The sequence below is a fragment of the Mucilaginibacter sp. genome, from assembly GCF_041660805.1.
Lineage (GTDB): Bacteria > Bacteroidota > Bacteroidia > Sphingobacteriales > Sphingobacteriaceae > Mucilaginibacter.
In genome coordinates this window covers 1-52673 of record NZ_JBAZVP010000032.1, presented here as the reverse complement: position 1 = coordinate 52673, position 52673 = coordinate 1, and the positions used below count along the sequence as shown (strand labels likewise).

At 41.2% G+C, this 52673-nt stretch carries 81 protein-coding genes, 2 tRNA genes and 1 pseudogene (1 of these 84 running past the window's edge); 45 read left to right on the top strand and 39 right to left on the bottom strand.

Annotated elements, in window-relative coordinates:
• From WC743_RS24325 to WC743_RS24265, 13 genes are all read right to left on the bottom strand, one after another.
• Positions 1–365, bottom strand: the 5' portion of a protein-coding gene (locus tag WC743_RS24325) for a hypothetical protein (RefSeq protein WP_373016151.1). 31 nt of this gene lie to the left of the window's left edge; only the first 365 of its 396 coding nucleotides appear in the window; the start codon lies at positions 363–365; its stop codon lies beyond the left edge, outside the window.
• Between the two features lie 166 nt (positions 366–531).
• Positions 532–1026, bottom strand: coding sequence for a hypothetical protein (locus tag WC743_RS24320; RefSeq protein WP_373016150.1), 495 nt, complete (start codon positions 1024–1026; stop codon positions 532–534).
• Complete coding sequence (locus WC743_RS24315; protein ID WP_373016149.1) at positions 1002–1337, bottom strand: hypothetical protein; 336 nt, start codon at positions 1335–1337, stop codon at positions 1002–1004. Before WC743_RS24315 ends, WC743_RS24320 begins: the two co-directional genes overlap by 25 nt.
• A complete protein-coding gene (locus WC743_RS24310) occupies positions 1334–1810 on the bottom strand; it encodes a hypothetical protein (protein ID WP_373016148.1) in 477 nt (158 codons plus the stop codon). The genes WC743_RS24315 and WC743_RS24310 overlap by 4 nt, the downstream gene beginning before the upstream one ends.
• Positions 1798–2211 (bottom strand): hypothetical protein, encoded by a 414-nt coding sequence (locus tag WC743_RS24305; protein WP_373016147.1) that lies wholly within the window; start codon positions 2209–2211, stop codon positions 1798–1800. Before WC743_RS24305 ends, WC743_RS24310 begins: the two co-directional genes overlap by 13 nt.
• A gap of 78 nt (positions 2212–2289) precedes the next feature.
• The gene (locus tag WC743_RS24300) at positions 2290–3312 is read right to left on the bottom strand and encodes a DNA cytosine methyltransferase (RefSeq protein ID WP_373016146.1); all 1023 of its coding nucleotides are present in this window, start codon (positions 3310–3312) and stop codon (positions 2290–2292) included.
• A gap of 50 nt (positions 3313–3362) precedes the next feature.
• The gene (locus WC743_RS24295; protein ID WP_373016145.1) at positions 3363–3770 is read right to left on the bottom strand and encodes an HK97-gp10 family putative phage morphogenesis protein; all 408 of its coding nucleotides are present in this window, start codon (positions 3768–3770) and stop codon (positions 3363–3365) included.
• A complete protein-coding gene (locus tag WC743_RS24290) occupies positions 3758–4117 on the bottom strand; it encodes a phage head closure protein (RefSeq protein ID WP_373016144.1) in 360 nt (119 codons plus the stop codon). The genes WC743_RS24295 and WC743_RS24290 overlap by 13 nt, the downstream gene beginning before the upstream one ends.
• Before the next feature lies 1 nt (position 4118).
• Positions 4119–4412 (bottom strand): DUF6527 family protein, encoded by a 294-nt coding sequence (locus tag WC743_RS24285; RefSeq protein ID WP_373016143.1) that lies wholly within the window; start codon positions 4410–4412, stop codon positions 4119–4121.
• Entirely contained in the window at positions 4409–4888 is a 480-nt protein-coding gene (locus WC743_RS24280) for a head-tail connector protein (protein ID WP_373016142.1), read from the bottom strand. Before WC743_RS24280 ends, WC743_RS24285 begins: the two co-directional genes overlap by 4 nt.
• Before the next feature lie 77 nt (positions 4889–4965).
• The gene (locus WC743_RS24275; protein ID WP_373016141.1) at positions 4966–6246 is read right to left on the bottom strand and encodes a phage major capsid protein; all 1281 of its coding nucleotides are present in this window, start codon (positions 6244–6246) and stop codon (positions 4966–4968) included.
• 1 nt (position 6247) lies between these two features.
• A complete protein-coding gene (locus tag WC743_RS24270; protein WP_373016140.1) occupies positions 6248–7084 on the bottom strand; it encodes a hypothetical protein in 837 nt (278 codons plus the stop codon).
• A 2-nt stretch (positions 7085–7086) separates the two neighbouring features.
• Entirely contained in the window at positions 7087–7218 is a 132-nt protein-coding gene (locus WC743_RS24265) for a hypothetical protein (protein ID WP_373016139.1), read from the bottom strand.
• 90 nt (positions 7219–7308) lie between these two features.
• Between WC743_RS24265 and WC743_RS24260 the strand changes: the two genes are divergently transcribed.
• From WC743_RS24260 to WC743_RS24210, 11 genes are all read left to right on the top strand, one after another.
• Positions 7309–7500, top strand: a complete 192-nt coding sequence (locus tag WC743_RS24260) for a hypothetical protein (protein ID WP_373016138.1) — start codon at positions 7309–7311, stop codon at positions 7498–7500.
• A 361-nt stretch (positions 7501–7861) separates the two neighbouring features.
• Positions 7862–8491 (top strand): glycosyltransferase family 2 protein, encoded by a 630-nt coding sequence (locus tag WC743_RS24255; protein ID WP_373016137.1) that lies wholly within the window; start codon positions 7862–7864, stop codon positions 8489–8491.
• The gene (locus tag WC743_RS24250) at positions 8488–9189 is read left to right on the top strand and encodes a glycosyltransferase (RefSeq protein ID WP_373016136.1); all 702 of its coding nucleotides are present in this window, start codon (positions 8488–8490) and stop codon (positions 9187–9189) included. Before WC743_RS24255 ends, WC743_RS24250 begins: the two co-directional genes overlap by 4 nt.
• Entirely contained in the window at positions 9180–9800 is a 621-nt protein-coding gene (locus tag WC743_RS24245) for a glycosyltransferase (protein WP_373016135.1), read from the top strand. The genes WC743_RS24250 and WC743_RS24245 overlap by 10 nt, the downstream gene beginning before the upstream one ends.
• Positions 9797–10105 carry a hypothetical protein gene (locus WC743_RS24240; RefSeq protein WP_373016134.1) on the top strand — a complete coding sequence of 103 codons (309 nt, stop codon included), beginning with the start codon at positions 9797–9799 and terminating at the stop codon, positions 10103–10105. The genes WC743_RS24245 and WC743_RS24240 overlap by 4 nt, the downstream gene beginning before the upstream one ends.
• Positions 10102–10746 carry a hypothetical protein gene (locus WC743_RS24235; protein WP_373016133.1) on the top strand — a complete coding sequence of 215 codons (645 nt, stop codon included), beginning with the start codon at positions 10102–10104 and terminating at the stop codon, positions 10744–10746. The genes WC743_RS24240 and WC743_RS24235 overlap by 4 nt, the downstream gene beginning before the upstream one ends.
• 7 nt (positions 10747–10753) lie before the next feature.
• Complete coding sequence (locus WC743_RS24230) at positions 10754–11053, top strand: hypothetical protein (RefSeq protein ID WP_373016132.1); 300 nt, start codon at positions 10754–10756, stop codon at positions 11051–11053.
• A complete protein-coding gene (locus tag WC743_RS24225) occupies positions 11050–11667 on the top strand; it encodes an FkbM family methyltransferase (RefSeq protein ID WP_373016131.1) in 618 nt (205 codons plus the stop codon). Before WC743_RS24230 ends, WC743_RS24225 begins: the two co-directional genes overlap by 4 nt.
• Positions 11667–11909, top strand: coding sequence for a hypothetical protein (locus WC743_RS24220; RefSeq protein WP_373016130.1), 243 nt, complete (start codon positions 11667–11669; stop codon positions 11907–11909). The genes WC743_RS24225 and WC743_RS24220 overlap by 1 nt, the downstream gene beginning before the upstream one ends.
• Entirely contained in the window at positions 11903–12472 is a 570-nt protein-coding gene (locus WC743_RS24215) for a hypothetical protein (protein WP_373016129.1), read from the top strand. The genes WC743_RS24220 and WC743_RS24215 overlap by 7 nt, the downstream gene beginning before the upstream one ends.
• Positions 12473–12707: 235 nt before the next feature.
• Positions 12708–12935, top strand: coding sequence for a hypothetical protein (locus WC743_RS24210; RefSeq protein WP_373016128.1), 228 nt, complete (start codon positions 12708–12710; stop codon positions 12933–12935).
• 43 nt (positions 12936–12978) lie between these two features.
• On the opposite strand, the gene WC743_RS24205 is transcribed toward WC743_RS24210, so the two are convergent.
• The 11 genes from WC743_RS24205 to WC743_RS24155 form a co-directional block, all read right to left on the bottom strand.
• Complete coding sequence (locus tag WC743_RS24205) at positions 12979–14379, bottom strand: phage portal protein (RefSeq protein WP_373016127.1); 1401 nt, start codon at positions 14377–14379, stop codon at positions 12979–12981.
• Positions 14380–14438: 59 nt separating this feature from the next.
• On the bottom strand, positions 14439–14612 hold the full coding sequence (locus WC743_RS24200) for a hypothetical protein (RefSeq protein WP_373016126.1): 174 nt from the start codon (positions 14610–14612) through the stop codon (positions 14439–14441).
• A 282-nt stretch (positions 14613–14894) separates the two neighbouring features.
• Positions 14895–15155 (bottom strand): hypothetical protein, encoded by a 261-nt coding sequence (locus WC743_RS24195; RefSeq protein WP_373016125.1) that lies wholly within the window; start codon positions 15153–15155, stop codon positions 14895–14897.
• Between the two features lie 50 nt (positions 15156–15205).
• On the bottom strand, positions 15206–15334 hold the full coding sequence (locus tag WC743_RS24190) for a hypothetical protein (RefSeq protein ID WP_373016124.1): 129 nt from the start codon (positions 15332–15334) through the stop codon (positions 15206–15208).
• 5 nt (positions 15335–15339) lie between these two features.
• Positions 15340–15540, bottom strand: coding sequence for a hypothetical protein (locus WC743_RS24185; protein WP_373016123.1), 201 nt, complete (start codon positions 15538–15540; stop codon positions 15340–15342).
• 38 nt (positions 15541–15578) lie between these two features.
• Positions 15579–15878 carry a hypothetical protein gene (locus WC743_RS24180; RefSeq protein WP_373016122.1) on the bottom strand — a complete coding sequence of 100 codons (300 nt, stop codon included), beginning with the start codon at positions 15876–15878 and terminating at the stop codon, positions 15579–15581.
• Complete coding sequence (locus tag WC743_RS24175) at positions 15875–16237, bottom strand: hypothetical protein (protein WP_373016121.1); 363 nt, start codon at positions 16235–16237, stop codon at positions 15875–15877. Before WC743_RS24175 ends, WC743_RS24180 begins: the two co-directional genes overlap by 4 nt.
• Before the next feature lie 113 nt (positions 16238–16350).
• Positions 16351–17028, bottom strand: a complete 678-nt coding sequence (locus tag WC743_RS24170) for a hypothetical protein (RefSeq protein ID WP_373016120.1) — start codon at positions 17026–17028, stop codon at positions 16351–16353.
• A 324-nt stretch (positions 17029–17352) separates the two neighbouring features.
• A complete protein-coding gene (locus tag WC743_RS24165; RefSeq protein ID WP_373016119.1) occupies positions 17353–17910 on the bottom strand; it encodes an HNH endonuclease in 558 nt (185 codons plus the stop codon).
• Between the two features lie 39 nt (positions 17911–17949).
• Positions 17950–19452, bottom strand: a complete 1503-nt coding sequence (locus WC743_RS24160) for a hypothetical protein (RefSeq protein ID WP_373016118.1) — start codon at positions 19450–19452, stop codon at positions 17950–17952.
• Positions 19421–19933: a terminase small subunit gene (locus WC743_RS24155; RefSeq protein WP_373016117.1), complete on the bottom strand. Its 513-nt coding sequence runs from the start codon at positions 19931–19933 to the stop codon at positions 19421–19423. The genes WC743_RS24160 and WC743_RS24155 overlap by 32 nt, the downstream gene beginning before the upstream one ends.
• Before the next feature lie 409 nt (positions 19934–20342).
• Between WC743_RS24155 and WC743_RS24150 the strand changes: the two genes are divergently transcribed.
• The 21 genes from WC743_RS24150 (at position 20343) to WC743_RS24050 (ending at position 33602) form a co-directional block, all read left to right on the top strand.
• The gene (locus WC743_RS24150) at positions 20343–20558 is read left to right on the top strand and encodes a hypothetical protein (RefSeq protein WP_373016116.1); all 216 of its coding nucleotides are present in this window, start codon (positions 20343–20345) and stop codon (positions 20556–20558) included.
• Entirely contained in the window at positions 20551–23082 is a 2532-nt protein-coding gene (locus WC743_RS24145) for a bifunctional DNA primase/polymerase (protein ID WP_373016115.1), read from the top strand. The genes WC743_RS24150 and WC743_RS24145 overlap by 8 nt, the downstream gene beginning before the upstream one ends.
• Before the next feature lie 2 nt (positions 23083–23084).
• Positions 23085–23414, top strand: a complete 330-nt coding sequence (locus WC743_RS24140; protein ID WP_373016114.1) for a hypothetical protein — start codon at positions 23085–23087, stop codon at positions 23412–23414.
• Positions 23411–23770 carry a hypothetical protein gene (locus WC743_RS24135; RefSeq protein WP_373016113.1) on the top strand — a complete coding sequence of 120 codons (360 nt, stop codon included), beginning with the start codon at positions 23411–23413 and terminating at the stop codon, positions 23768–23770. Before WC743_RS24140 ends, WC743_RS24135 begins: the two co-directional genes overlap by 4 nt.
• Positions 23771–23825: 55 nt before the next feature.
• A complete protein-coding gene (locus WC743_RS24130) occupies positions 23826–24200 on the top strand; it encodes a hypothetical protein (protein ID WP_373016112.1) in 375 nt (124 codons plus the stop codon).
• Positions 24201–24288: 88 nt separating this feature from the next.
• Positions 24289–24585 carry an SH3 beta-barrel fold-containing protein gene (locus WC743_RS24125; protein WP_373016111.1) on the top strand — a complete coding sequence of 99 codons (297 nt, stop codon included), beginning with the start codon at positions 24289–24291 and terminating at the stop codon, positions 24583–24585.
• Between the two features lie 4 nt (positions 24586–24589).
• Entirely contained in the window at positions 24590–24814 is a 225-nt protein-coding gene (locus tag WC743_RS24120; RefSeq protein ID WP_373016110.1) for a hypothetical protein, read from the top strand.
• Entirely contained in the window at positions 24811–25272 is a 462-nt protein-coding gene (locus tag WC743_RS24115) for a hypothetical protein (protein WP_373016109.1), read from the top strand. Before WC743_RS24120 ends, WC743_RS24115 begins: the two co-directional genes overlap by 4 nt.
• A complete protein-coding gene (locus tag WC743_RS24110) occupies positions 25259–25435 on the top strand; it encodes a hypothetical protein (RefSeq protein ID WP_373016108.1) in 177 nt (58 codons plus the stop codon). The genes WC743_RS24115 and WC743_RS24110 overlap by 14 nt, the downstream gene beginning before the upstream one ends.
• On the top strand, positions 25435–25800 hold the full coding sequence (locus WC743_RS24105) for a hypothetical protein (protein WP_373016107.1): 366 nt from the start codon (positions 25435–25437) through the stop codon (positions 25798–25800). Before WC743_RS24110 ends, WC743_RS24105 begins: the two co-directional genes overlap by 1 nt.
• 229 nt (positions 25801–26029) lie before the next feature.
• Positions 26030–26281: a hypothetical protein gene (locus WC743_RS24100; RefSeq protein ID WP_373016106.1), complete on the top strand. Its 252-nt coding sequence runs from the start codon at positions 26030–26032 to the stop codon at positions 26279–26281.
• Entirely contained in the window at positions 26259–26486 is a 228-nt protein-coding gene (locus WC743_RS24095) for an HNH endonuclease domain-containing protein (RefSeq protein ID WP_373016105.1), read from the top strand. The genes WC743_RS24100 and WC743_RS24095 overlap by 23 nt, the downstream gene beginning before the upstream one ends.
• A gap of 125 nt (positions 26487–26611) precedes the next feature.
• Positions 26612–27340 carry a tRNA(His) guanylyltransferase Thg1 family protein gene (locus WC743_RS24090; RefSeq protein WP_373016104.1) on the top strand — a complete coding sequence of 243 codons (729 nt, stop codon included), beginning with the start codon at positions 26612–26614 and terminating at the stop codon, positions 27338–27340.
• A gap of 289 nt (positions 27341–27629) precedes the next feature.
• On the top strand, positions 27630–28256 hold the full coding sequence (locus tag WC743_RS24085) for a hypothetical protein (protein WP_373016103.1): 627 nt from the start codon (positions 27630–27632) through the stop codon (positions 28254–28256).
• A gap of 1 nt (position 28257) precedes the next feature.
• Entirely contained in the window at positions 28258–28806 is a 549-nt protein-coding gene (locus tag WC743_RS24080) for a YpsA SLOG family protein (protein ID WP_373016102.1), read from the top strand.
• Between the two features lie 4 nt (positions 28807–28810).
• Positions 28811–29299: a DNA N-6-adenine-methyltransferase gene (locus tag WC743_RS24075; RefSeq protein ID WP_373016101.1), complete on the top strand. Its 489-nt coding sequence runs from the start codon at positions 28811–28813 to the stop codon at positions 29297–29299.
• A gap of 54 nt (positions 29300–29353) precedes the next feature.
• Positions 29354–29833: a hypothetical protein gene (locus WC743_RS24070; protein WP_373016100.1), complete on the top strand. Its 480-nt coding sequence runs from the start codon at positions 29354–29356 to the stop codon at positions 29831–29833.
• The gene (locus tag WC743_RS24065) at positions 29833–30186 is read left to right on the top strand and encodes a hypothetical protein (protein WP_373016099.1); all 354 of its coding nucleotides are present in this window, start codon (positions 29833–29835) and stop codon (positions 30184–30186) included. The genes WC743_RS24070 and WC743_RS24065 overlap by 1 nt, the downstream gene beginning before the upstream one ends.
• Before the next feature lie 599 nt (positions 30187–30785).
• Positions 30786–31502, top strand: coding sequence for a hypothetical protein (locus WC743_RS24060; protein WP_373016098.1), 717 nt, complete (start codon positions 30786–30788; stop codon positions 31500–31502).
• A 106-nt stretch (positions 31503–31608) separates the two neighbouring features.
• The gene (locus WC743_RS24055; protein WP_373016097.1) at positions 31609–32298 is read left to right on the top strand and encodes a hypothetical protein; all 690 of its coding nucleotides are present in this window, start codon (positions 31609–31611) and stop codon (positions 32296–32298) included.
• The gene (locus WC743_RS24050; protein WP_373016096.1) at positions 32250–33602 is read left to right on the top strand and encodes an SNF2-related protein; all 1353 of its coding nucleotides are present in this window, start codon (positions 32250–32252) and stop codon (positions 33600–33602) included. Before WC743_RS24055 ends, WC743_RS24050 begins: the two co-directional genes overlap by 49 nt.
• Positions 33603–33808: 206 nt before the next feature.
• Here the strand turns inward: WC743_RS24050 and WC743_RS24045 are convergent, their stop codons facing one another.
• Both WC743_RS24045 and WC743_RS24040 read right to left on the bottom strand, forming a co-directional pair.
• On the bottom strand, positions 33809–36043 hold the full coding sequence (locus tag WC743_RS24045) for a DNA polymerase (protein ID WP_373016095.1): 2235 nt from the start codon (positions 36041–36043) through the stop codon (positions 33809–33811).
• Positions 36036–36236 carry a hypothetical protein gene (locus WC743_RS24040; RefSeq protein WP_373016094.1) on the bottom strand — a complete coding sequence of 67 codons (201 nt, stop codon included), beginning with the start codon at positions 36234–36236 and terminating at the stop codon, positions 36036–36038. Before WC743_RS24040 ends, WC743_RS24045 begins: the two co-directional genes overlap by 8 nt.
• A 49-nt stretch (positions 36237–36285) precedes the next feature.
• Between WC743_RS24040 and WC743_RS24035 the strand changes: the two genes are divergently transcribed.
• The 9 genes from WC743_RS24035 to WC743_RS23995 all read left to right on the top strand — a co-directional run bounded on the left by WC743_RS24035 (position 36286) and on the right by WC743_RS23995 (position 40659).
• Complete coding sequence (locus WC743_RS24035; RefSeq protein ID WP_373016093.1) at positions 36286–36537, top strand: hypothetical protein; 252 nt, start codon at positions 36286–36288, stop codon at positions 36535–36537.
• A gap of 439 nt (positions 36538–36976) precedes the next feature.
• A tRNA-Phe gene (locus tag WC743_RS24030) sits at positions 36977–37049 on the top strand.
• A gap of 66 nt (positions 37050–37115) precedes the next feature.
• Positions 37116–37205, top strand: a tRNA-OTHER gene (locus WC743_RS24025).
• A 165-nt stretch (positions 37206–37370) separates the two neighbouring features.
• Positions 37371–37787, top strand: coding sequence for a hypothetical protein (locus tag WC743_RS24020; protein WP_373016092.1), 417 nt, complete (start codon positions 37371–37373; stop codon positions 37785–37787).
• 6 nt (positions 37788–37793) lie between these two features.
• Entirely contained in the window at positions 37794–38375 is a 582-nt protein-coding gene (locus tag WC743_RS24015) for a hypothetical protein (protein ID WP_373016091.1), read from the top strand.
• Positions 38375–39520: a DUF2800 domain-containing protein gene (locus WC743_RS24010; protein WP_373016090.1), complete on the top strand. Its 1146-nt coding sequence runs from the start codon at positions 38375–38377 to the stop codon at positions 39518–39520. The genes WC743_RS24015 and WC743_RS24010 overlap by 1 nt, the downstream gene beginning before the upstream one ends.
• Before the next feature lie 39 nt (positions 39521–39559).
• Entirely contained in the window at positions 39560–40120 is a 561-nt protein-coding gene (locus WC743_RS24005; RefSeq protein ID WP_373016089.1) for an ssDNA-binding protein, read from the top strand.
• Positions 40121–40168: 48 nt separating this feature from the next.
• On the top strand, positions 40169–40393 hold the full coding sequence (locus WC743_RS24000; RefSeq protein WP_373016088.1) for a hypothetical protein: 225 nt from the start codon (positions 40169–40171) through the stop codon (positions 40391–40393).
• A complete protein-coding gene (locus tag WC743_RS23995; RefSeq protein WP_373016087.1) occupies positions 40390–40659 on the top strand; it encodes a DUF6378 domain-containing protein in 270 nt (89 codons plus the stop codon). The genes WC743_RS24000 and WC743_RS23995 overlap by 4 nt, the downstream gene beginning before the upstream one ends.
• Here the strand turns inward: WC743_RS23995 and WC743_RS23990 are convergent.
• From WC743_RS23990 to WC743_RS23980, 3 genes are read right to left on the bottom strand one after another with little or no spacing between them, the layout of a single operon-like run.
• Positions 40656–40943: a hypothetical protein gene (locus WC743_RS23990; RefSeq protein WP_373016086.1), complete on the bottom strand. Its 288-nt coding sequence runs from the start codon at positions 40941–40943 to the stop codon at positions 40656–40658. The genes WC743_RS23995 and WC743_RS23990 overlap by 4 nt on opposite strands.
• Complete coding sequence (locus WC743_RS23985; protein WP_373016085.1) at positions 40940–41164, bottom strand: hypothetical protein; 225 nt, start codon at positions 41162–41164, stop codon at positions 40940–40942. The genes WC743_RS23990 and WC743_RS23985 overlap by 4 nt, the downstream gene beginning before the upstream one ends.
• The gene (locus tag WC743_RS23980) at positions 41154–41381 is read right to left on the bottom strand and encodes a hypothetical protein (RefSeq protein ID WP_373016084.1); all 228 of its coding nucleotides are present in this window, start codon (positions 41379–41381) and stop codon (positions 41154–41156) included. The genes WC743_RS23985 and WC743_RS23980 overlap by 11 nt, the downstream gene beginning before the upstream one ends.
• A 75-nt stretch (positions 41382–41456) precedes the next feature.
• Here WC743_RS23980 and WC743_RS23975 point away from each other — a divergent pair, with 75 nt between their 5' ends.
• The 4 genes from WC743_RS23975 to WC743_RS23960 all read left to right on the top strand — a co-directional run bounded on the left by WC743_RS23975 (position 41457) and on the right by WC743_RS23960 (position 42564).
• Complete coding sequence (locus WC743_RS23975; RefSeq protein WP_373016083.1) at positions 41457–41624, top strand: hypothetical protein; 168 nt, start codon at positions 41457–41459, stop codon at positions 41622–41624.
• Between the two features lie 195 nt (positions 41625–41819).
• On the top strand, positions 41820–42071 hold the full coding sequence (locus WC743_RS23970) for a hypothetical protein (protein ID WP_373016082.1): 252 nt from the start codon (positions 41820–41822) through the stop codon (positions 42069–42071).
• Positions 42072–42115: 44 nt separating this feature from the next.
• On the top strand, positions 42116–42313 hold the full coding sequence (locus tag WC743_RS23965; protein ID WP_373016081.1) for a hypothetical protein: 198 nt from the start codon (positions 42116–42118) through the stop codon (positions 42311–42313).
• 41 nt (positions 42314–42354) lie between these two features.
• Positions 42355–42564 carry a hypothetical protein gene (locus WC743_RS23960; protein ID WP_373016080.1) on the top strand — a complete coding sequence of 70 codons (210 nt, stop codon included), beginning with the start codon at positions 42355–42357 and terminating at the stop codon, positions 42562–42564.
• Positions 42565–42623: 59 nt separating this feature from the next.
• Here WC743_RS23960 and WC743_RS23955 read toward each other — a convergent pair whose 3' ends face one another.
• The 10 genes and pseudogenes from WC743_RS23955 to WC743_RS23910 all read right to left on the bottom strand — a co-directional run.
• A complete protein-coding gene (locus tag WC743_RS23955) occupies positions 42624–42902 on the bottom strand; it encodes a hypothetical protein (RefSeq protein ID WP_373016079.1) in 279 nt (92 codons plus the stop codon).
• A gap of 3 nt (positions 42903–42905) precedes the next feature.
• Positions 42906–43370 (bottom strand): M15 family metallopeptidase, encoded by a 465-nt coding sequence (locus WC743_RS23950; protein WP_373016078.1) that lies wholly within the window; start codon positions 43368–43370, stop codon positions 42906–42908.
• 400 nt (positions 43371–43770) lie between these two features.
• Positions 43771–44025, bottom strand: a complete 255-nt coding sequence (locus tag WC743_RS23945; protein WP_373016077.1) for a hypothetical protein — start codon at positions 44023–44025, stop codon at positions 43771–43773.
• Positions 44022–44267, bottom strand: a complete 246-nt coding sequence (locus WC743_RS23940; RefSeq protein ID WP_373016076.1) for a hypothetical protein — start codon at positions 44265–44267, stop codon at positions 44022–44024. The genes WC743_RS23945 and WC743_RS23940 overlap by 4 nt, the downstream gene beginning before the upstream one ends.
• Positions 44268–44636: 369 nt before the next feature.
• Positions 44637–44900, bottom strand: coding sequence for a hypothetical protein (locus tag WC743_RS23935; protein ID WP_373016075.1), 264 nt, complete (start codon positions 44898–44900; stop codon positions 44637–44639).
• Positions 44901–44906: 6 nt separating this feature from the next.
• Positions 44907–47648: a beta strand repeat-containing protein gene (locus WC743_RS23930; protein ID WP_373016074.1), complete on the bottom strand. Its 2742-nt coding sequence runs from the start codon at positions 47646–47648 to the stop codon at positions 44907–44909.
• Complete coding sequence (locus tag WC743_RS23925; protein WP_373016073.1) at positions 47645–48082, bottom strand: hypothetical protein; 438 nt, start codon at positions 48080–48082, stop codon at positions 47645–47647. Before WC743_RS23925 ends, WC743_RS23930 begins: the two co-directional genes overlap by 4 nt.
• Positions 48083–48084: 2 nt before the next feature.
• Positions 48085–49047 (bottom strand): hypothetical protein, encoded by a 963-nt coding sequence (locus tag WC743_RS23920; protein ID WP_373016072.1) that lies wholly within the window; start codon positions 49045–49047, stop codon positions 48085–48087.
• Between the two features lies 1 nt (position 49048).
• Positions 49049–51037: a hypothetical protein gene (locus WC743_RS23915; RefSeq protein ID WP_373016071.1), complete on the bottom strand. Its 1989-nt coding sequence runs from the start codon at positions 51035–51037 to the stop codon at positions 49049–49051.
• Positions 51037–52673, bottom strand: a pseudogene (locus WC743_RS23910) (hypothetical protein); the annotation flags it as partial. The gene WC743_RS23915 and the pseudogene WC743_RS23910, both read right to left, overlap by 1 nt.

The window sequence follows — 52673 nt, the reverse complement described above, 5'->3', positions numbered from 1 at the left end:
TTAGTATCATCTACTTTGGTAACTGTAATACCTAAGTAATCCGAAACGTTCTGGCCCAGTATTTTAGAATGTAAGAAGTCGTCCAGTACGCCTTCCACTAACGTGATGCCCTGGTTATCAAACTCCATTAATATTTGCTCGTGATTAATGCCGCCTACGGTCTTGTTTACTTTAGCATAGCTATCAATAGCGCAGGTTATGAACTTAGAAAGGGCTATGGTTTGGGAAATCTGCGATTTACCGTCCCCTGCGAATACCAGGTTCAAGGCACTTTCCAGATCAAGTTCTACTAAATTACAAAAGCGGTCGATTGCCGCAAGTCCCCAAAGTAACCCGTACTTTTCGCCGTTAATAGATATTTCCATGCTTTGCTATAATTGCTTTTTTAATTTCCTTGTCTGTAGGCTTTTTAGTGAATTGTTCAAAAAACCGCTCGTATGAACAGAAGCAGGGGGCATACACGATATAGTCTACCGTGTATCGCCCGTTGCGCCTGTCTTTTATAGACAGTATTTTGACCCGTTCCATTTATTAGGTGGTATGCGGTACCTGTTCAAAAGTAAGCGGTCCATTACCATCGATTGTTACATCATAGGTAGAATCACCACTTTCAGGACCGTTGATAGTTAACCCGGTTAGTAAGCCTGTACCTGTGTAGAAATCATCTACCGGATGGCTGTGAGAGGCGAAATTAGCATTAGTCGCAAACTCAGCTTCAACTTCCAAAGTAGAACTGTTAATGAAGAACTGCGCTAAAGCGGATTGATTAGCTCCTAAACTATCCAAGAAAGCTTTCGCGCTAAAAGTGATTTGCCAGTCTTTACTATCCACAGTACGTGTAACCCAACTTAAACCTACATTCTCCGCACCATCTGTCTGGTCAGGTTTACAGGTATCATTTTCAGTTGTTGAGGCTGTTAACTGCAACTGAGCGTCAGTCTGGCAACGGAAGTATTCCAAGCCATTACCTATGTCCAGCCAAACACCGGTTAACTTACCTTCTAAGACGTTAGTTGTTTGTGCCATGATTGAATTTTATTTTTAATTTCTGTTAATTTATCACTTTTAGTTTTAACGGTAATATGTACTTTACCATCTTTTATCTGGCTGATCATGCCCGTAAATGCCTGTTGTTCTTTACCTTTAAAAATACAGTAAACAGGTGAATTTAAAGCAAGTACACCAATACCATCAAATATACTATTAAACTTTAATTTATAAGTATGTTTTGATTTTTTTTCGCCATCGACAATTATGCGGTCATATTCCGTCTCGAAATCAACTTCATTGCTGCAACTCCACCCGTTATCATGCAATATAAAACCTAAGCCTGTCATAATATATTCGTATCAATTATAAGCGGCCAGTCGGCTTCAGGCGGCATCTGGTCAATGATCAGATCGTAGTCCTCGAAGTTGGTATTTACCGGCCCTGTTCCTTGAAATGATATTTGCGTTGTCGCGGCACCTTGCCCCGGCGCTGAAAAGTTTATGGTTTGCGGATAAGCATTACCATATATGATCATTTCAGGCTCAACACCTGTTTTAGTCCTGAACTGCAAATAAACCGGAAGGCCGGAGAATATAACATGCAGCATGGATTTTGCATCCTGTACACTTTCAAGTAACAGCTTCTGATTAACGGACATTGTCCAGGTGCGGTTGCCGGGAATAAATTCCTTCCATCTACCCGAAAGCGGGGAAGTAGCAGGCAGCATATCTGCTGTACAGTTAAACTCACTTGACGTTTCGCAAGCAAAAAAGTCGCCATTGGCAGACAATCCGATCAATCTTCCTGCTATACCTGACATACCCAATGTTCATATATTAATATCCTGCGTTCAATACTCTCTTTCGGCGTTTCGGTATCAAGTGGCTGACTGTTTATCAATACTGTCGATTTAACTGCGAAACCGTCAACTGAAATTCCGTTTTCTATTACCTCGATCACTATGCCTTCGAGATCGTCGATTTTATCCGTTTGAGATATTCCTTTTTCACCTATAAATACCATATCTATAGTGATCTGCGTATTCCACTCCCACCCGTTCTTTGAAACGGCGGTACGCTGTTTGGTTTGAGTAGATAGCAGGATATATTTTTGCGGAATAGCTTTATCAATGGGTACTTTTTTAGCATAGACAGGTACACCCGCATTAGCCAATGCTTCGATGTATGCTTTACGTATGTACTTGTCCGGGCTAATCAGCATGTTGGTAAAGATAAATAAAAAACCGCAATATCAAATCAATGATTATTGCGGTTAAAAACTTATAGAGCTTGACGTGAACTACAAGTTAATAGCTTTAAGCATTTCAGTAACTCCACGACACTCCCATCCATTACCTATCATTCTATATCTTTGACTATCCGAAACGCCCTCTGTATAGTTATCAGGCAGTCCGTGTATTCTTTCACATTCTAAAGGCGTTAGCCTACGCCATAGTTCTTCATCCACAGCTATTTTTGCGTGATGGTGTCCACCTTGGTGCGTTAATAACGTAGGACATTTTCCTTTTGGATCATAGACGCGAGTTTTACTTTCATGCCCTTTTATACCATCTGCTACACCCACCTGAATAAGTGTTGTACCACTATCAATACTCATTTGGCCTGAATTATTTTTCGTATTTAAAGTGCCACATTTAGATGGATTAAAACGCATTTTAGAATATGTTTTTCGTTGCCCCCGCTCCAAAGCTTTTTGGGTTATTAAATATTTATACGAAACTTCATGTTCTAAAATATCATTAATTATGATATGACTATTTGAAGGAAGTTTAACTCCTTGAATATTAGTCCAATATAACCGCTTACGTTCCGTAGGAGAACAAATGCCATGATTTAATTCGATAGGTTCAACACCTAATTCTTTTGAAATAATATCTCGCCATTCTTTTTTCATTTTAACATTTTCAAGCCAAAATAAAACCTTTGGGTTACCTCTTTGCAATTGCCTTAAAAGATGAATAAACGTCCAAAACAATTTACTTCTGGGGTCTTCAAAATTCATTCCTAATCCTGCGTTGCTAAACCCCTGGCAAGGACTACCTGCCATTAGTAAATCAATATCCCCGTTAAGCATTATGACGCCTTTATCATAAGATATATTTGTATGTCCCAAATACCAACTATTATCTATATCTATAGATTGTACATCGCCTATATGCTTTATATCAGGCCATTTTTGCTTACTTATTTTAATAGCGTAAGGGTCAATTTCGGAAGCATAATAATTTTTTACTTTAATACCGGCCTGTTGTAGACATAAACGACCGCACGACTTTCCGTCGAAAAGAGATAAAACATTCATTTGCTGTCAAGCTTTTACACCGCCTGAATTAGCGGAACAACAAACCTAAATCATTTATTTAACTTCTGCAACTCTTTTTCCACCTCGGGTATTAATTCCTCGCGGTGTTTAAATATGGCAGGGAAGAAAAAAGGTTGCGGGGCGGTGTTACCCTCGCCGTTTACAAAGAACTCTTTTGCATAGCTTTCCAACCCTTGCGGGATAGATGTAAGCGGCCCGGTGCCAAACTCCTGGTAAGCTGAATACCCTGCTTCCGATACGACAGAGGTTGCGTTCTCGGTTTGTTTGGTATCAATGCCTGCGATAAGCAATCCTTTGTCCTCAGGCGCTAATGCACGTGCATCTGCAGCCATACGTTCGGCTACCCTAAGCTCGGCTACCTTTTTAGCGCGATTGACTTTTTCAACCAGCCGTTGCATATCGCGCAAAGCGTCCTGTATGCCTTTTATCCTTGCCATATACACAAAAGTTTCCAGTAGTGGACGGGTTGATCGAGTTCGATAATAGCATGCAGCTTGTACGTTTTACCATCGCACTCAACCACCATATCTTTTTCCGGTACCCAGTCCTTACGATACCGGATGACAAAGTAAACGTCATTGCGCAGCATACTTGCTCCGGCTTCTAAAGCATACTGATCATAGCTGCCTATCTGTAATTTGGCCGCTTTAGTGATAAGAGAAGTAACTACCGTAACTTCACTATTGCCGTATTCATTCTGCGTGGTTTGTTCGTTACTAAACGTTAGGGCGTAACGGAGCCTGCCGGGATCATAAGAGCTTTTGTTATTGAATATCTTATTCATATCAGACAAAATTAGCTACACTATTAGTAATGATATAATGTGACTTACACTCAAAATTATAATTCCCTATACTTGGAGATAGTGATATTTTACCGTCTTTATGATTAACGGATAATTGCCAGCCATACCCCTCTTTTAGCGGGGTAACTGTTTTCTCACCACATCCGCATAAACAACGGTGAATTGCTGTTTTATAAGGCAAACTAATGTATATTATATCTTGCAACATTTCGTCGTACGGAGGCATTAAATCGACATATTTATGACTTATAATCACCTTTTTCAGAGTTTTCATATCAAAGCCCTCCGGTACTGATTAATAAGTATCTGCACATCGGTAGGTAAACCTGCCTGGTACATATCGCGGTTCTCATACAAATATGTTATCAGCTTGTAACAGGCATCAACCAGCGGGCAGGGAATATCAGCGGCGTCGGTGTAACCCACTGTAAGAGTGATAATGCTGTTCCACGGACACTTTATTTTCAGTTTGGTGGGCAATACGTATTTCTCGTATTTGGCCATGCTAAGGTCCTGATAGGTAACGCTTACTACGGTTATAGGGTAAAGCGCTATGGATTGTTCACACCTGCTGTTAGCAATAGTTTCTGTACGTTCATATAGCCGATAAGAGGTATAATTTTCCACCCAGTCTATCGAGGTTTTGATTAGCCGTTCGACTTCCTTTACCGCCTGTTCATCGTCGGGGTCTAACCCGAGCGACAGCCAGCTATCTACGTCGGTTACCGAAATTACATCTAAGTATGTCATGTATGTAAAGTTAAATAAAAAATGCAATGCTTTTCAGGGCATTGCATTTTAAACAATTAATTATGAAAAACCCCCTATTATGTAGTTGCGCCGGTAGAACCTTTAACGTAAGCATCGTCAAAGTAAATCGGTAAGGCATCACGGCCTTCCACGCGGAAGGTAACGATGTTCTTCTCGAAGTTGTCCTTGTTCTCGTATGAAACCTCTACGCGTGGGTCTTCGCGGATAAGCAATTGCGAGCCCATAAGCCAGTCACCTACTAAGAACTGGCGGTTGTCCAAAGGCATGCCGTTCATTTTGTAAACAGGAACCCCATTCAGATAAAGTACTCCATTTTGCATAGTAACAATACCTAAACCTGGTAAAGTGAACTCTTGCTGAGTACTTACCGTTACTGCTATAGCAGCCCAATCACGAGGACGCATAATGATACCGTCTGCATAGAACTCGTTTTCTTCCAATTGGCCTATGGCATCGATAACTTTCTCAACCAAGCGGGTTTTAGAACCATCGTAAGCTTCTGCAACTTGCAGAATACCTTCAAGTTGTGAACCAGTACCTAAACCAGAAAGGATCTGCTGATCTTCTTTGATAAGGAATTTCTCCAACAAGCGAGGTGCTAAAGTACCGCGTAAAGCAGCGATATCGTCCAAAGACTTACGACTGATATCCAGCACACCTGCAATGTATTGTGAAGGTGCTGTTTTCTCGATGTAGTCCAGGTCTAAAGCTGGTTTTTTACCGCTGTTTTCAGCCCACATATCCACGTCACCCTCTCCGCCTACTTCACGTAAATAATGGAAATCCGAAGTCGTCATACGACCGGTGTTCATTATATTACGCATGTGTATGCGACGATTAGGTATAGATATAATACCGGGGCGCAATTGCGCATTTGCCATGCTGATATCTGCGATACTGGAAATGCCCATAGTACCTACATCTTTCAATGTTAAAGTAACTTTGGCGTTCCTGTCAGTTTTTAACTGTTGCAATTCCTTGATCGTTTTTTCTTCACTCAAAGCATCGTTCAACGCTTCGTCAAAGAAACGGCCTTTCTTTTCATTTTCTTTTGCAGCAGCTTTAAAGCGATTAATTTCGGCCAAATTGGCTTCCATTTCAACTTTATACTGATCGCGTTCGTCTTTTATAACCTTAACTTCGCCTTTCAACTCGTCAAGTTCTGTTTTCAAAGGCTCAACCTCTGTTTTGGCAGCATCAGCACCTGCGGCTTTACCCGCCTCGGTACCCGCGTCCTGTGCAATTTTTGCTTCGTGTTTGGCTTTTTCGTCCTGGTATTTTTCCAGTTCGTACTCGCTCATTTTGGCAAGTTCCGCCGCAGATTTGTATTTAAACATTTTAAATAAAATAATGTGAATAATTTTTGTTAGTTATTTCGACTGCCTGCGGCGGGTCGGTTTTATCTTCTTCAAGCTGACTGGACTTAGCCGGGTCACTTATGATCTCTGAATATAATATAGGTGTTGCATCATTTGAACCAAACAATACAGCAGATCCTTCTTTTTCAATAGCGGCCTGTTCTACCAACCAGTAGTACCCGGCTTCTAAAACATCCTCTTTATTCGCAATATCCGGTAAGTATTTCCAGAAATTGCTATTTTCAGTTGCGAATTCCGAATCGCTGTCGTTCATGCAAAGCGTGAACTTAATGTAGCGCATGCGTACCGAATTTTGCAGGTCTTCCTTATCCGAAACAGCGGCAAGGAAATCCTTATTTGTTTTCTCCGTTAACTTTACGGCATATACCAGTGCCTGTGTGCTGCCGGTATAGGGCAAACCTAACTGCGCCCATGTAACAGTCTTAACAGAGGGATCAACGTCACGGGGAAAGGCTATAATTTTACCTATTTCCAGTTCGTGATTTATAATATAATACAGTTTGTTTTTCTGATCTTTCACAGAAACATCCCATATACCGTCCCAATGCACATCGCCGTGGCTGTCAAAGTACTTGGTAGTATTAATTACCGCATAAATAGTTGAGCCTATGCCTATTTGGGTATTATTACCTTCTACTTTTTGAGCATCCAGGTCCCGGAGCATTAAGGCAATAGGGTCTGAAAACTTAATAGCTGCTTTTTTAATGCCAATAATTTCTTCTTTGCGCTCTTTAAGAGCGACAAACATTTCCTTTTTAGTCGCGAAGTCCTGTTTTAGTTCTTTACAAAAAGGCATGTTTATTTGTTAAAAGGTTTATTACCCTGCTTTAGTTTTTTTTCAATGGCAGCTTTAACTTCGGGGTCAGAGGTCTTCTCTTTAAGCTTTTTTAGCTTATCCTCTTGTTCCTGGCTAATAGTTTTATCCTTCATTGTCCCAAAAATAGATAAACGAAAGAAAATAATTATTTTTTTATTATCAGTTGACTTTGATATATCAAATTGTATTGATATATTTGCCGTATGACATTACAAGAAGCTATTGCGGATATTACCAAAACACCTAAGTGGCATATCGGTAAAATGAAACAGTCTACCGCCAGTATGACGGTAAAAGCTATTAGGGCGGGGGACGCAAAACCGAAAACAATTAAAAACTTCATGTCCCTATTTGGCTACGAGGTAGAAAGGGAAATGTTGTGGAAAAAGAAATGACGTTAGCAGAACTTATATTGCTGTGTAAAATACCGGAAAATACCCCTTTTTTAGAAATTAATTCGTGGCTAAGATTGTACTATATTGCGAAAGATAACATGGGTGGTTTTAATTTTTAGGCCATTAAGATTATAGGTGTAGAAGTTAGCAATACAACTAATCTATGCGAACAAGCTTGGCTTCCCGAGCATTCTACCGCCGAAATATTTTTTGAAGGCGTGGCCCAATTCGATGGCGTACGGCATCTGTATATGGGTAAAGAAGAAAATGCTAACTACGGTTATCATTATTACCCTACTATAAAAGATTACACACAGTTTTTTGTTTGTTTAGAGGCGTTAGAAAATAAATTTTGTCAAGAATGAAAATCTGCATAGGTATTACAACAACGAAAAATCGTGAGAAACTATTCGCGGAAACCTTTGTACGGTTAGTTGAGAACACGCCGGTAAATGTTTCATACAAAGTATATCGCGATGATAAATATGAAGGCATTGCTATAGCGAAGAACAGATGCATGGCAAAGTGTATGGAGAATGCCCCGGATTTTATCGTGCTTTTAGACGATGATATCTACAGTTTGGATATCGATTGGGTTTATAAATACATCGAATCGGGCTTGAATCATGCGATGTATATATTTGATCGACCTGTAGTTACGCAGGAGAGTAATTATACTGAATACGCGTTGCCGCGTGGATGCATGTTATTCTTTACCCGACATTGCATTGAAACTGCCGGAGGCTTTGACGAGCGATTTATTAAGTGGGGATATGAGCATGCGGAGCTGTCTCAGCGTATTTACAACATGGGGCTTATACCCGCGCCTTTTATAGATATTTCTGATTCTAAAGGTTTATTCTATTCGCATGATGAACATGCTACCTGTAAGTCCAGTGTTGTAGATGCTGACCGGGTTACAGGTATTCGTCACAATAAACCGCTTTACGAAGCAAGTATATTAAACAATAAATTTATACCTTACAAATGACTATAAGTGTAATTTACCCGTCTCGGGGACGCCCCGAAATATTTAAGTCAACCCTTAAAAAATGGGTTGATGCGGCACGTAAACCTGAAAACATAGAGTGGATCGTGTCAATAGATCAAAATGATCCATGCCTTTCAGAATATGTTTCTTTTTATCAGAATAATGATTTACATCAGTTTTTCTTTTTAGAAATTAGCCGAAACCGTTCAGCGATTGATGCTATTAATAATGGGGCTTTAAGGGCTACAAACGAATTATTTGTAGTTATAAGTGATGATTTTTTACCTTTTGAAAACTGGGATTACGCCCTTTTAGGAGAATTACAGTATAAAGAAGATTTTATAGTTAAAACGGTAGATGGTTTACAGCCCACTCTTATGACCCTACCTATTATGGACAGAAAGTATTATGAGCGGTGTATTTATAGCGGGTACAACTATATTTATTTTCCAGAATATGATCACATGTTTTGCGATCAGGAGATGACTGCTGTAGGTCATATGTTGGGCAAAGTAATCACTTTAGATTTGACTTTCGAGCATGCCCATTACACTACTGGTAAATTTAAAAAGGATGCTGTTAGCGTTCGGAATGATAGTACCTGGGCGCAAGGTGAAAATCTATTCAACGAGCGGCTAAAAACTAATTTCGGCATTGCCGAGCCAGTTATACCTTATTCAGCTATAAAATGGAATTAAGACAGCCCGTTCTCAGCGTACTTATCGCTACAATGCCGAAGCGGCATTGGTATTTGATGGTGCTTTTAACATCGCTTACCTCTCAATTAAAGGATATTACTTTACCTGAACAGGTGCCGAGCAAAGAACCATCTTTGTGGGGTCCGGGAACAGCTTATAATCCTCCCGTTGAAATTCTTGTTGACGCTTCTATGGATTATAACATAGGTACTAAAAGGAATAAGTTGCTTGAACGGGCTACCGGTAAATATATCGTATTTGTGGACGATGATGACGAGGTTGCACCAAATTATCTTAAACAGATATGCTCAGCTACACTTCAGGATGCGGACTGTATAGGGATAAGTGGTTTAATAACTACAGACAGCAGAAATCACCGTCAGTGGCACATATCCAAAGAATACAGGTCATGGTATGAGCGGAACGGTGTATATTATCGCACTCCTAACCATATTAGTCCTGTTAAGCGGGAATTGGCTTTACAAGCGGGTTTCCCTGAGATATCTTTTGGCGAAGATCATGGATATTCAATGCGATTGCTCCCTTTATTGAAGTCGGAAGTAACTATACCTGGTAATCTTTATTTTTATAAATACATATCAAACAAATGAATGCAGAAATAAAAACGACTGTTGATTTTAAAGTGACTTTAGAATTAACAGAGAACGAAGCGAGAGCCTTAGAAGCTATTATTGGGTATGGGTGGAAACTTTTCGCCGAATTTTTTTATAAATCATTAGGCAGTCACTATTTAAAACCCTACGAAGAAGCTGCTAAAAATATCTTTGCCCAAAGGCAAAATATTAATTTTCAATTGTACAACATTGAAAAAGTAAGGGAAGCTATCAAATCTGTTAAACTTAATCCGGGATTAGAGTTCGAGGCTGATAAACGCGAAGCAAAACCGGAAGCATGAAAAAGTGTATTGTTAGTTTAGCTACAAAAAATTCGAGATACGTAGACGGTTTGGCCCGACTATCGAACAGTTTGCGGGATAACGCCTCGGGCATTGATTTTCTCGGCTTTATACATGAGCGTTCGGTGGGTGCGCCGTTACATACAGAAAATAATTATGCCTTCAAGGTGTATACTATTCAGAAGGCTATTGACGCTGGCTACACCGAAATACTTTGGCTCGACTGCTCGGTTTGGGCGGTTGCACCTATCCAGCCACTGTTTGATATAATATCCGAACAAGGTTATTGGTTCGAGGGCAATGGGTGCTGGTTAGGTGATTACACCAATGATGTAACTTTGGAATATTATGGTATAGACCGGGAAGTAGCTAAAGAAATTCCGATGATACAAAGCGGATTTATGGGTTTCGATACGCGAACTGTAAGTGGGAGTGAGCTGTGGAATGGTTTAAAATCTGCTTGTGAGTTAGGCTTATTTAACGGAGATTGGGCAAATCATCGCCACGACCAAAGTTGCCTAAGTGCCATACTATATAGCTATTTTGTTAAATTCAACCATCTGCCGGAATACGTCCAGTACGCCGGACTTTATGATAAACAATCAAACGATTCAATCATCCTGCGTTGTCAGGGTTTATAATTAAATTATGAAACCAATACATTTTAAAGACGTAAACAAGGTTTACGCAAAAGATCAACCCGAATACCAACCGCTGCCGGGACTATTCCTCGATGGCGACGAAAAAGGTGAATTTATAGCCTGTTGGGGCATGACTTGGAAAGAGCGGATAAAATGTCTGTTTACCGGTAAAGTATGGGTGTCACTTTATACTTTCCACAAGCCGCTTACGCCGTCCTATGTAACTGTTAACCGAAAAGAGGTTTACGGTCATACTGATGATCAACTAAGTTTCTGGGCCAAACTGAAAAGGAGATTTATTAAATGAAATACCATGGCCAAAATTTAGAAGATCAGTTTGTTCACCGCTACTTCGGTGATTACAAAGGTACTTTGCTCGATATAGGAGCGAACCGGGGTGACTATTTGAGCAATAGTTTAGCCTTAATTAACTTGGGGTGGGCAGGTCACCTAATCGAGCCTGCTTCAGTATTCGCAGATCTGCAAGCCTTACACGCCAACAACCCAAGAGTAAAATGCTACAACTACGGCATAGGTGAAAAGGAAGATACACTAACGTTCTATGAAAGCGGGGCGCATGTACCAGGTGGTACCGATAAAGCTTTGGTGTCATCTTTTGACCTGTCAGAGCTTGGCCGGTGGGAAGGTGTTAAGTTTGAGGAAAAGCAGATAAAAGTTGTACCCTTCGATATCTTTTGGCTGGAAGCGGGTTTACCAGTGTTTGACTTTATAAGTCTGGATGCAGAAAATTTCGACTGGTTGATATTACAGCAAATAGACTTGGTAGCCGTTGGATGTAAATGTTTGTGCATTGAGTGGAATAGTGATTACCAACTGTACCGCAAGTTCGTAGACTATTGCGCCGCTGCGAGGTTAACGTTAAAGGTTCAGAACGCGGAGAATTTAATTTTTGTAAAATAATGGAAGATAAAATAGAATTAATGCCGGTAGCCGAAGCTATCGCTTTAACAAACAAAAATGCCTTGTCTATAGAATCACTTGCTCGGGGAATAGAGAATGCTGCTAAGAACGGACAAAATTGCCAACGTTATTTTGATATGATGTTACCTTTTGATGTTATGCAACAAGTTATGGCGGCAGGTTACGCTTTGCGTCAGGAGCGCGGTTTAGCAGGAGAAAATATTATAGTTGTGTCATGGTAGATGTTCATTGGATACAACCCTACCGCACAGATAAGAACATCGGCAAGGCGATTAACGACGCGATAGTACAAATATGCGATCTGCCCGATGCGGGTACTCATTTTTTACAAGATGATGACTGGGTCGTATTAATGGATCATGATATCTTGTTTCTGCAGCCGGACACCAAAGCGCACATAATGGATATACTCGAAAATACAACTTTCGACATTTTAGGATGCATGACCAATCGCTTGGGAAGTGATATGCAGCTTGTGAAGGGCATGTTCGACGTAGATAGTATATCGACGCACATAGCGCAAGCGGAATACAGGTGGAGTGCTTACGGGGCTACTGTAGTAGCTACGGAGGTAGTCGCTGGTATGCTCATGTGCTTCAAGGTGTCTACCTGGCAGGCACTGGGAGGCTTTGACGAGAATAGAATCAACTTCGACTGGCTGTTCTGCAGCCGGGCGCCTAAGAAGCGACTGAGGGTCGGGATAATGGCGGGGATTTATATAATGCACTTGTACAGGTGGGGCAGTAAATATCCTGCTAATGATTATAAACACTTAGAAGTATGAAATTTGACATTATTTTCCACGGATTGAACGAAGACGATTTCGTTAAGGACAGGCGGTCGCTGGTCATTGAGTATGACAGACCGGGACGCAGTGAGCGGTTTTGGTTCTTATATAGTTACCCGTTAGACATGCTACAAGAACTCGGCGCCAAAGAACTGGCAAGCCGGATTTACTCCGTATTTAAGCAACACATCACAAGGCCCGCAAGCGAATAGGTTAGCTTGAACAATAAATTATGGATAAACAACAAAGAGATTATTCACAGGCTATGGACCTGTGGTTTCAGTCAATGGAAAAAGAACGTATTTCGTTAGAACGCGGTTTAGCGGACGATGCGGAAGAAGTTAAATTTGCGCAAGAAAGGCAAGCCCTTATCCGAAAACGGTTAGCCTTACATAAACGTCGTACAGAGAGCGGCAGGAGAACCTTTACCAAATGGTTAAACGATAATAATTTATCTTAAGTGTTCGGCCCTCTGTATCGCGCTGGCGGTTATGAGGGCCTTTTTAATTAGTGCCGGTTGAGCCACTGTTGTCGTTAGGTTGGGTTACGACCTTGCCATCGATGACGTCCTGAAGTCTGACCGTGTTGCGGTTGACGAATATTTCCGCCATACCATCCTGAGGACTTTCGCCAAAGCCAATAACCGCGCGTTTCTCGTTCGGGGTTAACCACGGCATTTTATCCAGCCACTCCGAAGTTTCCTTTGCATCACTGGCCAGTTCCGGCAGGGACGTGTAGTCCAGCACAATGATGTATTCCGCTGAGGCGGTATTGTACGGGGTACAGATAAACTCGGTCAGCGCCTGTTCGATCTTACGTATCCAGGGGTACACGGCATTATATATCAGCTGGCGGTTGGCTACAGGCAGGTTATTGTAGGTCGCTGTGTCTTGGTTGCGAAACTGCAGTGGCATATGGTAGCAGCGATATACGTCGTCCGCCTTTACATCGCCTGTTTTTAGCAACTCCATCTCCTGCGAGGACATGCCTATCTCGGTGTACTTCACCGCGACACTCAGGGGCACTGTACGGGACATTTGATCGTCCGAAGCGCGGGCTTCCTTTAAAGAATCACCTATTTGCCCGATCTGATCTTCGTTCCATGCATCTTCTTTATTCTCCGGGGTTAATAAAGCCATTTTACCGCCGTTTTTGACCTGTTTATCCGACTGACGGTCTACATTTTTGAGTATATCTAAGGAGTATGCATACGCTTTTAGCGGGGCCATACCGAACAATTGCTGCCCTGTGTTGGTAAATTTCAGGTTGCGGGTCTTCAAATGCTTGATCTGAGCGGCGGGAAAAGCGTCATTTTGCACGTATGAACGCATCTCATAGGAGGTAACAGGCCGCATTAAACCGCCTGATTTGATGTTCATTTCGCTTGGAATAGCCCATATTTCAGACCATTTCCGGTCTTTTATGGCGGTAGACGATCCATTTCCGTATAGGTAGGAGTTACCAGTTAAGAGTAGAAGACCTGCGATCATTTCCAGCACCTGATCCATATTATTCTCCGGATTAGGCTTTTTTAATAAGCGGTCAATAGCGGGAACGGATACTTCTTCCAGGGCTTTAGCCTTTGATATCGCGGCTTGCGCCTGTGTGTCCGGAGATTTAGAATAATTTAGGTATTTTTTATACTCTTTTTCGTCTTTGATGCGGTACGGAATGCGGGGGCATGCAATTATTTTGTTGACTATGAGATCTACGCATTCGTACACCGCTCCAACAGCCTCATAACCATCTTCCACATAGTCGAAAGAGTTAGCGTCGAGAATAATATTACCATCAAACAGATATTGGAACACGTTGCGGTTATAAAGAGACGTCAGGGCGCGGTTCAGGCCTGCATTTACCCGTTTATCGATCGTACCCTTGAATAAAGTGTCAAGTATTCCCATATACGCAAATATATAGGATTAATTTTGCATATAGCAAGAAAAAATTTTAGCAGAAAATTTTAGAAAGTAAGAAAGCGGATAACCGATTTAGTGCCCTTGCGGTTTAAAGTGTTAAGACTATCTTGAAACGAGGTTATTAAGGCGCGGTTAGCCTTATCATCGTAACAAATTTTTAAATCTCTAAGGCGGTCTTCTATTTGCTTGCGTGACCAGCGTTGTCTTATGGTTTCCATATTTAATTTAATATCACATATTGACGTTTACCGGCTATTAAAAAACAAAAAAAGGATATTTTATCCAATTAAGTTCCTCATTATGGTGTCCAATCGTATAATTTGTTTTCATACGTAATTATAAAGATTTTCTTGCTTATATGCAAGTAAAATTCTGTAGAAATTTAGGTGGCGGTCGCCCCGGCACCTGGCGGCTCCAAAGTTGTCCTTTTCGTTTTTAATAGGACACAAAAAACCCCGCCCTCAAACTAATGAAGCGGGGTAACTAATATTTTAATTTAGTTATTCAAGTGTTATAAGTTCATCTAATTCATACTCAATTGATTCCCATATCTGAGAATATGTAGCATCGTTATTAAATGCCCGGACTAATACCTCCATTTTATCTTCTTCAGATATTGAAATAGTAGTGCCGTTATCCTCGTTATATTCTTCTAATTTAGCCTCAACATCCCCTATCTGCCATAAGTTTGCAGTGTGATAACCACGGGCTTCAAGTTCGGTTTTAAGTTCTTCAGTTGTAAATTCTTTTAAAGTTTTCATAATATTAATTGTTTATAATCCTATCAATCTGTTAATTTCTTTGTTCCTGCTTAAAATGCCGCGTGGTGACTATAATGTCCAGTTGCAATGTTAATTACTGCCATTACAATGGCAATTAATACAGTTGCGCCTAATAAGATCATTGCAATATGTACGGGATTTTTAAGTAATGTTTTCATAATGATTAAAAGTTAATTGGTGTATAGAATTTGTTTAAGTCTTCAAATTGTAAGGCAGTATCGACAGCTACACTCATAGCGTTTAGCAAATCTTCGCTTTGCTCATTTACCTGGTAAACATTAGCTATGTTAATGTTATCAGTTAACTGCACTTTGCCAAAGCGCGAAGTAATAAAGTGAGTACCGTTTGTGATTATCTTTTTCATATTTTAAATATACAACTTAATTATACACGTGTCAAGTATTATTTTAAAATAGTTTCAATTGCCCGTGCCCTATCAACTATCCTTCGTGCTTCGTGTGTATTACAACTGGAAAGCTGCACTTTAAGCATATCATATTCGGCCTGTACCGTTGCTCTATCCTGTTGCACATACGTTTGCAATAACGGTTCTCCGTCCTTATAGAGCGGTATGCGCGTCCCGTCCTCAGCAATGGCATAGACAGGTAAGTCAATTAAAGGTAGTTTGTTTTGCAGCTGATAAGCGCGGGCGCGGGTTATGCCTTTCTGTTTGGCATAATCTTTTAAGGTTGTTAGTATCATATAGTTAAATTTAAAGTTTCGTATAACTCAATTACCTGGCCTTTAACATCTACTATGGTAGCGTAAACAAACATCTCATTTGGTTGTGCCTGCTTGTATGTTTGCCATCGTATTATTTCGCCGTCACTATGATACACAGTTCCTATACCGTCACAATAACTTGCATGCTGTGAAGTACCATGTTGGATAACTTCGCAATACACTTGCTTATCAGCAGGTGTAATTAACTCTATTAAATAATCCTGAGCTTCTATTTGAATATCCCCAATAGTTAAATCTCTATCAATTTCAAAACCATTTTCGACGGCTCTTTGAAGTTGATTAATAAATGCCTGGTCGTTACTGATTAATTTTTCCATTTTATTTAATTGTTAAGTGTGCTAAATTCTGTTTAATGCTATGTGACATAGCGGTGGCAAAGTATTTCGCCTGGTCAATTGTTAGGCCGGTTGCAATGGCTAATTTGTAATAATCAATTGGCTTCATACATGTATGTTTCGTCGTGTACTTGAAAATTAAACTGCCAGTTATCTGTTTCCAGCATTGTAACGGGTTCCCCGTTCTCACCTGTTAAGCTATAACCGTTATAAGTATTTTCAACCTGATCACCGTTATCATTGCTGCCATAAACATCTACGTTACCGGTTAAATAACCTGTTAACTCAAAACATTGTGTATCTGTATAACCACCTCTTACATCAGCGCCTCCGTGTATTTGCAGCAATACATAAGGTGTACCGTCATAAACAAATACACGGCATTGTAATACCTGGCTTAAATTATTTTCATAATTGTAGGTATTAAATTGATCCCCACGCCATTCTATTTGTTCGTTCCAATTTTCTAAAATTTCGTCACATTCACCTATCCAGTGAGCATCAATACCTTTCGCACGTTTACGTTTTAACATTGCGTTTACTTTAATAGCAAACGGATCTAAGTTTAACACTTGTGATAAGTAATGATAGGTTGATACAGTTATAAGCGGGGTATCGTCGCCCTCATAAAATTCAGCCTCAAAGTTTTTACCCTGGTTACGTTGCCACATACGGCCGTTATCAAAACCACTGTCTAAAAAGTGTTTGCCAGTGTTTTCTGTTAACATTGAAATTAACAATTTTTTGGTCGGAGTTAAGTTTGAAGTTTTCATAATGATTTGTTTTAATTGTTTAACACTACAAATATAAACAAAGTTTTACATATGTCAATAGTAAATGCAAAATAATTTCAATTTATTTTTGCTTGTACGTAAATGATAAGAAATATCAATAACAACTAAACAAACCGCCTATGTAAATTCAATTACTTAAACCGCCCTATATACGTACCACGCACCCGCACACGTATAGGCTCATACGCATACGAGGCTATCACCAACCGGCAATAACCTCGTATAACAAATCTAGTCATATAACAAATCCTGGCCGCTTTAGCGCCAGACGGTCATATAACAAATCTGGTCGTATAACAATCCTTAGATAATATGCTTCCAGCCTGTTAGTGCGCTCCTAACTGTACTCATTTTTATTTTATATTTTTCGGCCAGTTCACGTTGTTTCAAACCTGCGGCCCAATCAGCGCGGATATTCCTTACCTGGTCCTCGGTTAATACTGCGGTAGGACTACGTTCGCCCCGGTGGCGGTTAGCTACCTGATGCCCTTTCTCAAAGCCTCTATGCAAGCCCTTATCTACAGCATGCCTGCAGTTTTCACCGCGAGTAACCCATTCAAGGTTCTCCGCGCGGTTATCTGTCTTGATACCGTTTATGTGGTTTACTTCTGATTTGTTGTCGGGATTATCTACAAAATATGTAGCCACTAAGCGGTGAGGCATGACTGTTTTTTCACCTTCCATAGTATAGAATACTACCTTCAAATACCCATTGCGACAAGGGTGTGGTTTTAGTATAGCGGTATCGCTTTTATAGAAGGAAGCTACTCTGCCTAAATTAGATACCGCGTACTTGCCGCCAGTATTTGTAACCAACGCCCAATGTTCGCCTAGCTCTGTTAAATCTTTTAATTGTTTCATATCCAAATATACAAATTAATATCTGTATATGGTATGCTACTATGCGCTTTTTTTCTTCCAGCCTACAATTATTTGACGGGCAGGTTTACCTAAATGCCTAAAAATAGCTTGCGCCAAAGCATCTGCTAAATCCTGTTTTGGCCCTTTAGGGAAACGTAGTATCCCCTGGTCCTTGTCGTTATAAATCTTGTCCAGTATTGATGCTCTTACATAAACCTGTTTCCGCTCCGCAATAGGTGTAGCAGTTAAAGCCCTAACCATTTTATCGCCGTTAACCTGCACCTCCTCTGCGGGATGCCCGGCATTAACTAAAACCTGCTTCGCTGACTTGCCGCTGGCCTTTGCTTCCACATAATGCGGGAACGGAAAGCCGTACATGATCGTGTTAACTAAATCTGGGAACTCCTGGTGAAACCATGCAACTCGGTCTATGTACATAATATTACCTATCCTGCCGCTTACAACGGCGGCACTGGCCGCATTACTGGTATCGCTGGTATAACTTGTGTCCCAATCAGTCCCATAGCCTGTCATCTGCTCAGGTGATGGCATATCTTTATCAGCCACCGGTACGAACCATTGCTGCCAGATTCCGCCGCCTTTAGGCGTAGGGTTCTGGTCCATCTGCCCAGCATAGCCATAACTGCCCAATTGTATACGTGCAGCGTCCAGCACCTCGTCATCCAGGCGGACGGGGTCAAGAAATCCGTTGATGTATTTATCTGCTAACTTAGGCGGATATACGTCGCCATCTCCGCCTATCTTAGCGGGCAGGCATATCCATTTGAGTTTAAACCCTTCTTCCTGCCACTTGCGGATCCAGTCCCCGGCGGGGTCTTTTTCGTGCAACCGCTGCATTACTATTATAGTAAGCGTTATTTTCTTATCTACCTTACGCGTGGAAAGCGTGGTGTTGATGAAGTCCGTTGCTTCTTCCAGTTGTGATTCTGAGTTAACCTGTTTAGTGTTTACAGGGTCATCTATGATGATCAGGTGAAAGTGGATACCTACGATCGTACCGCCCGTAGAGGTCGCGTAACGCTCTCCCCCGGCAGTGTTGATGTAGTGGCCCTTATTATTGTTATCATCACGTATTTTGACCTCGGGGAAGTACAGGCGGTATTTATCCGACTGAATGATGTCGCGGCTTTTCATGGCCAGGCCCATTGAAAGATCACCGGAATAAGAGCCGGTACCGATCCGCAGTGTTGCGTCTACTGTCCATAGCCAGGCAGGCGCCATTACGCTTAATATGGTTGATTTGGTTGTGCCTGGTGGTACGTTAAGCAAAATGTCATGGAGTTTGGGTTCGCGGTTCTTTGCGGGGGCTAAATAGCGTTCCGTTTCAAACCACTCCCAACGTTCAGGCAGTTTGCATATCCGCATGAGGTCCGTCTGGATCTCGTCGCATATCATTTCAATGTGCCAATTCCACACCGGGTCTTCCGGGATAAGTACTGACCAGAACTCCTGCACGAATTTGAACAGGCGGCGGCGACATAGTTCGGCCTTAACTTTCGATAGGCTTATTTGAGGCGGCATCTTCTAAAGCTTTAAGAATTTCATCGGATAACAAGTGGGTGTCAACGGTTTCGGTAGTTACGCGGGCGGTCGTCTCTGTTTTCTCGGCCAGTCCGTTAAGTCGCTGAGTTATAGAGGCATTGTAGATGCCAACCATACCTCCTTTTATCTGATCAGCGCGGATTTTTCGCCTTATATAATCGCAGAGAGCTACGAAATCTTCGTATCGGCCCTCACGATTGCTAAAATAATGCCCTAAACTAATAGGCCCGCCGTTCTCCGCAACATAGTCTTCAAAACCGTCTAAAGATAAAGGCTGCTCTTTTTTACGGAACACTTCAGTAGCATCTTTACCCACAAAGTCCTGAACCTCAACGGGGTTATCTTTAACCCACTTCACATAATTAGCAAAATGTTGTGCAAGCAGTTCGGGGGATAACAATTTAGGTACCCCGCTAATACTTCTATCCATCCAATACGTGTTCCCTTTTGGTGCTGGCATAAGAAAATCCCTCTTTTTTCTTTCAAATATATTGTATTTTATCTAAAAACACCACTTTTTTAAATTTTGTAACCAGTTGTAACCACCTTGTAACCAGTAATGTTACCACTTAAAATGCTGATACTCAATTACGTTACCAGTGTAACCGCCTTTTTCCCTATATTCTATTAGCATATTTTAAAATTATATTTTTACAAACCTTAAAAATTACCTATTTTACATTGCTAATATTAAATATCTCTACACGTTAATAGAAATAAACTGGTTACACTGGTAACAACATTGATAATCAATAACTTACACTGGTTACAAACTGGTTACATACTGGTTACAAAACCGCTCAACTGGTTACAAAATAAATTTGCATCTAATCATTCTTGATAGTATATTTGCAAACACACGATTAATTATGGTTCAGGAAACAGCACAATTAAAGCAAACCGCCCTCGACGAAATACTCGCCAACGCCCGGTTACAAACCAAACTCCAACTCGCTTTTGGTAAATCATACTTCTCCATAAGGCGGTGGGCACAAACCGGTAACGTCATCCTGACAACGGTGACCGCCCTGCAAATAATCTCAGAAGAAACAGGTATACCACAAAACGAATTAATAGGTGAGTAATTTAGCTTCCGTTTGGCCGGAGGTAAAGTACCTTCTGTCCGACAACATTTCACTGATACCGGTACGTGATAAGGATGAAACGGACGACAAGGGCAATTTCCGACCCGCTAAGACGCCTTTCACTGCATGGACTACACAACAGTCCACCTGCATGACTGAAAGCCAGCTGTGGTCATCTATGGACAGGCATCACACCATGGCCGTAGCCATCGTCTGCGGTAAAGTCTCCGGTGGTATAGAGGTGATCGACGTGGACGTAAAATACAAACCCGGCGTTGACGCGCACCTGCTTAAAGACATCCAAACGCTGTACCCCGACCTGTACGCCAAACTGCGTATACATCGCACCCCGTCTAAAGGATGTCACCTGATCTACCGCATAACTGATCATGAGGTGCCAGGCAACGTTAAACTGGCCGGGAGGGCGGCTACGGAGGAAGAAATACAACAGCAAATAGCCGCCGGACGTAAACGCGTGAACAAGGAAATGAACTTTTTGGAAACGCGCGGCGAAGGGGGCTACATATTAGCCCCTCCCAGTATGGACTACGCTATCATTCAGGACAACCCTATCCCTACCCTTACATGGGAAGAACGGTCGAGCCTGATAGCCCTGTGCCATACCTACACGGAGATCATAAAACCGCCTGTACAGGCCAAGCCGACTCGTACGCAGGAAGACCAGTACTCTACCAACCCGTTCGAAGACTATAACATGAACGGCGACCTGATAACCCTACTGGAAGAAAATGACTGGCAGCTGCTATCCGAGAACTCCGACAGGTATATGTTCACCCGACCCGGTAAAGACCAGGGGGTAAGCGCCACATGGCATAAAGAGAACCGCTGCTTCTATGTGTTCACCAGCTCTACCGAATTTGAGCCGGGGCGAGGGTATAACCCGTCTACGGTAATGGCCATGCTAATGTTCAAGAACGATAAAACGCAAACGTATAAACATCTTACGCATAACGGGTTTGGCATATTTAAGCCTTACGTAGAGGAAAATATTGTCCGCAGATGTGTGTTATCATCCAAAGACCTGCCTAATAATGTGTCACCGGCAGCTAAGGAGAAATACGAAACGCTGAAAGAGCAGTACCAGAGCGAACTACCATTCGGTAGGTTCTGGGAGTTTAACTTAAAATCAGAATCGTTCCAGATCAGCCGCGAAGATCTGTATCGCGTGGCGCACGAGATAGGCTACCGCCTGCATAATAAAACGCAGATCATTCGCATCAACGGGCAGCTTTTAGAAAAACAGAACGACAAAGACTTTTACAACGCCATAAAGAAATACATCTGGGAGGAAGATGCCCAAACGTACACACAGATATGTAACTCGTTCGAGGCATTCATACAGAAATCAGGCAACTTCACTATTACCCGCCTGCAGGATATTGACCCGAACACTGTACTAAAGGACGGACCCACTTACTCATATAAATATTTCAGCAATGGGGTGTTGGAAATAACCGCTACATCAACCGACCTGTTGCCATACGATAACTTTGAGCAGTATGTATGGGCGCATAACATAAAACCACGGGAGTGGGATGCTAAGGTACCACTGCGTAACCTGTACGCGGATTACCTCGAAAATGCGATAGGTATTACCCCGTACCTTAAAAAAGTGATCGGTTACCTGGCGCATGATTACAAATCGGAATCATCCGCTTACCTGATTACGCTAACCGAAAAAGTGATCGACCCTAAAGACGGAGGTGGGAGTGGTAAAAACATATTTGGCAATATTCTGTCTGGTACAACCACCGTTAAAACGGTGCCGGGGTCATCTGTAAAGTTTGATGACAAGTTCTTTGCGGCGTGGAACCGGGAACGTATATATTTCCTGGCCGATATACCTAAAAAAATAGACTGGCTGTTCCTTAAAGAAATGGTAGGTGGTGTAGGGTATGTTAATAAGAAATTTGTGGCTGAGTACGATGTACCGACGGAAGAAATGCCGAAGCTGCTGCTAAATACCAACTATTCGTATGATGACGTGGACGGAGGCTTAAAGCGCCGCATCCGCCAGTTGGAGTTCACCAATTATTATACGCTTAACGGTGGTGTAGATACCGTACACGGTAAAATGTTCCCGGGCGAATTTACCGCTTACGACTGGATGGGGTACGACCACTTTATCGTACAAAGCCTGCAGGAGTTATTCCGCAGCAATGGTAAGATCGAGCTGATACCGCTGTCGCAGGAGGGCTGGACGAAGAAATTTAATATCAAGCACCACGAAACTACACTTGAATTTATACAGGACAATATTGAGCAATGGTGCGAAACAGGTTTTGTCCCAAACCACGACTTTAAGGAACAGTACTCCGCCTTTGCGCATGAGAACAGCATCCCGCCTAAATACCGCAAGGAAGCCGCGAACCTGACCGCAGCGCTTAAAGAGTATTGCCAGCACTACGAGATCCGTCTGGACGCTAACAAGGTCAAACGCACCGTGGATGGGCCAGTTAAAGGTAAAGAGTTTGGAGATTTTACACCTAACGAGATATATTAATTATGAAAAAATTTAACGAAAAAGATGAAACTAAAATGTTTAATGTTTTAGTAAATAATTTTGGGTACCCCGAGGTAGAAGCAGAGCAAAAAGCTAAAGATATAATAAATATACTAAACGGAGAACCCTCCTGTTTTACGCTAACAGATAAAGCATTACCCGAGCTCGGTGAACTATCAGACCCCTCTCAGCCTTACTACATCATAAGGGTTCAGAATTATGGTGAACACCGTGCTATGTACTTACGGGACGCGAACGGTGAATCAGGATGGTATAGTAGTTACATAGCTAAAATAGTAGCGCCTGTTTTGTCGTGGAGGAAAAGCCTGTGAAAACCCGCAAACACCCACTGCCCGATAACCATACCGGCGTAGCCGAGATAGATGGCGACGACGTGATACTTTACATCGAGCGTAACCACCTCGTGTTCTTTGGCTTATTTACCAAACGAATTTTGGTTTGGGGAAAGGAAAGATTTAGACGAGGCGAAACTAATTATGATAAAGAGATAGAAGGAACTGTTTTTATAGGCGGATACTCAATACCGCGTATCTACACTATCAAGTATCGCAACATCGAAACGTTCAACATCCGCGCCGAGCTGGACCGGATGTACAGCGAATATGCCGCCGAAAAGAAACGCCGTGACGAGTGGAATAAAAAATTAAATAATTTTACTTGCATATAAGAAATATAAGTTTTACATTTGTTATGTCAATACAGACAAACAAAACTTAGCAGTTATGAAAAATAATAAACTTATAGCGGCCTTTTTAAATACGTCAAATACAAATAACTATCATAGTGATTTTAATGCACTGATGATCGCCATTGAAAAGATAGAAGGTACTTCGGTTAATGGCTACACGTGGACAACGACAGAAGATAAAACACCTGTAGAATTCCAATTTACAGTTGAAATATCAGGTGCTCAATGTATGGTTTGCAGAGATGTTTCGCCTCAATATTATGGTACCGAGATAGATTTTTTAAAATTGTATGACTGTCGTAATAAGTCAAAAATAGATGCGATGTATTTAGCAGTTGTTAGTTTTATAAAATGGTACAACCGCCAAACTAAACTTAAATGCTTTAATAACCCAAACCATTTAAATTAAAGAACCTGTTTTACCTGCTAAGTTTTGCAGGCTACCAACCCCGCCCGTTTCGATTGGCAGGGATTTGGCGGTATAAACAATTAATATTATGAAATCAAGACTCTTTAACATCGCATGGGCTGTACGTAAACAGTTCAGCAGTTTCTCAGAGGCATTAGCATTCGCCTGGAAAACTGTAAAACTTCAAATCCAACTTTGCCTGGGCGTTGTTACGTTCCGGTACAAGAAAGTGTCAGACGGTAGCATCCGTACAGCCACCGGGACTAACGACCACGGTCAGCAGCTTAAAGGCTCCGACCGCGCAAAGAACTACGGGATACTTACGTATTTCGACACCGAGGCAAACGGGTTCAGATCTTGCCAAATCCAAAACATTTTGTTTTAAAAATATGATTACGTACGAAAATTTAATAGCCTTAGGTTTTAAAGATCCCGCGAATAATGGCATGGGATGTAGAATTTCAATAAGCGCCAATCATGAAATAGCCTACTATGTAATAGGAAATGACATCCGTTATCAAACTAAAGGAAGTGGGTTTACTCAAATATTACATTGCAAAAATTTAGAAGATATCAAAACGATTTATAGAATACTAACCGATAAAGCATTATGAAAATCACAGTAACAATAAATGGCAAGCCTACACAGATAGAGCTTACAGCCGACCAGGTAGCTAAAATTAAAAACCAAACAGTTACAGAAAGAATAAAAACTTTCGAAGATGCCTGTATAGATTTGGGCATTTCTTTAGATTTAGAAGAAATTGAAACTAATTTGATTAACACGGACGTTGGGAATTACGCTTGTATAGCGTTTATTAAATTACAGATCATTGCTAAAGCATTAAATGAAGGCTGGAAAGCAGATTGGAACAACAGCAGCCAATACAAATACTATCCTTGGTTTAAATCTGACGGTAAAAGCGGTTTCTCGTTCGACGTCTACGACTGCGGTGGCTCGGGTTCGGGCGTTGGCTCCCGCCTCTGCTACCGTACTAAAGAATTGGCCGAATACGCCGGAAAGCAGTTCGAAGCTTTGTACTCTGAGTATTTAAGTTATGATAACGAATAGCCCGGCAGAGCATATCGCGCTCAATCCAAAGCGACAAAATAAACCGGTCCTTTACTGGCAAGCTTTAAAAGACCGCCAAGTGATCGACGAGAACAATTCAGTAGCCCTGCTTAGGTTTAAGTGGTCGGCTGATAAAACAATAACCTTTAAAGCAGTAAGATAATGAGAACAGTTGATTTTGATAATTTAGTAGATAGCGAAGCTACCCTTTACCTTTGTATGGATAACAACAGTTTTCAGTTAGGGAGTGTAGTATTTGAAGTTATAGAAGATGAATCGGATGGATATCGCTCTGCTATGAGCGAAGTCACCATAGTGAATACATCCGCTAAAACAGATAATCCTTTAGATACTGTAAAGATACATAAAGCGGATGACTGCTACCTGTTAACTTCTACCATAACCGGGCATGTGTGGTTACAATTTGGCACTGACTATTCAGATAGCTACTACCCTTGTTTTGTTTTTGCTTGGGAAGCTTACGATGATAGTAAATTTTATGAAACGCTTAAAAGTAAAATAAAGTGAAAATCATATTATTCTTCGGATCCGAAAAAGGATTTGAGCGGTTCGAGTATGAAAACTTGATAGTAACTGGCTTAAAGTTCCGACTGTGCAGCAGGTTTGATCAATGCCGAGGCGTGGAGTTTCATGGGTATATTGTTCACTACACCGCCAGTAAAGAACTTCGCCGAGATATACAATGGAACGTAGAAGAACTGGATTATCGCGTAAGGAAATTTAACAAGTTAAAATAATGGATAGCTTAAAACAAACAATAGAGGTAGATATAAAATTAATACCTCAGAAGATAGCCGAATTATTTTGTTCAATGGATGCAGATGAACAGGCTATATTCTTTAACACTATAGCCGCAGATGTGGAAACCTGGCCCGCTTGTAATTTCGATTTGCAAATGCAATATATTTCGGATAGCACCCTCTTAACAGAAAATGGCAGGAAGATAATGAAAACCATAGGCCAGTATGCCGAGGAACAACACCCATAAGCAGAAGCGGCAACGCGCAAGCCAAACGCATTGCGTTTACTGCGAAAGGAAGCTTTACGACACCGGGCCGCAGCGGCGTACGATAGACCACTTCTACCCACTTGATATGAGCAAAGACTTGAATAGGTACTGGAATAAGCTGATCGTATGCTTCAGGTGTAACCAGCTAAAAGGCAACAAGCATCCGCTCGGACTGGTTAAGTAAATTGAAAAAAGCTTGGGCAAAGCAGGCCACCCGGCGCAATACATAAGCGACCTGCAGGACTTTAAAAAGAACGTAACCGCCTTCCATGATGAACTGGAAGGGTATTTTATAATGAGGGATTTGATATGAAAAGTAGTTTAGGAGATAGAATGAAGCAGCAATACGAGGACAGGTCCCGTATTTATTTGCAACGCCGTACATATACTATCATACGTATAGACGGTAAAGCCTTTCACACATATACCCAAGGTTTAGAGCGACCGTTTGATAGTAAGTTCTGCCGCGATATGGATAAGACAGCAGAGTTTCTTTGCAGGAATATTCAGGGAACACAGTTCGCTTATGTTCAGTCAGATGAAATATCTATTTTACTAACCGATTTTGAAACCATTACTACGCAAGCCTGGTTTGACGCTAATTTGCAAAAGATGTGCAGCGTGTCTACCAGTTTGGCTACTGCGTTCTTTAACACTTGCCGCCCGGGTAAGTTAGCTATGTTTGATAGCCGGGTATTTCAAATAGCTGACCGCACCGAAGTGGAAAATTATTTTATATGGCGTCAAAATGACGCTGTAACAAATAGTATCCAATCCCTTGCACAAAGTTTATATTCACCCAAAGAGTTACACGGTAAAAGTTGTAATGATTTACAGGAAATGAGCTTTCAAAAAGGTCAGAACTGGAATGATGTAAAGACAGGGTATAAACGCGGGCGGTTAATTTGTCCGATATATCATTTCCCTTATGAAGATAAACCTGATTTTACCACAAGGTTCGGGTGGCAAATCCACGACGCTCCTGATTTCCTAAAAGAGCGCGAAGCTTTTACTGATTTAATACCTGTAAGACCATGAAAGGCACACACTCAGCATTCATAGCCGGGGACGGTTTATCGGCTTTCATAGACGGTATCCCTAACGATCACGAGTGTGACAGCAAGGGCGATATCATATACCGCGCCGCGTCCGGCAAGACCGTTTACTGGCACACGATACGCAAGTGGGCGCACCTGACCACCGAGGCCAGGGAACCGCTACTGCATGCACACTTTGACAGCATTAGTGACCCGATATGTAGCGGCTCGGTATCATGCTCAATATGCAAATACGCCGCCATGGATAACATGGATATAATCTGGTCGATATGAAACTGCTTGACTTATATTGTTGTCAAGGAGTAGGTGGATTCGGTTTTGAACAGGCAGGCTATACTGTTACAGGTATAGATTTATACCCTCAACCCCGCCACCCAGGTAATTTTATACAGGCGGACGCCATTGAGTATTTAATGGATTGCGGAAAAGATTTTGACTATATTCATGCTTCACCGCCTTGTCAGGAGTATTCACAAAGCAGCATGCAATTTCGTATAGCAGGTAAATTTTATCCTGATTTAATAGCCGCTACACGAGCCGCCTTAATAGAAATTGGGAAGCCATATGATATTGAAAATGTACCGGGAGCCCCATTATTAAATCCGGTTTTATTGTGCGGTACAATGTTTAATTACCTATCATATAGGCACAGATTATTTGAAAGTAATTGGGATTTACCTCAACCAAAACACCCAGCACACATAGCTAAAAGTGCTAAGATGGGCAGAGCAGTAAAAGAGGGCGAATTTATACAGCACGTAGGACATTTCAGTGGAGTGAAATATGTTAGAAACTTAACGGGGTGTTATTGGGCTGACCAATATGGTTTAGCACAAAGCATCCCGCCTCAGTACACGAAGTACATAGGTGATGAATTTTGGAAAACAATTTTTTAATATGATATATTTTCAAGAGCACCCCCATACAGGCTACGCGCTACGTACCCGCGACAACGCCCTGTTATCCGACGGAACAATCTGCTTTTCTGTAGATTTTAAGTCGCCAGGTAGTATACTAACGCATAAAACTTGCTATGGCGCCGGTAAGCCGTTCATCCGCATTGACCTGAACGAATACGAGGTAATGACCGAGCGACAGGCTATGCAAATAGCCGCAGAGCTCATGGAGTACGATATACGTGTACTTAACATCGCCGGCAACTCTATGCCTCACCTGCGCAGTAAGTACACGCAGGAAGGCGTTAATGCGAAGGTAGCAGACTGCATGAACAAAGTTCATGCTTTATGGCCGCTAATCAGTATACGTACAGGGGGCCAGTCCGGGGCAGACATTTCTGGGAATATTTGGGCCGAGAGTATCGGCATGGATAGCGTAGTGCTGGCTCCTAAAGGATGGATGTTTAGGTTAGATTCCGGGAAAGATATATGTAATGAGCAGGCGTTTATGGCGCGGTTTCCTGGGTACGATATGTCAGACTTATTTTAAAAACATGAAAAAACACCAATCAACAATAGGTAAAAACGACGAGTGGTTAACTCCACCTAATATAATAAAAGCTTTAGGAGACTACGGTTTTGATTTGGATCCGTGTGCGCCTGTTAATTCCCCTTTTATTACAGCCCGGCACACTTACAATATAAATGACGATGGTCTATCAAAAACATGGGCAGGCAGAGTTTGGCTAAATCCTCCTTTTAACAGATATGAGCGTGAAAAATGGATGGTTAAAATGGCTGAACATAATAATGGTATTATGTTAATACCTGCCGCACTTGAAACTGAAAATAGTTATAAATATGTCTGGGACAAATGCAGTGGTATTTTGTTTTTAGAAGGCCGACCGCACTTTCATTATGTAGACGGCAAGAGAGCCAAAGCAAATAGCGGCTGTACAATATGCTTAGTGGCCTATGGACGGGCTAACTTAGATGCTTTATTGTTATCTAATCTCGGAAAAGTTGTAATTCAATATCAGTAAATATAATTTAATATTTTACTTGCAAATAAGAAAAACTAAACATATATTTGAGGCATGGAAACGTTAAACATCAATAAGGCTAACGCCTTAACTGCTTACGAGCAGGCAAACGACAAAGGCAAGGCTCTTTTGTCTAATCTTTTCGGCAAAGAAGTATTTGCCCGGGCAAAATTTAAATCGTTCGAAGATATTAAAACTTTAGCTGATGCTATTGAATATCTGGGCGAAGATGACGCCCAAGTAAAAGAACTGTGTAACACATCCGGTTCAAAAGACATTGTTGCCTATTTACAGTTGAGGGTAATAATTAAAGCTATCAATGGCGGCATAGTTACGGACTGGACTGACGTTAAAGTTTACAAGTACTACCCTTGGTTTAACGCAGTGGGTTCAAATAGCGGTTTCTCGTTCCGCGACTGCGGCTACGATTACTCGATTTCTAACGTTGGCTCCCGCCTCTGCTACACTTCAAGCGAAAGGGCCACTTACGCAGGTAAACAATTTTTAGAAATTTACAATCAATACATAAACTAATGAAAAACTTAGAAACCTTTGAAGCTGCAGCAGTTTCACAAAACATTGATCCTAACGTACTACCCGGCATAACAGGTTTACCGGAAGGTATGAGTAAAGCTATTATAGCAGCATACAAGTTGTTTGTAATAAATCAGGCGGCTTGGGCCTGTGTAGTTATTGATTGGGATAACTACGAACAACGCAAATATTATCCGTGGTTTGATTTACAAAGTGGTTTCTCGTTCGACGTCTGCGACTACGCTTACTCGTATTCGAACGTTGGCTCCCGCCTCTGCTACCCCACAAGAGAAATAGCAGAGTATGTGGGTAAAACTCATATCGAACTGTATAAAGATCTGATGGCAATATAATTTACCAGGTAGCGTATGGCACCTCCGCAGTTTCTCGTTCAACAAAACTGACTTACCTAACTGTAGTTACAACTGCAGTTTTTATTTTTATAATGTGCTTGAAAGATATTTAGAAAGTAAAATATTAAAACCGGCAATTGAGAAATTGGGTGGCATGTGCAGAAAATTACATACTCCGGGCTTTACGGGTATTCCAGATCGCCTTATCCTGCTTCCGGGAGGCAGGATTTATTTCTGCGAAACCAAAGGGGTAGAACGGTCTCCAAGACCCCGGCAATTGATCGTACACGCACAACTGCGCAAATTAGGCTTCGAAGTTTGGGTAATCTATAACCGAGAAGACGTAAACAAATTTATTGAACATATAGAGAGGGAAACATATTAATGCCAACTAAAATAAACATGGATGACGCTTTTATAGTAGTTATAGAAGTATCAAGAAAAAATCCTAATTGGGACCTTTTAAAATTTTATTTAAAACAGGAATATTTTACCATAAACGATGAAATAAGACTTGAAGATAAAGTGATATATGAGGTCGTATGTGACAATTTTGTAGACGCCGCAAAAATAGAAACGTACTTACAAACTTGTGGTTTATGATGTTTTTACCAAACTGCATAAATATTCTTATAGCAGGTGAAGAAAGTCAGGCAATGTGCCTGGCCTTTCGCGGTTTAGGATTTGCGGCGTATAGCTGCGATCTTAAACCTTGTAGTGGCGGTCACCCGGAATGGCATCTGCAAATGGATATGTTCGAGGGAGTAAAACTTAAAAGGTGGGACCTTGTAATATTTCACCCGGTTTGTAAATACATGGCAGTATCCGGACTGTTTCGAAACATAGGCAACCCGGAACGTGCTGCCCAAACAGAATTATCCCTGCAGCAGGTATGCGACTGCTTTAATTCAGGAGCCGACAGAATAGTTTTGGAAAACCCTACCGCCTGTATAAGTACGCGTATCTATAAAGATGTTGACGGCGTTTATAAAATTATACCCCTGCACAAGAAAGATAAATGGCATATCAAACCTTTTAAAGCTACGCAAACAATACAGCCTTATAATTTTGGTGAAGATGCCAGTAAGCGTACCTGCTTTTGGCTTATCCATATGCCAAAGCTTAAAAACACTGAACGCTTTAAAGGACGTATGGTTGACGGCGTAGAACGCTGGTCAAATCAAACGGACAGCGGGCAGAATAAATTAGCCCCGTCTGCTAATCGTGATACTTTACGGAGCAAGACGTATCCGGGGGTGGCAAAGGCTTGCGCCTCTCAATGGGGTGAATATTTACTAAGTCAATTTGAATATTAATTACGTATATTTGAGTTCTGCCATGCCGGGCAAAAACAAAATATTTTAATCCTTTACTGGGGGAGAGCGCGGCATCGCTTGAACCTGGTAAAGGATTTTTAAGTTTATGGGAAAATTTAGGGATTTAACAGGCCAAAAATTTAATATGCTTACAGTTATATCTATAGCAGAAAAGAGGCATCACAAGTACCATTGGAATTGTATATGCGACTGTGGTAAAGAAACAATAGTATCTGTATCTAAAATTACTACAGGTTGGACAAAAAGCTGCGGTTGTTTAGGAATCAATAACTTAAATGTTGATAGGTACGTTCACGGTATGCGGCATAGTCGTTTTTATGGTACTTGGAAAAGCATGATAAACAGATGTGAAAATCCTAAATACGTTCACTATAAAGATTATGGAGGGAGGGGCATAAAAGTTTGTGAAGAATGGAAAAATTCTATACAGACTTTTCATGATTGGTGCGTAGCTAACGGACATCAAGAGGGTTTAACATTAGATCGTAAAGATGTGAATGGTAATTACGAACCAAATAATTGCCGTTGGGCTACTTTAAAACAACAGGCTAATAATACACGAAGAACGCTATATGTGTATGTTGATGGTATTAAATATACAGCTACTGAAATTACAGAAAAGTATGGAATGGGAGGAACACTTGTCCATAAATATAGTACAAAGTATAAAAACTTTGCAGAGGCTATAGAAAAATGGAAATGGAATAAAATTAACGTAAAAAATCAATGGAATACTACCCGCACGATTATCAAAAACGAGCTATTAAATTCGTAATAGATAACCCTAAATCCTCGTTATTATTACAGCCGGGATTAGGAAAAACATCTATTTCATTAAGCGCGGTAGAATACCTTATTAACTCTTTAGAGGTAAGTAAAGTATTAATAGTAGCTCCTGTTAGAGTAGCAAGCATGACGTGGAGCGATGAAGCAAAAAAATGGTCGCATTTATCTTCACTGAAAGTATCCCGCCTTATAGGCTCCCCGGCACAACGTATTAAAGCCATCAATACTAAAGCAGATATTTACACCATATCAACCGGCAATTTAGCATGGTTGGTGCATTATGCGATAAAGACCTGGAAGAAGTGGCCATACGATTTTCTTATCATTGACGAATCGTCCATGTTCCGCAACCCGTCCAGTATGCGTTTTAAGGCGCTGAAGAAGGTAGCACCGCTTTCATCAAGGGTTACTATACTTACGGGAACTTTCGTTCCTAACGGCCTGCTTGGCGCCTTTGGGCAGATGTATCTGCTTGACCAGGGCAAACGCTTAGGCCGCACGTTCACGGAATATAAGGACAGGTACTTTAAGCCCGGCCAGCGCCAGGGGCATGTTATATTCTCGTGGTCACTTAAAGAGGGCGCAGACCAACAGATATACGATGCAATAAGCGATATATCCCTGAGCATGGAAACAAAGGACTACCTCGACCTACCGCCCCGCATAGACCAGTTTGAAATGCTCGAATTGGAAAATAAGGAACGGTATGACGAGTTTAAGAAAACCGAAGTGCTTCAGCTATCAGATGATTACGAACTGACCCCGGTATCAGCCGCAGCTATGTATTCCAAGCTTGTACAATTTTCAAACGGTTGTGTTTACAAGGATGACGGTACCTATGAGGTTGTAGATAATACAAAACTCCTGGCGCTTTGCGACGACGTAGTGGAATTAAATGGGGAGCCAGTGCTTATAGGTTATTTGTTCCGCAGTGATTACGAGCGTATAATTAAAGAGATACCCCATGCTGTAAAGTTGGACAGTGACGCCACTATCGCCCGTTGGAATAAAGGGGAGATAGCCGTGGCCGTTGCGCAATACCAGTCGGTCAGTCATGGAATAAATTTACAATTCGGCGGTTACAACATGCGACTGTTCGGTTTGCCCTGGGATCTCGAAACGCTTATTCAGTTCATCGCCCGCATGGACCGCCAGGGCATCACCCGCCCCGTAGTATGCAAATACTACCTCGGCAAAGGCACGATAGAAGAATTAATCAAAGAACGCCTCGAAGGCAAAGCCAAGACGCAGGACAGCCTGATGGCAGCATTAAAAAAGGAGCTTAGTTTATAAGCTCCTTTTTAGTTTTGCGCTTGCCTGCTCGTAGTTCGCAAGTCCTACGCCTTAGATACCTGTCAATGCTTTTACCCGATGGATTAGGTCGTTTTAACGCTGTCGGTGGGGATACTGGTACGGGCGCTTATCATTCACGGTAAATCCAATATTAATGTTACGGTTCCATCCGTACTTCCGTGGCCTCGCAGTGATGTAAAGATACATTATTTCTGATAATATTTCCCTACAAATCCGGCAGCTTTTAGAGGCAAACCTTTCATCCATGCCGCAGGTTTTACCATTAAAGTGTTTACGTCGTCTAGAGTACCTATAGGGCTATCAACCACAACTTCATCATGTACGCGCATTACAACGTCATACCCGGCTTCTTCCAAGTTTATAACACCATTCATAAGAATATCGCGGGCCGTCGCCTGTACACAATTCTCCGCTAATTTTCCGGCGTAGGTACTGGATAGCGCCCATTGTTTAGTAGTTTGGTTAATAGCCCAGAATAAAATAAGTTCCTTTCTTTGAATACTCAGAATTACCTCTAAATCATCATAAGGAACGCTACGTCCATCTGACATTTTAAAATAGGTGTTTTTAACTTTACCTAAATATGGTAAATATATTTGCCCTTGATCATTTACATCGTACCAATAGGCGTATTGATCTTCGGTTTCCGACCATGTATGTTTTTCAATCTGCTCTTTTGATAGTGATTGTATTCTTTGGATCAACTCCGCAGATAAGGTAATGGCACCTAATTTCGCGGGTCCAGTAGTATACCCTAATATCCGACCTTTAGAAATCCACACCTCTTTTAAATGCGCTCCATGGTAGCAGAGAAATCTACCCGAAGGGAGATACATGAGCAAGTTTTTATTTTTATAGTCAAACCTTACGCCTTTAACTCCCACCGGATTACTGCTACCGTGCTTAAGGGTTATTTTAGCGGCCCGCTCTAAATCCCACCAGAACTGTACAATGTTGGGGTTTGCTTTGCGCCAGGCATCGACAATAGGCTTTAGTTCTTCCTCTTTAATACCCAGATCCAAAGCCCCCATGGTAATTAAAGCGTTTACGGCTCCCTGATACCCTAATGCAAGGGAGGCTACCTTACCCCGCTGCCGGAGATCAGAGGATTTACCAATGCTTTCCAGCGGAACGTTAAACATTTTTGATGCTGTAGCTTCATATAATTTGCCGTGAGTTTTGAAAGCGTTTAAAACCCATTGCTCTCCTGATAGCCAAGAGTTGACCAAAAGCTCAATAGCTGAATAGTCACTTACTATAAACTTATTACCGATTGTAGGTACAATTGCAGTTCGTATAAGTTGTGAAAGCGTAGCTGCCAGGTTACCGAAGCAAAGGTCGAGCATATCAATGTCTTTCCCCATCACCAACTGTCGGGCCAGTCCGAGCATTTCTTCATCAAGGTATATTCTTGGAAGATTTTGAACCTGGATACCCCCGCGTCCTGCGTCTCGACCGGTCCTACCTGCGCCATAGAACTGTAAAATTCCCCTGATACGTCCATCATGCCCGACCATATCAAGCATACCCTGATATTTTTTAATGGATGATTTGGCAAGTAGAGTACGAATTTCTAAAACGCGTTTTGCCTTTTCACTTTCTACTTTATCCATTAGCTTAACTACAGCACCTTTGCTCAGGCTTTTTACCTGGTCGCCAGTTTCTTCAAAAAGCCACTTCTTAATTTGGGCTACACTGTTTGCATTTTTAAGCCCGGTCACCTCTACGGCTTCTTTTAATAATGCCTCGCGGAATATAGCATCCATTTCGATAGCGTTATGTATTAACTGCATATCTACCCGTATGCCCTGCTCGTTACACTTTTGATCCAAACACCATAAACGGTGTTCAAGTGGCGGAATTTTAAACCATGATAACGCTTTAGCCTCTGCGATCTGCGCCACAACATCCTGGTTACAGTAGCCGATAAACTTGCGCCACTTATCCATATCATGCTCGGGCAGGTTACGGGTACGCATGCCGTTGGCGGCAGTAGGTTTGCAGGGTATGCAGAAATAACGGATAAGGGCTGGACCTGTCCAGTCCTTTTTATCTACCAAACCGAGGGCAGATGTAGAACCGTCCAGTGACATAGGGAGCCCAGCCATAGATGCTTTAACCTGCAGACACTCCCATTGTTCGGGCGGGCTGTAAATGCCCAGGCACCAGAAAATAATGGACCTCTCGAACGGGGCATTGTGGCTACGCTTTTTATAGCGCGGGTCGGTGAACAGCTTTTTTATGTTCTCGGGAAAACCGTTGTGATAAACGTCAACGTCCTTTACCGGTCCTTCATCAATGCTGTAGGACATTAAGAGTATCTCGGCTTTCTCCGCGTACTTATATGCTCCCGCTGTTTTAATATCGGTAGGGGACCACGTTTCGAAGTCGAGGTCTAATATATGTTCAAAACTAATCATTAGATATAAGTATAATAGATAAAGCTATATTTTCAGCTACCGTAGTAGCTTCTTCTAATGTTGAACATTCTACGCGGTTAACTTCGGTAATTATAAAACTTGTAGCTAATGGCTTTTCTAAACCGTGCTCCCTTTTAGATTTTAATACCTTATATTCCATAGGACTTACAGGTGTGATAACAGTATATTTCATATCTTTAATTGTTTAATACAAACATAAGAAAAAATAATTTAAATTTTTCTTGCAAGTAATATATTTATTTATCTATATTTGTTGCATGGCAAATGAGAACAGAACAAGATTACCACTGACGGTCACTTTAGACGGTGTCCTGAAGAAATATATAGATCCCAAGACCGGGCCGTTCCACAAGAAAAGCCTGATCAAACCTACGCAGTTTGTAGAGAAGGCAATCGAGGAACTTTTAAAGTCCGAAGGTTATTGGGACCACTACCAGGCGTACCGCGCTGAACAGGTAGAGGAAGTTTATTAAAAGCAACAGTTGACGTAGGGGAGAAGAAGTTAGTGTCCCCTGAAAGCAGGATAGGGCTCACGTCGCGGGAACCAAATATACAAGCTGAGCGATTCAGCGAAACGCTTTGAAAATGCCCGTACTGAATGCTTATAAATAGTTACCCCGCCTCGGACATGAAAAGCGCCGGGCTGATACCCCGGAGAAGTGAGCGTTTGGCGGATCACCACTGACCAGTGTAAAAACGTAAGTGACGGTGTAGTTTAGGGTTGTCAGTCGAGGAAGCGTTGCAAAGCTTCCAAAGACCTGTCCGAATAAGCGGGGTAACTATTAAAGATAATCCTGAAAGGAGGCACTACGTTTTAGACGTAGCCATGGGCCTGAAGGATAAACAGAGCTGCGAAGTTGACACGCCCTCGGGCTTAGAAGCAGTAAAGTCCTCGCACAGTCGGGGCAAAACGGGAATGTAACTCAGTTGGTAGAGTGTCTGATTGAAGATCAGGTTGTCACAGGTTCGATCCCTGTTGTTCCCACGAACAAAGTGAGACGAAAGTCAAAATCTTAAGTCCCTGACAGACGGGGGTAGTAGTCTGTCAAGTTAAAACGTAGCTTAACTGGTAAAGCACAAGATCGGCGGTTTGGCCCCCGTGATCTTCGTCACACAGGTTCGATCCCTGTCGTTTTAACCACTTTTTCATAATGAGTGATTGTTTAACAACTCCGTCACTTGCCTCGCAATCTACTCAGATGCGGGGTTGTGTCGGTGCATAATAAATGTAATTAGGGCTGGATACCGTCCGACGCAAGGTTGGGCGGTATTTATTTAAAATGTTTAAATTGATAAATTGAGTAAAATGAAATATTCTAAAGGGTTTGAAAGGGATTATAATTTTTATATTAGTAATCTTAAAAATTTTGATTTTTGCGGTACAAAAGAACCTAAATACGCACCTATACCGGATTTAAACGGGTTAACCGCTAAAGAGGTTTTTTATAAAATACAAAGCGAAGGAGTAAATAAACCTTGTAAAGAGCCTGAATTATTATCCGCTTTATTACTTTGTCAAGCTGGTATTAATTTTCAAATAAAACAATGGGCGGAAGGAAGGTCTGACGGTACTTTGCCTTTAGCAGAACTTTCCAAAAAAGAAGCAAAAAAGCTATACCCGCATTTAGATTTTAGCTTTATTGACCAAGATATACAAACTGAATACAATTTACCGGACTGGGTGGTTAAAGCTGTTCAATCTCAATATTACGCAAACAATTAAAAAATCATGATAACAATTAATTTTGGAGCCACCACAGGCGCGGACTTACGTAAAGAAATGCTCGACCTTTTAGGTATAACTGTAGGTAACCCTGCTGTTAAACAAACCAAAGAAGAAATTGATGCTAAGGTCCATGAAACCGCAGTATTGTTAAAAGAAGCTTACGACGACACACAACGTTTAGAAGCTTCTCGTACAGAAGCTACTAAAGGCGAAGAAGCACCGAAGCCGGAACAACCTACCCGCAAGCGCCGTTCTAAAGCTGAGATCGAAGCAGAGGCCGCTTTAGCAGCTAATACCGAAGCAGAGGCCGCTTTAGCAGCTAATACCGGTACCGAAGAACCACCTGCGTCAACTGAGAACGTTGAAACACCTGCCGCAGAAGAACAAACTGGTGAAGCAACTATCACTGCCGAAGACCTTACCAAAAAATGTGTGGAGTTAGGACGTGGCGGTAAACGTGACGCAGTGCTTGCTGTATTTGAAAGCCAGTTTGGCGGCGCTACCATCTCTAAAAAGGACGGTAAGCCGCAATTAACCGCTGAACAATACCCGGCAGTTATGGAGGCTTTAAACGCTATCGCATAATGTCAGGCCACGCAATCTTATCGCCATCGGCTGCGAGCCGGTGGCTTGCTTGCACACCTTCCGTAAGGTTGGAACAGCAGTTCGAGAATAAGTCTTCCAGCTTCGCAGAGGAAGGTACCCTGGCGCATGCAGTAGGAGAGTGCATATTGCGTGAATTGTCAGGTGAGATCACCACGGCGCAAATGGAACTTATCCTGGCCGAACACATGCAGAACAAGTACTACTCTAAAGAGCTGCACGATTATGCCGAAGGGTATGCTTATTTCGTATGGGCGATGTGTAAGCCAGGTACCCACCTGTTCATTGAACAGCGGTTAGATATGACCGACTACGTGGAAGAAGGATATGGTACCGGTGATGCGATTGTTGTAGGCAATGGTATCCTGCGCCTGTCGGACCTTAAATACGGTAAAGGTGTTGCGGTATATTCCGAAGATAACCCGCAGCTTAAACTTTACGCCTTGGGCGCTTACAAAGAGTTCAGCCATATCTTCGATATTAATATGATCGAGATCAACATTTACCAGCCGCGACTGGATAACATATCTACCTGGGAGATAAGTGTCAAAGACCTGCTTGACTGGGCAGAGAATGAACTTAAACCTAAAGCGGCTTTGGCCTATAAAGGTGAGGGGGAATTTAACCCAGGGCGTCATTGTGGCTTCTGCAGGGCAAAACCGTTATGCCGGGCATTAGCTGAGTATAACCTATCCTTGGAGGCGATGGACTTTAAATCTGCGGATTTACTTTCAGACGAAGAAGTAGTAGAGATACTTGAAAAGCGCGACCAGTTTAAGAAGTGGTTGGAGGCGGTAAGCGCCCATATATTAAGCACCGCTATTGAAGGCAAAGAATGGCCAGGATATAAAGTTGTACTTGGGCGTTCAAATCGCAAATACAGCGACGAGATAGCAATAGGCAATAAGTTGCAGCATAAAGGCTATAAAGATATTTACAAGCCTGCAGCTCTACTTCCGCTTGGTGAAATGGAAAAGAAGCTAACCAAACCAGTGTTTAAAGAACTGGTCGAACCTATGCTTATCAAACCAGATGGAAAACCCACTTTAGCGCCGGTATCAGATCCCCGTGCGGCGTTTACCTCAGACCATGCGAGTGATTTTATCTCGTATGATGACGAAGAATAACAATTAACAAAAATAAATAACAAGTAAAAACAGATTAAAATGGCAAATCAGAAATTCGTACAAGGCGCTAAAATCGTAACAGGCCCTAATGTATTATTCAGTTATCTTTATGCTTTCGAGCCAAACCCAACCTCGGACCGCAGTAATTACGGAGCATCACTTATCTTTGATAAGGTAAAGTGTAAAAAGGATATAGCTACCATCGAGGCAGCTATTGAGGACCTTAAAAACAACAAAGAGGCGCAAGCGCTTTGGGGCGGTAAACTACCGAAGAAACTAAGTGTTTCCTTTCGCGACGGGGACGAAGAAAAGGACGACGAAATTTACCAAAATGCAATGTTCGTTGGCGCTAACAGCAGCAAAAAGCTGATTGTTATCGACCGCAAGCGCATGCAGATCACAGACCCTGACGAGGTGTACTCAGGTATAATCGGTTGCGCAAGCATCAACCTGTACGCTTACAACCACCCAACCGGCGGACCTGGTATAGCTATCGGCCTTTCAGCTATCCAAAAGGTAAAAGATGGCGAACGCTTAGGCGGAGGCGGCGTAGACCTTGAAAAGTTCGCCGAGTTCGAGGACGAAGAAGACGCTTATTAATTAACCCTTTAACCAACCCCCGGCTGAAATGTCGGGGGTTTTATTTTTATGAGATTCTTTGAAAAATTAGATAAACTTAATCAGCATGATACCGAACATGGCACCGCACAAATAGGTATTTGTAATCAAGTTGTGGCGGTAAATAAAAACGGTAGCAATGGTACTGTTACTATCGGCGTACCAGGCGAAGTTGCGCAAGAGCTTGCTCTACAACAAAATAATAAGAGAGTTATACTGCTTATAATTGATAAGACAGAATTTGACAAATTATGAGTAACGAAAACGTTTTAGAAGAAGCTAACCGCCTCATTTACGGTGATCGGGCTAAAGCCTACGGACCGGTTACAGCCAGCTTTGAGCGGATAGCTAAGTTTTGGTCAACTATACTGGATGTACCAGTAACAGCGGAACAGGTCGGGCTCTGTATGATCGCTCTAAAGATGTCCAGGCAGATCAGTAAAGCGGGCAGGGATAATATAGTTGATATTGCAGGCTATGCCGGATGTATAGCTAAGATGGATGAAGAAAAGACCGCCTAAACAGCGGTCTTTTTATTTTGCAGATAGTGCATGCGGGACATTATAGCAAATTTGGATCTGCCCAACCTACGGCTTAGTACAGATATTTTAGTTCTTTTATACTCCTTCAAAAGATACTGTGTATCCTTAACTGACCATACCGAGGTAGCACCTCTTTTTCGCTGCGTGATAGTTAAATTTTTACCTCCTAAAAAGAAGCCCCACTCCCTGTCAATCTCCCGAGCCAAAACCTCCCGGCCCCCGTATATATCTATGCGAAGCTGTATTTCTTCTGCCAGTGTCATGCAAATGCGCAATAAAGTGCGATAATGGTGCTGAATATGGCGACGCAGGCCAGTACACGCAGCCAAAGCATTGTATCCGGGTATTTGTGCCGCTCTACAGCAGTAACGCTCCACAGGGCATTATTTAATGCCGGTTCAGGCGTTTGTGAGTATTTATCTACAAGCTGCGCTTCTCGTTCTTTCTGTGCCTGGTATAAGGCGATGTAATCACTATACTGCATAATTTTCCTCCTGTTTAGCTACCCATAACTCAATAACGTTATGGTAATTATCTTTTAATAAATTAACCGGACAAACAGTTATAAGTTCGTCTACAATATACATTTGGTTTAAGTCCTCAGCCTCTATAAAGGTTATAAGAGTTTTATCCGAAATTTCCATACTGGTAGCTTCGTCAAGGGCAACTCTAAACCCGTTTTCTATTTTTTCAATTTTCATAATACCCCAAAGTAAATAAATATATTTTAAATAAACAATATTTGTTTTATAAATAAATTGTTTTACATTTGAACCATGGCACAAACAACTATAAGCATACACGATGGGGTACGCAAGGCGGCGGCAACTTACGCTAAACAATCAGGTATTAAGGGTGGACTATCCGGCTACATTGAAACTCTGCTTAAAGAGGATCTTAAACAAAAAGGCCGTGACTGGGATGATTTAATCAAAAAGTCATGAACCTAATATGTTACCTGGGCGGACACCTTTGGCTGCACAAATCTTTCCGGAGTTTTAAATGTATCCGTTGCGGCAAAGCCATTAATTTTAAAAAATCATGAAAACCACCATCACCATCATAGCCCTTATCCTATGCCCTTTGTTGATTGGTATAGCTTTGTATTGTGAGTGGAAGGAGAGTAAAAGAAAAACGATATGAAAAAAAAAATAATGAACCAATTAGAAAGATCTATTGTACAAAAAGAACTGCTTAAACAAAAACCAGTAGCTACAAGATTTGCAATAGCTACAAATACATGGTTATATGATACCATTATTACTATATCGGATATTCAATATCAACTTATGTTTGGCGTGCCAATCTCTGATATGGGCGATAAAGAGTTTAATGGAAAAGAGCCAGCGCATTTACTATTCAAGTGGTATGAGACAAGTCATATCATTTAACCCCCACCCATTAATAAACAGTTTAAAAAGTAAGAAAAAAGATTATGAATTTACAACAAGCAAAAGCACTGTTCTTTGCGCAATATTTAGGGCAAGAAATACAGTACGAAACAATTTTTGGAGATAAGCCAGTTACATCCATTGGTTCTATCATTGGCGTAAGTATTGACAGCGATATAATAGCGCATGGCACTTATGAAGAATTGTTAGATTTAGATATCGTATACACCGAGTATAAATAAATCATAAGTGGTCAAATAACACCACCTTAAAAAGCAAAACCATGAACAAATACATAACCACAATAAAAGCCGTCTGTCCTAAAACAAATAAATTGAAAAATTATCATGGCCCTGTAGTGGAAGGTATTTCTGTAGCAGATGCACAGATGCGATGCGATAATAACGGGATGGGGTACTGTAAGGTTGATATGATCTCAACAGGTTTTGTTACTGACGAAATTACAGACTACGATAATTATAAATCAAATTGAAAATGAACCATCAAAGCTCCAATCATAACAGAAAGGGGCTTTTTAATTAGCAGGGGTGATTATACGACTTCTTTAATGTTTGTAGCAGCGTTTTCAGCCTTGGTGTTAGTAGTTGTGGTGATAACCTTTGCAGGCTCTATAAAGAAGTTTTTAAGTAAATAAGCCACTCCACCACCTACTGCAGCCATAGCTAACTGTTGCCAATTGAATACCAGTGAACCTTTTTCAATGGATTGCTGCACAACTACCAATACAGGTGTTAATACCGCCATTAATAATCCTCTTAACAGGTCACTCCCCGCTAACGTAAACTTTTTAGATAACCTTACTGTCGCCATAGTTTATATTTTAATGTAATTTGTTCCCTCTATAAACTCCTTTGCATTATGCCGTCTTAACATTTCTCTCCAATTCAGACCAAACGTCATTTCAAAATGCGGTGCATCAGGGAAAGATTTAAAATCAATACCCGCCTTAAAACCGTGTGACTTAAATACATTCACAACTACTATCCAGTTTTTATCAACTACCCAGCTATCTTTACCGTCTATTTGCAGCATGAAGTCCAAAGCCAATGAGTAGTTATGATAAGATTGGCCGGCTCTTGCATTGGTAACTATTGATCCTGGCTTTGTCCTGCCTTTAGCGTATAATGCATCGCTCTCAGCGAACGTTCTTGTAGTTTGGGTTATGAATGGGTGTACACCAATTGGCGTTAGCTTCACGGCCTCGTAATACGCCTCTATTGCTTTATCTCTGATAGCAGGATGTAACGTGCCTAATCGTTTTATAGATGTCGTCTCCATTTATGATTCTAAATTATAATATTTAGCCATTAGATAAATAATCATTATCAGTATAGTACCAATCAATAGTAACAAGTAATTTCCTGTTCTCCGTTGACGTTTAAACTCTTGGTAATCATCACTGTTCATATATCAAAAGTAATTAATTATTTTCAATTTTAAAAAGTGTGCTGATTATGTGCTGAATTTGTGTAGCAGTAACAGGGGTCATGTCACTACATTTATACCATGATAATATACACTTTTGACGAACTGTCTGACATGTTGGATACCGTCACAATACCAGCCGAAATAAAGAGAATTGAGGATTATTTGTTTAGTAACTTCTCACAGTACAGCAAGGGTGATTTTGCACGTATTTGGAGAAGTTTACAAGTACTGAAACAGGTTCACAATTGCGTTATTTAGAAACCAGTAAATCCATCTTTGCCTCTAACTGTTGGAAGTGTAAGTCCGCTTGAAAGGCACGTTGAGATTGCTTGTTCTTAACACTGTCAATAGCAGTATGTAGCTCTGTTCTGACAGCCCCAATACTATTGTTGATACTATTTAGCCCTTGACTTATTGTCCACGTTACAGAGACCGTAAAGAACAGTACGCCAAGAGCTATCTTAATGGTAATGCCGTTCAACTGTTTGTTATCTATCGTTGTCATGGTTTGCTTGCGTATGTTAGCTTATTTACAGCGTCAGTTAGTTTGTCAATTGATATCTTTAGGGGATCTGTCTTAGCGTCTATCAGCTTATTCATTTCAGCCGCCCTGCCATCTGCATAGTGTTTTACGACCCTGTCTATCAGGCGCCAAAATACACCTCCCAAAATAAACCACGGAGTTACTGATTGTGCGAATGCAAGAATTTCAAACCATCCTACTTCGTGATTTGGCGGTATAGGCATATTATATTTTTGTTTTGAATAAACCATGGCGTATCGCTGATGTTAATATTGCTATAGTGGTAAATATAGTGCCAACATCAACAACAGTCATAAGCATATAGGGTGACTTTATAATTTTTGTTGTCGTTAGCATAGTAATAAGTAAGGTAAATAATATAACATAAACAGACACTTTCATAAACTGTAACTGAATAAACGAATTGATTGTAAATTTATATAAAATATACCCACTTGACATGATGAAGAAATAATTGCAAGCCCTCCATAAATCAAAGTAGTGCCGTTCTAAATAAACATGCCCTAAATAATAGGTATATACTGTATGCGAAATTAGAAACACGCACAAGCATATACCCGTTATTGTAGCCTTTATGTTAGAGGTATCCATGTTCCATCTGATGTACAATCACCATTCTGTCCCGAATGCTCTCTTACACACCTTTGATATGGTGTCTCTATAGGAACTCCGTTAGTCGTAACTTCTTCATCCTTATCAAACAGCTTTGTAATAATTTCAATCACGCATTCCAGTGCATTTTCTTTGAAATGCTCTTTGGCCGCTTTGATTAATGGTTTCAATACTACTGCGAATATTGATGAAAAGATACTTAGTTTTAATTGTTTGTTTTCCATGATTATTTATAAAGTTATATTAAATACATATGTGGTTGCTGCAACTAATGCTGTTGTACCCGATGTAATAGTAACATTAGCGGTACCCGTACTTGTCATGTACACCATACTTGCACCGTTTAATAAGGCAGTTGCTCCATTTGCAGGGGCAAATACAGGATATGGAGTATATGATAAAGCATTAGCCAATGTAACCGTTGCTATTGTTGCATTAGTACCAGTTGGCAATGTACCGGTTGTTACAGTTACTTGTAAGCCTTTGCCGTTTGTTGTTACGCTTACTGTTGGCGCTGTTCCCGCTCCGGCACCTGCTAATATTGTAGGCGTTCCTATTATAAGTCCTGTAATTGAAGCTTGTAAAGCGGCCATAGTAGCCAATTTAGTAGTATTGTCTCCCACGGTAGGTGTAGGTGCTGTTGGGCTTGCCACAAAAGAACCTCCTGCGGCCATAAGTACGCCTGTATTATCAATTGAAAACTTTCTTGTGTGTGTCCCACTTCCGCCTAAAGCGGTATTTGTACCTAAATCTAAAAAGTATTTAGAACCACTACCTAAAGTATTTTCCCAAGTACTAATTTTAATACCAGTATATCCCGCACTACCAGTTTGAGAAATTTTGCTTCCCAAAAGCAATATATTCTGATTACCAGATGATGCAACAGCATCCAAATGACTAATTTCTAACAAATTTAGTGCTGCTGTACCTGCTCTATTAAAGTAAAAAACAGATTGAGCGGTTGCGCCTAATTGTGAGCCTAAAGAAAAGTTTGTACCTCCAGATACAAAAGCCTGATTGCGAATGACACCTGTGCCACCTGCTTCTGTTTGCCTTGTAAGAATATTAGTACTCCAAAAATCTCTTACACGTTCAAAATTTGTAGTTTGATCTGCCGTATTATAAGCTGCAACCCCCGTACCAGTCGAACCAATAGTTATACTATGCGATGGTGATGTTGTGTTAATTCCTAACCCCGTAGTATTTAACCGCATCTTTTCTACAGCCGAACCAAAGAGCCATGTATATGGCGCATTTTGAAAGGAAGTGTGATAATTAACACCTTGTAAAGCTGCCATTGCTACACCTGTATTCCCATAACCTGTGGCATTTTGTAATAACCCTGCATTATCGTAGTAATCAAACGAAGTATATCCCGAAGAACTTATATTTTGCAATCTAATTAATCCTGAATCGGTTAGGCTTTTTCCAATCGATAAAGGCCTAGAGCCGGGTGCTACACCTATACCAAAATTCCCAACTTGTCCAACACCGCTGATATTGAAATTATAACCGGATTGTTGTGTTGTGGTATTTTTTATATAAGTAGAATTTAAAAAAGTTTTTGAAGGAATAACAGTGGTATCAATAGATAGCGTTCTGTCGGCGGCTAATGTGCCACCGCCTTGTATGCCGTAACCGTTTAATATTTGGCGGGTATTGGGGACAAAACCTGCACTACCTGAAATTATAGCCGCATCAACATAATCTTTAGTAACCAGTGAGCTATCGGTAGGATTAAATAAATGTGTACCATTGGATGAACTATAGTAAATACCTCTGCCATCATTGGTAATAACTCTAACACCCAATGTATCTGCTGATAAAGCATTATAGGATGATGTAACATTATTATTATACTGAATTATCGCTCCAGTACCAGTTATTCTTGTTGATGCCGACTTAAGTCCATCTGAACTTGTACGCTGTAAAGTCAGTGAGGTATTATTCATTAATAATCCACCAGAGAAATCAGAGGTTAGCAAATTATTATCTCCAACAGCTAAATTATCACCAAATAACCTAAAATAAGTTCCGGCAATAGTTGTACTATCTGGACTTCTATCCTCCACCCATTTTTTAGTCACAAATGAGCTATCGGCAGGATTAAAAGGGAATGAATTTACATAACTGTCATATACTAATCCATTGCCATTAGATGTAAGCACTTTAGCACTCAAGCTGTCAATGAATAAACTATTTATATCACTACCGCCAGTTCCAGATGATTGAATATTAACTCCACCTTGTTCAAAACTTATTTTTGAAGAGGCTTGGCCTATTCCCGTGGCATTTTGATGCTCTATTTGTAATGCACCATTTGTAATTTGTATTGCATTAAGACTGTCGGGAGTGATAAATATATTATTTCCGATAGATACATTATTACTATTTATATTGAATTTCAAAGACGATAAGCTATCAATAGCATTATCAAGCTGCGGTTTTGTAACGCACGTGCTATCACCAACACCAGCTACCAAAATATCCACATAACCAGAGCCATTCCATTTTTGAACAACATAAGCTCCACCACCAGCACGTTCTCCCCACCTAAAGGTTGGCTCAGAATCACGGTAGGCCGACGTGCCTATAAATGGACCCATATTACTGGATGCTACCGCTAAGTTACCCGCCACAATATCACCCGGTATGAGACTTACTCCATAAGACGATAAGGCTAAAGTTCTCATACCAACATCTTGGAAGTTATTATAACCTGTGTAGAAGTTATCTTTATTTAAACCTCCATATCCAGCTCTTGTATTTTTATCAACTGAAAAGGTGTACCATTTAGAAGAGGTTCCTAACCTGTATTGAACGAAGTCGTATCCTCCATATGAAAAAGCCCTAAAGCTTGGAGTGTATGAAGCGCCTGTTGGTGGATTAGGAATGCTATCCATTGAAGCTGGTGTAATTTGGGCATTAACCACAAAAGGAAATAGTAAAAATATAAAAAGTAATTTTCTCATAAAGCTATTTTTAATGAATATGATTCAGTAGTTTCACCGGTATCATTATAGTCAGGTAAATAAATATCCAAATTAACCCCATCGCAAAACCACGATACAAAATTGCATGTTAACCCCCGTAATACAGCCACGGTGGGGATTAGTCCAAAATTGAAAAATGCAGGATCCTCATAATCTATTCGGTAAGCCCAAGTAGTTTCTCCTTCATCATTAGTAACAGAACTTAATTGAGTTCCAGTACCTACAGTTAAATATACAGGAGTAGGATATAAAAATCCGATAGCCGCTAAAAGCATATCCTTAGTAACATTTTCATTACCTGCAAGGTCATCTATCCCTAATGTTCCGGATATAGCGTACCTGCTTTCAGAAGAAGCAAGAATAACCCCTGTAAGGGATTGTATTTCTTCCGTTTGTAAGGTTCTTGAGGACATAATTAATCTGCTATTGCTACAAAACTATACATTTTTATTGACTTCGGCTGAGTGTTAATAGGCGCACTTATCCCACCTAATTGTGTGATCATACTACCACGAGGCCCGGGATTAACATTGCTTTTCACAAATATACCTGCCGACCCCGCTTTAGAATCTAACCCTTCTACGAATGGGATAGGTGGAAGATTATTAGTGACAAGAGTAATAGTATTATTCGTATTTCCTGTTAAAGATTGTGGATCCCCTCCTGCATTTATGCCCACAACATACGCATCGGTAAAATCGACTAAATCCCCGGTTCCTGTCAAGGCACAATTCTCGAAACTCGTTCCTGCCAGTCCGGCGCCGGTAGAAGTATCGAAGTTTTCTTCCAAGTGCCCTGCGTATAAATTATAAAAATAACCAAAGTGCCCTTTAGGATATCTGAATACTGCAGTTGCCCCTTCGGGCGGAATAGCTGGCGTATCGTTATACGGAGTGTAATTTACAAAGAAACTGCATAATCCGGTAATGCCGCTGATATAAACAGTTTCGGTGCTTTCAAAAAGATAAGCTATATCCAATACCCGGGCGCTATTACTAAAAATAAATTCACCTAAATCAGCATCCCCCGGAGTAGTACCTACACGAATAGTAAGTGAAACCGCCGCTGTATTAAAGAAAAGTATCTTATTAAGCTCTGTGCCATATTTAAATAGTCCGGTGATAACTTGATTAGTGCTAACACCAATAAACCGTTTTACGGGTTGATAAGTAGCGTCAACTGCATAATGAATAACGTAAGGTAATTCAGCGAAGGTTTTATCCCCGACACCTATTTTATAATTCGTAACAACTGCTGGATCAACAGGATCAACTACATACGCCACTTCCCCATCCAGTAAAATAAGCGGATTGGCCAACCATACCGCTTCCGTAGCTTTTTTCTGCTTTACCCTGGCGTATAGTATAGTGTCAGCCATATCAGTTACTTAATAGTTTATCATTACTTCCGTAATGTTTTGTATATAATTCCACGTTGTGATTTCTGCATTCTATAATAGTCATCTTTACTTCGCAGGTATCCGTATTATAGGACGCTTTAACAGGCACAAAAACACTCGTGCCAAAAGTTACGACAGTATAAAACTCGTCAAATGTCCAGTTCAGATTACGTACATTTATGGTCAGGTCTATCTTATTTTGCGCTTGCGCCTTACATCGCATAATCGCCCTTGCCAAAATAGAGGTTAAGGATCCTGTGGTAAATGCCCCTTCGCTAAACATAAACTCCCTGCCGCTTTCCACCCAAGAGGTCATAAAGTTACTTGCCATATACCCTCCATAAGAACTGCTGATATCTAAAGAAACTTCTTCTGTTTTAGTGTTAGTAGTTTCGGTAATGCCCGCCTCGTAAATATCGTTATTTTGTTCAATATTTACATAGATATTATCAACTATGTAAAACTGGTCATTAGAAGCTACAAATCTGACCTTCAGGCTGTACTCTTTTGTTGTATCCAGTTCATCCGCAGGTTCAGGCATTAAAATGCCCTGGAAACGGTTAAAATCTATTCTGACAGAATCATTGGGCCTTACAGGAGTATCCGGAACAATACCTATGTAAGTATTATCAGGCACCCAAAAACCGTTCTCATTGAGATAATAAACGCCGAAATAAGTGTTTAAGATAACCTGTATCTTCAGTGGCCTTGTGGCAAAATTAATCGTACCATCCACATTAAAAGGAAAGCCGGACATAATAGAGAACACAAACCCAAACTGTATTTTAGGCACCAGTATCTTGCCATCGAGGGGCAAGCCAAACTCCGTTTGACTGACAGGGTTGATAACAAAATATTTATCCGCACTCACTGGTATAGCACCTGGATTAAATATCTCCGTTGCATACCCTGTTCGCCCGTCAATAGACGCCTGTGACAGCCCTAAGCCTAAAGTATCATCCGGAAAGCCCCAGTAATATGGTCGGGCGGGGGCAGCAGTTACTTTATCCTGGCTACCGTTAGGCAAAGCGTTCTCCGGAACGTTAGCTTCGTATTCTACTTTAACTGATTTTAAGCCTGGTTCTACCAATACTTTAGCGTCCTCTTTTATAAAAGGATACGCTCCGGTATTATTACTACCTATCATTTTACCGATAGTATCCGTACCGGAAGTAATTACCAAAGGACCTAAAGAGCCGGGTATCTGCTTAAAACCAAAAGATTTGGACGGGATCAAATTAACACGGCGAATATTCCACCGACCTCCCGCCTGGTATATCCTGCACCCTGCTGATTTTACAAAACCCCGCAATATATACCCACAACTTTTAGGGGTTAACTTAGTGCCACTATCATCGGACTGGTAAGAATACAATCCGAGGTCATCTACACCCCATGCCAATTGCCCCGCGAACATATCATCGTTAAATGCAGTGCATCGCAGGTTATTACTCCACCGGATAGGTAGTGAAATACCCAGGTTACTGAAAAGTATCTGACGCATATAATTCATGGGGCAGCGGACGTGTATCGTGTTTAACACGTCTACAGGAAGGTCTTGGTGTACGTATGGGATTTCGTCAAGTAGCGTTAAACCGTCAATCGCGGTAAGGTTAACCGTTTCAACAGATCCGCTAAGTGGGCGTTCTAAACCCCCGCTAACTATATATCCTGTCCAATACAAAGGCCCATCCTTATATATGTTAACAATAAAATCTTTATCCTTTGCCAATTGAAGCTCAGATATGTTGATCTCACCGTTCCGGTTATAAAAAGACATATCGACGGAGGATTTTACAAAAGGCGAGTACACATCGTCGCTTTCCTCACTATCGTAATTGGGGATGGCAGGCTGCTCAGATACAGAATATAAATCTATGATAGTGTCCACATAGCTGTTCAGGGACAACTCTATTTTCCATTCAGAGTTGTCAAAAGCCTTATATTCACATCTGTACTTAACACCCATTATATTCTTGATTTAGCTGTCCTGTCCAGCGCCAACTGTATGTCCTTACCGCTTAAAGTAGCTACCAGCTTACCATAAGCATCTATTGATATTTGCGTTAAAGTACCTTCGGCCGTTACCCTACCTATAACGGTAGCGGTATAAGCAAGTTGTTGCTGTAACAAAGAGGATTGTTTCTGCTGCTCGGCCAGCTGCGCCTTCTGTAATTCTTCCTGTTTCTTTGCTTTAGAGGCGCTGAAAATACCACTTATACCACCTATTATTCCACCTGCAATTCCGCCTATTAGCGTACCTATGCCGGGGGCTATTGCCGAACCTATTAAAGCTCCGCTACCTGCACCAGATAATGCTCCACCTATCCCTTGCCCTACAGTACTTGTTTTTGACGTAATCCCTGATACCAAACCTCCGGCTACACTAAGTCCGGCCAAGGCAGTGGTTACCCCTTTAGTTAACTGCCCTCCGGCAGTGGTAGCTTTATTTATTAATATATTACCTGCGGCGTCCGTAGAAGATGAAAAACTAACACCTGCTACAGTTAAAGCCGTTGCTATAGACGTTCCTGCGCCTGCAGTAGCTAAATTAAATTTACTAACTGCGGCATCTATCCCCCTGGTAAGATTTTGAACAGGAGGTGTGCTTGGACCTATTAAAGTATTACCTAAATTCTCGGTCAGCCGTTTGGTAAAACTGTCGAATATAGATTTGTTAAACGTTTGCAGCAAACTTTGAGATAACGAACTGAATATCGCCCCAAACGATGTGGTCGTAGCTTTCTCCAATTCACGTAAGCGGTTGATCTGGTTACGGGAACTTTCGTCCGCTGCCTGTTCAAGTTGCAAATCGTACTTCAGGTCAATAGCCGAACGCTGTTCACCTAAAGTTGTGATAGCAGTGTAGAAATTCTGCGCAAAGGTGCTAATCCCCTGCTGCATGGCATTGGCAAAGTCTTTTGACAACACTTCGGATTGCTTTTTAAAGCTTACCGCGTCAAGCAATAAATTAACCTGCGCCTGTAACTGATTAAACTCGCCTGACCTTTCAGGACTTATTTTACGCAATTCGTCAAAATATCGGGCAGATGCTAATTTGCGTTTATTGTATTCCGCTGCTATACGGGCAGTACGTTGCGCTTCACCATTGTTAAGTTCGGCGTTCGCAGTTTCGGCTATAGCAGCTATACCATCTTGGAGTTGTTGCTCTTTAAGCAGGTATTTTTGGTTGATAGCATCAATAGCAGCCAAACGGCCGGTATCTAAGGCGCTAAGAATTTCTGAATTACCTTTAGCTTTAACTACTTCCGCATCGTATAACTTCTCGATGCCTGCCAATTCCCGGTTACGACTTTGTTCCTGCTTTACTCCAAACTGGTTGTTTATGCGCTGTATTTCATTAACTACTCTTTCTGCTTCCGCTATTTGAGCGTCTGCCAGCTCTTTTTCTTGTGAAGCAGCGGCACCTCCCCTGGCAGTTGTTACTTTATTACGGTTATCTACTAATTCACCTCTTTGGAAAGGGGTAAGTTTTTTCCGCGAAAGAGCGTTTAACTTTTGTTCCTGTTTATCTATTTCGGCATTGATGCTGACATAGTTATTTTTTATTTTTTGAATAGCTAATTCATAACCTTGCAAACCGG

Coding starts and splice junctions, on each gene's coding strand:
- WC743_RS24320 (WP_373016150.1), bottom strand. CDS start 1,026: ATGGCACAAACAACTAACGTCTTAGAAGGTAAGTTAACCGGTGTTTGG.
- WC743_RS24315 (WP_373016149.1), bottom strand. CDS start 1,337: ATGACAGGCTTAGGTTTTATATTGCATGATAACGGGTGGAGTTGCAGC.
- WC743_RS24310 (WP_373016148.1), bottom strand. CDS start 1,810: ATGTCAGGTATAGCAGGAAGATTGATCGGATTGTCTGCCAATGGCGAC.
- WC743_RS24305 (WP_373016147.1), bottom strand. CDS start 2,211: ATGCTGATTAGCCCGGACAAGTACATACGTAAAGCATACATCGAAGCA.
- WC743_RS24300 (WP_373016146.1), bottom strand. CDS start 3,312: ATGAATGTTTTATCTCTTTTCGACGGAAAGTCGTGCGGTCGTTTATGT.
- WC743_RS24295 (WP_373016145.1), bottom strand. CDS start 3,770: ATGGCAAGGATAAAAGGCATACAGGACGCTTTGCGCGATATGCAACGG.
- WC743_RS24290 (WP_373016144.1), bottom strand. CDS start 4,117: ATGAATAAGATATTCAATAACAAAAGCTCTTATGATCCCGGCAGGCTC.
- WC743_RS24285 (WP_373016143.1), bottom strand. CDS start 4,412: ATGAAAACTCTGAAAAAGGTGATTATAAGTCATAAATATGTCGATTTA.
- WC743_RS24280 (WP_373016142.1), bottom strand. CDS start 4,888: ATGACATACTTAGATGTAATTTCGGTAACCGACGTAGATAGCTGGCTG.
- WC743_RS24275 (WP_373016141.1), bottom strand. CDS start 6,246: ATGTTTAAATACAAATCTGCGGCGGAACTTGCCAAAATGAGCGAGTAC.
- WC743_RS24270 (WP_373016140.1), bottom strand. CDS start 7,084: ATGCCTTTTTGTAAAGAACTAAAACAGGACTTCGCGACTAAAAAGGAA.
- WC743_RS24265 (WP_373016139.1), bottom strand. CDS start 7,218: ATGAAGGATAAAACTATTAGCCAGGAACAAGAGGATAAGCTAAAAAAG.
- WC743_RS24260 (WP_373016138.1), top strand. CDS start 7,309: ATGACATTACAAGAAGCTATTGCGGATATTACCAAAACACCTAAGTGG.
- WC743_RS24255 (WP_373016137.1), top strand. CDS start 7,862: ATGAAAATCTGCATAGGTATTACAACAACGAAAAATCGTGAGAAACTA.
- WC743_RS24250 (WP_373016136.1), top strand. CDS start 8,488: ATGACTATAAGTGTAATTTACCCGTCTCGGGGACGCCCCGAAATATTT.
- WC743_RS24245 (WP_373016135.1), top strand. CDS start 9,180: ATGGAATTAAGACAGCCCGTTCTCAGCGTACTTATCGCTACAATGCCG.
- WC743_RS24240 (WP_373016134.1), top strand. CDS start 9,797: ATGAATGCAGAAATAAAAACGACTGTTGATTTTAAAGTGACTTTAGAA.
- WC743_RS24235 (WP_373016133.1), top strand. CDS start 10,102: ATGAAAAAGTGTATTGTTAGTTTAGCTACAAAAAATTCGAGATACGTA.
- WC743_RS24230 (WP_373016132.1), top strand. CDS start 10,754: ATGAAACCAATACATTTTAAAGACGTAAACAAGGTTTACGCAAAAGAT.
- WC743_RS24225 (WP_373016131.1), top strand. CDS start 11,050: ATGAAATACCATGGCCAAAATTTAGAAGATCAGTTTGTTCACCGCTAC.
- WC743_RS24220 (WP_373016130.1), top strand. CDS start 11,667: ATGGAAGATAAAATAGAATTAATGCCGGTAGCCGAAGCTATCGCTTTA.
- WC743_RS24215 (WP_373016129.1), top strand. CDS start 11,903: ATGGTAGATGTTCATTGGATACAACCCTACCGCACAGATAAGAACATC.
- WC743_RS24210 (WP_373016128.1), top strand. CDS start 12,708: ATGGATAAACAACAAAGAGATTATTCACAGGCTATGGACCTGTGGTTT.
- WC743_RS24205 (WP_373016127.1), bottom strand. CDS start 14,379: ATGGGAATACTTGACACTTTATTCAAGGGTACGATCGATAAACGGGTA.
- WC743_RS24200 (WP_373016126.1), bottom strand. CDS start 14,612: ATGGAAACCATAAGACAACGCTGGTCACGCAAGCAAATAGAAGACCGC.
- WC743_RS24195 (WP_373016125.1), bottom strand. CDS start 15,155: ATGAAAACTTTAAAAGAATTTACAACTGAAGAACTTAAAACCGAACTT.
- WC743_RS24190 (WP_373016124.1), bottom strand. CDS start 15,334: ATGAAAACATTACTTAAAAATCCCGTACATATTGCAATGATCTTATTA.
- WC743_RS24185 (WP_373016123.1), bottom strand. CDS start 15,540: ATGAAAAAGATAATCACAAACGGTACTCACTTTATTACTTCGCGCTTT.
- WC743_RS24180 (WP_373016122.1), bottom strand. CDS start 15,878: ATGATACTAACAACCTTAAAAGATTATGCCAAACAGAAAGGCATAACC.
- WC743_RS24175 (WP_373016121.1), bottom strand. CDS start 16,237: ATGGAAAAATTAATCAGTAACGACCAGGCATTTATTAATCAACTTCAA.
- WC743_RS24170 (WP_373016120.1), bottom strand. CDS start 17,028: ATGAAAACTTCAAACTTAACTCCGACCAAAAAATTGTTAATTTCAATG.
- WC743_RS24165 (WP_373016119.1), bottom strand. CDS start 17,910: ATGAAACAATTAAAAGATTTAACAGAGCTAGGCGAACATTGGGCGTTG.
- WC743_RS24160 (WP_373016118.1), bottom strand. CDS start 19,452: ATGCCGCCTCAAATAAGCCTATCGAAAGTTAAGGCCGAACTATGTCGC.
- WC743_RS24155 (WP_373016117.1), bottom strand. CDS start 19,933: ATGCCAGCACCAAAAGGGAACACGTATTGGATGGATAGAAGTATTAGC.
- WC743_RS24150 (WP_373016116.1), top strand. CDS start 20,343: ATGGTTCAGGAAACAGCACAATTAAAGCAAACCGCCCTCGACGAAATA.
- WC743_RS24140 (WP_373016114.1), top strand. CDS start 23,085: ATGAAAAAATTTAACGAAAAAGATGAAACTAAAATGTTTAATGTTTTA.
- WC743_RS24130 (WP_373016112.1), top strand. CDS start 23,826: ATGAAAAATAATAAACTTATAGCGGCCTTTTTAAATACGTCAAATACA.
- WC743_RS24125 (WP_373016111.1), top strand. CDS start 24,289: ATGAAATCAAGACTCTTTAACATCGCATGGGCTGTACGTAAACAGTTC.
- WC743_RS24120 (WP_373016110.1), top strand. CDS start 24,590: ATGATTACGTACGAAAATTTAATAGCCTTAGGTTTTAAAGATCCCGCG.
- WC743_RS24115 (WP_373016109.1), top strand. CDS start 24,811: ATGAAAATCACAGTAACAATAAATGGCAAGCCTACACAGATAGAGCTT.
- WC743_RS24110 (WP_373016108.1), top strand. CDS start 25,259: ATGATAACGAATAGCCCGGCAGAGCATATCGCGCTCAATCCAAAGCGA.
- WC743_RS24105 (WP_373016107.1), top strand. CDS start 25,435: ATGAGAACAGTTGATTTTGATAATTTAGTAGATAGCGAAGCTACCCTT.
- WC743_RS24100 (WP_373016106.1), top strand. CDS start 26,030: ATGGATAGCTTAAAACAAACAATAGAGGTAGATATAAAATTAATACCT.
- WC743_RS24095 (WP_373016105.1), top strand. CDS start 26,259: ATGCCGAGGAACAACACCCATAAGCAGAAGCGGCAACGCGCAAGCCAA.
- WC743_RS24090 (WP_373016104.1), top strand. CDS start 26,612: ATGAAAAGTAGTTTAGGAGATAGAATGAAGCAGCAATACGAGGACAGG.
- WC743_RS24085 (WP_373016103.1), top strand. CDS start 27,630: ATGAAACTGCTTGACTTATATTGTTGTCAAGGAGTAGGTGGATTCGGT.
- WC743_RS24080 (WP_373016102.1), top strand. CDS start 28,258: ATGATATATTTTCAAGAGCACCCCCATACAGGCTACGCGCTACGTACC.
- WC743_RS24075 (WP_373016101.1), top strand. CDS start 28,811: ATGAAAAAACACCAATCAACAATAGGTAAAAACGACGAGTGGTTAACT.
- WC743_RS24070 (WP_373016100.1), top strand. CDS start 29,354: ATGGAAACGTTAAACATCAATAAGGCTAACGCCTTAACTGCTTACGAG.
- WC743_RS24065 (WP_373016099.1), top strand. CDS start 29,833: ATGAAAAACTTAGAAACCTTTGAAGCTGCAGCAGTTTCACAAAACATT.
- WC743_RS24060 (WP_373016098.1), top strand. CDS start 30,786: ATGATGTTTTTACCAAACTGCATAAATATTCTTATAGCAGGTGAAGAA.
- WC743_RS24055 (WP_373016097.1), top strand. CDS start 31,609: ATGGGAAAATTTAGGGATTTAACAGGCCAAAAATTTAATATGCTTACA.
- WC743_RS24050 (WP_373016096.1), top strand. CDS start 32,250: ATGGAATACTACCCGCACGATTATCAAAAACGAGCTATTAAATTCGTA.
- WC743_RS24045 (WP_373016095.1), bottom strand. CDS start 36,043: ATGATTAGTTTTGAACATATATTAGACCTCGACTTCGAAACGTGGTCC.
- WC743_RS24040 (WP_373016094.1), bottom strand. CDS start 36,236: ATGAAATATACTGTTATCACACCTGTAAGTCCTATGGAATATAAGGTA.
- WC743_RS24020 (WP_373016092.1), top strand. CDS start 37,371: ATGAAATATTCTAAAGGGTTTGAAAGGGATTATAATTTTTATATTAGT.
- WC743_RS24015 (WP_373016091.1), top strand. CDS start 37,794: ATGATAACAATTAATTTTGGAGCCACCACAGGCGCGGACTTACGTAAA.
- WC743_RS24010 (WP_373016090.1), top strand. CDS start 38,375: ATGTCAGGCCACGCAATCTTATCGCCATCGGCTGCGAGCCGGTGGCTT.
- WC743_RS24005 (WP_373016089.1), top strand. CDS start 39,560: ATGGCAAATCAGAAATTCGTACAAGGCGCTAAAATCGTAACAGGCCCT.
- WC743_RS24000 (WP_373016088.1), top strand. CDS start 40,169: ATGAGATTCTTTGAAAAATTAGATAAACTTAATCAGCATGATACCGAA.
- WC743_RS23995 (WP_373016087.1), top strand. CDS start 40,390: ATGAGTAACGAAAACGTTTTAGAAGAAGCTAACCGCCTCATTTACGGT.
- WC743_RS23990 (WP_373016086.1), bottom strand. CDS start 40,943: ATGACACTGGCAGAAGAAATACAGCTTCGCATAGATATATACGGGGGC.
- WC743_RS23985 (WP_373016085.1), bottom strand. CDS start 41,164: ATGCAGTATAGTGATTACATCGCCTTATACCAGGCACAGAAAGAACGA.
- WC743_RS23980 (WP_373016084.1), bottom strand. CDS start 41,381: ATGAAAATTGAAAAAATAGAAAACGGGTTTAGAGTTGCCCTTGACGAA.
- WC743_RS23975 (WP_373016083.1), top strand. CDS start 41,457: ATGGCACAAACAACTATAAGCATACACGATGGGGTACGCAAGGCGGCG.
- WC743_RS23970 (WP_373016082.1), top strand. CDS start 41,820: ATGAAAAAAAAAATAATGAACCAATTAGAAAGATCTATTGTACAAAAA.
- WC743_RS23965 (WP_373016081.1), top strand. CDS start 42,116: ATGAATTTACAACAAGCAAAAGCACTGTTCTTTGCGCAATATTTAGGG.
- WC743_RS23960 (WP_373016080.1), top strand. CDS start 42,355: ATGAACAAATACATAACCACAATAAAAGCCGTCTGTCCTAAAACAAAT.
- WC743_RS23955 (WP_373016079.1), bottom strand. CDS start 42,902: ATGGCGACAGTAAGGTTATCTAAAAAGTTTACGTTAGCGGGGAGTGAC.
- WC743_RS23950 (WP_373016078.1), bottom strand. CDS start 43,370: ATGGAGACGACATCTATAAAACGATTAGGCACGTTACATCCTGCTATC.
- WC743_RS23945 (WP_373016077.1), bottom strand. CDS start 44,025: ATGACAACGATAGATAACAAACAGTTGAACGGCATTACCATTAAGATA.
- WC743_RS23940 (WP_373016076.1), bottom strand. CDS start 44,267: ATGCCTATACCGCCAAATCACGAAGTAGGATGGTTTGAAATTCTTGCA.
- WC743_RS23935 (WP_373016075.1), bottom strand. CDS start 44,900: ATGGAAAACAAACAATTAAAACTAAGTATCTTTTCATCAATATTCGCA.
- WC743_RS23930 (WP_373016074.1), bottom strand. CDS start 47,648: ATGAGAAAATTACTTTTTATATTTTTACTATTTCCTTTTGTGGTTAAT.
- WC743_RS23925 (WP_373016073.1), bottom strand. CDS start 48,082: ATGTCCTCAAGAACCTTACAAACGGAAGAAATACAATCCCTTACAGGG.
- WC743_RS23920 (WP_373016072.1), bottom strand. CDS start 49,047: ATGGCTGACACTATACTATACGCCAGGGTAAAGCAGAAAAAAGCTACG.
- WC743_RS23915 (WP_373016071.1), bottom strand. CDS start 51,037: ATGGGTGTTAAGTACAGATGTGAATATAAGGCTTTTGACAACTCTGAA.